The 55,921-nt window shown below is 60.6% G+C and carries 56 protein-coding genes and 1 pseudogene; 21 read left to right on the forward strand and 36 right to left on the reverse strand.

Annotation, left to right across the window (positions count from 1 at the left end; genetic code table 11):
* A partial coding sequence (locus AC1DRN_RS17210) for an MlaA family lipoprotein (RefSeq protein ID WP_477786758.1) occupies positions 1-482 on the reverse strand: 482 nt, incomplete at its 3' end.
* A gap of 201 nt (positions 483-683) precedes the next feature.
* On the opposite strand from AC1DRN_RS17210, the gene AC1DRN_RS17215 reads away from it, so the two are divergent.
* Together AC1DRN_RS17215 and AC1DRN_RS17220 are read left to right on the forward strand one after the other, a co-directional pair.
* The gene (locus AC1DRN_RS17215) at positions 684-1,304 is read left to right on the forward strand and encodes an HAD superfamily inactivated hydrolase PcrP (protein ID WP_223462648.1); all 621 of its coding nucleotides are present in this window, start codon (positions 684-686) and stop codon (positions 1,302-1,304) included.
* A 112-nt stretch (positions 1,305-1,416) separates the two neighbouring features.
* Entirely contained in the window at positions 1,417-1,680 is a 264-nt protein-coding gene (locus AC1DRN_RS17220; protein WP_008053327.1) for a DUF4404 family protein, read from the forward strand.
* Between the two features lie 174 nt (positions 1,681-1,854).
* Here AC1DRN_RS17220 and queF read toward each other — a convergent pair whose 3' ends face one another.
* Together queF and copI are read right to left on the reverse strand one after the other, a co-directional pair.
* Positions 1,855-2,685 carry an NADPH-dependent 7-cyano-7-deazaguanine reductase QueF gene (queF, locus tag AC1DRN_RS17225; protein WP_218428821.1) on the reverse strand — a complete coding sequence of 277 codons (831 nt, stop codon included), beginning with the start codon at positions 2,683-2,685 and terminating at the stop codon, positions 1,855-1,857.
* Positions 2,686-2,746: 61 nt separating this feature from the next.
* Positions 2,747-3,283 carry a copper-resistant cuproprotein CopI gene (gene copI, locus AC1DRN_RS17230; RefSeq protein WP_223462647.1) on the reverse strand — a complete coding sequence of 179 codons (537 nt, stop codon included), beginning with the start codon at positions 3,281-3,283 and terminating at the stop codon, positions 2,747-2,749.
* A 155-nt stretch (positions 3,284-3,438) separates the two neighbouring features.
* Between copI and AC1DRN_RS17235 the strand changes: the two genes are divergently transcribed.
* Together AC1DRN_RS17235 and AC1DRN_RS17240 are read left to right on the forward strand one after the other, a co-directional pair.
* On the forward strand, positions 3,439-4,119 hold the full coding sequence (locus AC1DRN_RS17235; protein WP_223462646.1) for a heavy metal response regulator transcription factor: 681 nt from the start codon (positions 3,439-3,441) through the stop codon (positions 4,117-4,119).
* A complete protein-coding gene (locus tag AC1DRN_RS17240) occupies positions 4,119-5,468 on the forward strand; it encodes a heavy metal sensor histidine kinase (protein WP_223462645.1) in 1,350 nt (449 codons plus the stop codon). Before AC1DRN_RS17235 ends, AC1DRN_RS17240 begins: the two co-directional genes overlap by 1 nt.
* 138 nt (positions 5,469-5,606) lie before the next feature.
* Here the strand turns inward: AC1DRN_RS17240 and AC1DRN_RS17245 are convergent, their stop codons facing one another.
* From AC1DRN_RS17245 to AC1DRN_RS17255, 3 genes are all read right to left on the reverse strand, one after another.
* Positions 5,607-6,851 carry a lipoprotein-releasing ABC transporter permease subunit gene (locus AC1DRN_RS17245; protein ID WP_223462644.1) on the reverse strand — a complete coding sequence of 415 codons (1,245 nt, stop codon included), beginning with the start codon at positions 6,849-6,851 and terminating at the stop codon, positions 5,607-5,609.
* A gap of 63 nt (positions 6,852-6,914) precedes the next feature.
* Positions 6,915-7,598: a lipoprotein-releasing ABC transporter ATP-binding protein LolD gene (gene lolD, locus AC1DRN_RS17250; protein ID WP_177323267.1), complete on the reverse strand. Its 684-nt coding sequence runs from the start codon at positions 7,596-7,598 to the stop codon at positions 6,915-6,917.
* A gap of 7 nt (positions 7,599-7,605) precedes the next feature.
* Positions 7,606-8,856, reverse strand: a complete 1,251-nt coding sequence (locus AC1DRN_RS17255; protein WP_477786759.1) for a lipoprotein-releasing ABC transporter permease subunit — start codon at positions 8,854-8,856, stop codon at positions 7,606-7,608.
* A 94-nt stretch (positions 8,857-8,950) separates the two neighbouring features.
* Between AC1DRN_RS17255 and AC1DRN_RS17260 the strand changes: the two genes are divergently transcribed.
* Positions 8,951-9,532 carry a PilZ domain-containing protein gene (locus AC1DRN_RS17260; protein WP_223462642.1) on the forward strand — a complete coding sequence of 194 codons (582 nt, stop codon included), beginning with the start codon at positions 8,951-8,953 and terminating at the stop codon, positions 9,530-9,532.
* A gap of 14 nt (positions 9,533-9,546) precedes the next feature.
* Positions 9,547-10,269 carry a glycerophosphodiester phosphodiesterase gene (locus AC1DRN_RS17265; protein ID WP_223462641.1) on the forward strand — a complete coding sequence of 241 codons (723 nt, stop codon included), beginning with the start codon at positions 9,547-9,549 and terminating at the stop codon, positions 10,267-10,269.
* A 42-nt stretch (positions 10,270-10,311) separates the two neighbouring features.
* On the opposite strand, the gene sthA is transcribed toward AC1DRN_RS17265, so the two are convergent.
* Together sthA and AC1DRN_RS17275 are read right to left on the reverse strand one after the other, a co-directional pair.
* A complete protein-coding gene (gene sthA, locus AC1DRN_RS17270) occupies positions 10,312-11,706 on the reverse strand; it encodes a Si-specific NAD(P)(+) transhydrogenase (RefSeq protein WP_223462640.1) in 1,395 nt (464 codons plus the stop codon).
* Positions 11,707-11,913: 207 nt separating this feature from the next.
* On the reverse strand, positions 11,914-12,936 hold the full coding sequence (locus AC1DRN_RS17275) for an FAD:protein FMN transferase (RefSeq protein WP_223462639.1): 1,023 nt from the start codon (positions 12,934-12,936) through the stop codon (positions 11,914-11,916).
* Positions 12,937-13,226: 290 nt separating this feature from the next.
* On the opposite strand from AC1DRN_RS17275, the gene AC1DRN_RS17280 reads away from it, so the two are divergent.
* On the forward strand, positions 13,227-13,394 hold the full coding sequence (locus AC1DRN_RS17280) for a hypothetical protein (protein ID WP_223462638.1): 168 nt from the start codon (positions 13,227-13,229) through the stop codon (positions 13,392-13,394).
* 63 nt (positions 13,395-13,457) lie between these two features.
* Here AC1DRN_RS17280 and dmpG read toward each other — a convergent pair whose 3' ends face one another.
* Genes dmpG through AC1DRN_RS17300 form a run of 4 tightly spaced genes read right to left on the reverse strand, consistent with a single transcriptional unit; the run spans position 13,458 to position 17,062 of the window.
* Positions 13,458-14,492, reverse strand: a complete 1,035-nt coding sequence (gene dmpG, locus AC1DRN_RS17285) for a 4-hydroxy-2-oxovalerate aldolase (RefSeq protein ID WP_223462637.1) — start codon at positions 14,490-14,492, stop codon at positions 13,458-13,460.
* 12 nt (positions 14,493-14,504) lie between these two features.
* Positions 14,505-15,413, reverse strand: coding sequence for an acetaldehyde dehydrogenase (acetylating) (locus AC1DRN_RS17290; RefSeq protein ID WP_223462636.1), 909 nt, complete (start codon positions 15,411-15,413; stop codon positions 14,505-14,507).
* 18 nt (positions 15,414-15,431) lie between these two features.
* The gene (locus tag AC1DRN_RS17295) at positions 15,432-16,223 is read right to left on the reverse strand and encodes a fumarylacetoacetate hydrolase family protein (protein WP_223462635.1); all 792 of its coding nucleotides are present in this window, start codon (positions 16,221-16,223) and stop codon (positions 15,432-15,434) included.
* Positions 16,220-17,062 (reverse strand): alpha/beta fold hydrolase, encoded by an 843-nt coding sequence (locus tag AC1DRN_RS17300; RefSeq protein ID WP_223462634.1) that lies wholly within the window; start codon positions 17,060-17,062, stop codon positions 16,220-16,222. The genes AC1DRN_RS17295 and AC1DRN_RS17300 overlap by 4 nt, the downstream gene beginning before the upstream one ends.
* A gap of 271 nt (positions 17,063-17,333) precedes the next feature.
* Here AC1DRN_RS17300 and AC1DRN_RS17305 point away from each other — a divergent pair, with 271 nt between their 5' ends.
* Together AC1DRN_RS17305 and AC1DRN_RS17310 are read left to right on the forward strand one after the other, a co-directional pair.
* Entirely contained in the window at positions 17,334-18,110 is a 777-nt protein-coding gene (locus tag AC1DRN_RS17305) for an SDR family oxidoreductase (protein ID WP_223462633.1), read from the forward strand.
* A 13-nt stretch (positions 18,111-18,123) separates the two neighbouring features.
* Positions 18,124-18,618: an SRPBCC family protein gene (locus AC1DRN_RS17310; RefSeq protein ID WP_223462632.1), complete on the forward strand. Its 495-nt coding sequence runs from the start codon at positions 18,124-18,126 to the stop codon at positions 18,616-18,618.
* A gap of 331 nt (positions 18,619-18,949) precedes the next feature.
* Here the strand turns inward: AC1DRN_RS17310 and AC1DRN_RS17315 are convergent, their stop codons facing one another.
* The 12 genes from AC1DRN_RS17315 to AC1DRN_RS17370 form a co-directional block, all read right to left on the reverse strand.
* Positions 18,950-19,384: a nuclear transport factor 2 family protein gene (locus tag AC1DRN_RS17315; RefSeq protein ID WP_223462631.1), complete on the reverse strand. Its 435-nt coding sequence runs from the start codon at positions 19,382-19,384 to the stop codon at positions 18,950-18,952.
* Complete coding sequence (locus tag AC1DRN_RS17320; RefSeq protein ID WP_223462630.1) at positions 19,381-19,770, reverse strand: steroid Delta-isomerase; 390 nt, start codon at positions 19,768-19,770, stop codon at positions 19,381-19,383. The genes AC1DRN_RS17315 and AC1DRN_RS17320 overlap by 4 nt, the downstream gene beginning before the upstream one ends.
* On the reverse strand, positions 19,771-20,973 hold the full coding sequence (locus AC1DRN_RS17325; RefSeq protein ID WP_477786760.1) for an acetyl-CoA C-acyltransferase: 1,203 nt from the start codon (positions 20,971-20,973) through the stop codon (positions 19,771-19,773).
* 29 nt (positions 20,974-21,002) lie between these two features.
* Positions 21,003-21,461 (reverse strand): MaoC family dehydratase, encoded by a 459-nt coding sequence (locus AC1DRN_RS17330; RefSeq protein WP_223462628.1) that lies wholly within the window; start codon positions 21,459-21,461, stop codon positions 21,003-21,005.
* Positions 21,462-21,463: 2 nt separating this feature from the next.
* Positions 21,464-22,246 (reverse strand): SDR family oxidoreductase, encoded by a 783-nt coding sequence (locus AC1DRN_RS17335; protein ID WP_223462627.1) that lies wholly within the window; start codon positions 22,244-22,246, stop codon positions 21,464-21,466.
* Positions 22,247-22,259: 13 nt separating this feature from the next.
* Positions 22,260-23,453 (reverse strand): acyl-CoA dehydrogenase family protein, encoded by a 1,194-nt coding sequence (locus tag AC1DRN_RS17340; protein WP_223462626.1) that lies wholly within the window; start codon positions 23,451-23,453, stop codon positions 22,260-22,262.
* Positions 23,450-24,622 carry an acyl-CoA dehydrogenase family protein gene (locus AC1DRN_RS17345; protein ID WP_223462625.1) on the reverse strand — a complete coding sequence of 391 codons (1,173 nt, stop codon included), beginning with the start codon at positions 24,620-24,622 and terminating at the stop codon, positions 23,450-23,452. Before AC1DRN_RS17345 ends, AC1DRN_RS17340 begins: the two co-directional genes overlap by 4 nt.
* A 150-nt stretch (positions 24,623-24,772) precedes the next feature.
* Positions 24,773-26,182, reverse strand: a complete 1,410-nt coding sequence (locus AC1DRN_RS17350; RefSeq protein WP_223462624.1) for an ArnT family glycosyltransferase — start codon at positions 26,180-26,182, stop codon at positions 24,773-24,775.
* A gap of 3 nt (positions 26,183-26,185) precedes the next feature.
* On the reverse strand, positions 26,186-26,464 hold the full coding sequence (locus AC1DRN_RS17355) for a lipid-A-disaccharide synthase N-terminal domain-containing protein (protein ID WP_223462623.1): 279 nt from the start codon (positions 26,462-26,464) through the stop codon (positions 26,186-26,188).
* Complete coding sequence (locus tag AC1DRN_RS17360) at positions 26,461-27,201, reverse strand: glycosyltransferase family 2 protein (RefSeq protein WP_223462622.1); 741 nt, start codon at positions 27,199-27,201, stop codon at positions 26,461-26,463. The genes AC1DRN_RS17355 and AC1DRN_RS17360 overlap by 4 nt, the downstream gene beginning before the upstream one ends.
* Before the next feature lie 48 nt (positions 27,202-27,249).
* A complete protein-coding gene (locus AC1DRN_RS17365; protein WP_223463784.1) occupies positions 27,250-28,227 on the reverse strand; it encodes an NAD-dependent epimerase in 978 nt (325 codons plus the stop codon).
* Between the two features lie 199 nt (positions 28,228-28,426).
* Complete coding sequence (locus AC1DRN_RS17370; RefSeq protein ID WP_223463783.1) at positions 28,427-29,047, reverse strand: cell wall hydrolase; 621 nt, start codon at positions 29,045-29,047, stop codon at positions 28,427-28,429.
* A gap of 142 nt (positions 29,048-29,189) precedes the next feature.
* Here AC1DRN_RS17370 and AC1DRN_RS17375 point away from each other — a divergent pair, with 142 nt between their 5' ends.
* Together AC1DRN_RS17375 and proS are read left to right on the forward strand one after the other, a co-directional pair.
* Positions 29,190-30,041: a CAP domain-containing protein gene (locus tag AC1DRN_RS17375; protein WP_223463782.1), complete on the forward strand. Its 852-nt coding sequence runs from the start codon at positions 29,190-29,192 to the stop codon at positions 30,039-30,041.
* A 218-nt stretch (positions 30,042-30,259) separates the two neighbouring features.
* The gene (gene proS, locus AC1DRN_RS17380; RefSeq protein ID WP_457266232.1) at positions 30,260-31,750 is read left to right on the forward strand and encodes a proline--tRNA ligase; all 1,491 of its coding nucleotides are present in this window, start codon (positions 30,260-30,262) and stop codon (positions 31,748-31,750) included.
* 211 nt (positions 31,751-31,961) lie between these two features.
* Here the strand turns inward: proS and AC1DRN_RS17385 are convergent, their stop codons facing one another.
* The 4 genes from AC1DRN_RS17385 to AC1DRN_RS17400 all read right to left on the reverse strand — a co-directional run bounded on the left by AC1DRN_RS17385 (position 31,962) and on the right by AC1DRN_RS17400 (position 37,005).
* Positions 31,962-32,117, reverse strand: a complete 156-nt coding sequence (locus tag AC1DRN_RS17385; protein ID WP_223463780.1) for a DUF2474 domain-containing protein — start codon at positions 32,115-32,117, stop codon at positions 31,962-31,964.
* A complete protein-coding gene (cydB, locus tag AC1DRN_RS17390; protein ID WP_457266233.1) occupies positions 32,104-33,120 on the reverse strand; it encodes a cytochrome d ubiquinol oxidase subunit II in 1,017 nt (338 codons plus the stop codon). The genes AC1DRN_RS17385 and cydB overlap by 14 nt, the downstream gene beginning before the upstream one ends.
* A gap of 17 nt (positions 33,121-33,137) precedes the next feature.
* Complete coding sequence (locus AC1DRN_RS17395; protein ID WP_457266234.1) at positions 33,138-34,559, reverse strand: cytochrome ubiquinol oxidase subunit I; 1,422 nt, start codon at positions 34,557-34,559, stop codon at positions 33,138-33,140.
* A 121-nt stretch (positions 34,560-34,680) separates the two neighbouring features.
* A complete protein-coding gene (locus AC1DRN_RS17400) occupies positions 34,681-37,005 on the reverse strand; it encodes an FdhF/YdeP family oxidoreductase (RefSeq protein WP_457266235.1) in 2,325 nt (774 codons plus the stop codon).
* A 455-nt stretch (positions 37,006-37,460) separates the two neighbouring features.
* Between AC1DRN_RS17400 and moaA the strand changes: the two genes are divergently transcribed.
* Positions 37,461-38,459, forward strand: coding sequence for a GTP 3',8-cyclase MoaA (gene moaA, locus AC1DRN_RS17405; protein WP_223463776.1), 999 nt, complete (start codon positions 37,461-37,463; stop codon positions 38,457-38,459).
* A 5-nt stretch (positions 38,460-38,464) separates the two neighbouring features.
* Positions 38,465-39,364 carry a bestrophin family protein gene (locus tag AC1DRN_RS17410; RefSeq protein WP_223463775.1) on the forward strand — a complete coding sequence of 300 codons (900 nt, stop codon included), beginning with the start codon at positions 38,465-38,467 and terminating at the stop codon, positions 39,362-39,364.
* 127 nt (positions 39,365-39,491) lie between these two features.
* Here AC1DRN_RS17410 and AC1DRN_RS17415 read toward each other — a convergent pair whose 3' ends face one another.
* Together AC1DRN_RS17415 and moaB are read right to left on the reverse strand one after the other, a co-directional pair.
* Positions 39,492-40,697: a molybdopterin molybdotransferase MoeA gene (locus tag AC1DRN_RS17415; RefSeq protein ID WP_223463774.1), complete on the reverse strand. Its 1,206-nt coding sequence runs from the start codon at positions 40,695-40,697 to the stop codon at positions 39,492-39,494.
* Positions 40,694-41,233, reverse strand: coding sequence for a molybdenum cofactor biosynthesis protein B (gene moaB / locus AC1DRN_RS17420; RefSeq protein ID WP_007976036.1), 540 nt, complete (start codon positions 41,231-41,233; stop codon positions 40,694-40,696). The genes AC1DRN_RS17415 and moaB overlap by 4 nt, the downstream gene beginning before the upstream one ends.
* 298 nt (positions 41,234-41,531) lie before the next feature.
* Here moaB and AC1DRN_RS17425 point away from each other — a divergent pair, with 298 nt between their 5' ends.
* From AC1DRN_RS17425 to AC1DRN_RS17440, 4 genes and pseudogenes are all read left to right on the forward strand, one after another.
* Positions 41,532-42,422, forward strand: a complete 891-nt coding sequence (locus AC1DRN_RS17425; protein WP_104447491.1) for a LysR family transcriptional regulator — start codon at positions 41,532-41,534, stop codon at positions 42,420-42,422.
* Between the two features lie 270 nt (positions 42,423-42,692).
* Positions 42,693-42,821, forward strand: a pseudogene (locus AC1DRN_RS17430) (cyclic pyranopterin monophosphate synthase MoaC); the annotation flags it as partial.
* Entirely contained in the window at positions 42,818-43,069 is a 252-nt protein-coding gene (gene moaD, locus AC1DRN_RS17435; protein ID WP_046044028.1) for a molybdopterin converting factor subunit 1, read from the forward strand. The pseudogene AC1DRN_RS17430 and the gene moaD, both read left to right, overlap by 4 nt.
* 675 nt (positions 43,070-43,744) lie before the next feature.
* Positions 43,745-45,040, forward strand: coding sequence for an NAD(P)/FAD-dependent oxidoreductase (locus AC1DRN_RS17440; protein ID WP_223457649.1), 1,296 nt, complete (start codon positions 43,745-43,747; stop codon positions 45,038-45,040).
* A 230-nt stretch (positions 45,041-45,270) separates the two neighbouring features.
* On the opposite strand, the gene AC1DRN_RS17445 is transcribed toward AC1DRN_RS17440, so the two are convergent.
* From AC1DRN_RS17445 to AC1DRN_RS17455, 3 genes are all read right to left on the reverse strand, one after another.
* A complete protein-coding gene (locus AC1DRN_RS17445; protein ID WP_223457647.1) occupies positions 45,271-46,053 on the reverse strand; it encodes a DeoR/GlpR family DNA-binding transcription regulator in 783 nt (260 codons plus the stop codon).
* A 298-nt stretch (positions 46,054-46,351) separates the two neighbouring features.
* Positions 46,352-47,170: a polyphosphate kinase 2 gene (gene ppk2, locus AC1DRN_RS17450; RefSeq protein ID WP_223457645.1), complete on the reverse strand. Its 819-nt coding sequence runs from the start codon at positions 47,168-47,170 to the stop codon at positions 46,352-46,354.
* A gap of 58 nt (positions 47,171-47,228) precedes the next feature.
* Complete coding sequence (locus tag AC1DRN_RS17455) at positions 47,229-48,950, reverse strand: SulP family inorganic anion transporter (protein WP_223457643.1); 1,722 nt, start codon at positions 48,948-48,950, stop codon at positions 47,229-47,231.
* Between the two features lie 322 nt (positions 48,951-49,272).
* Here AC1DRN_RS17455 and AC1DRN_RS17460 point away from each other — a divergent pair, with 322 nt between their 5' ends.
* On the forward strand, positions 49,273-49,725 hold the full coding sequence (locus AC1DRN_RS17460) for a hypothetical protein (RefSeq protein WP_223457641.1): 453 nt from the start codon (positions 49,273-49,275) through the stop codon (positions 49,723-49,725).
* Between the two features lie 272 nt (positions 49,726-49,997).
* Positions 49,998-50,945, forward strand: coding sequence for a helix-turn-helix transcriptional regulator (locus AC1DRN_RS17465; protein ID WP_223457639.1), 948 nt, complete (start codon positions 49,998-50,000; stop codon positions 50,943-50,945).
* Positions 50,946-51,114: 169 nt separating this feature from the next.
* On the opposite strand, the gene AC1DRN_RS17470 is transcribed toward AC1DRN_RS17465, so the two are convergent.
* The 3 genes from AC1DRN_RS17470 to AC1DRN_RS17480 form a co-directional block, all read right to left on the reverse strand.
* Positions 51,115-53,034, reverse strand: a complete 1,920-nt coding sequence (locus AC1DRN_RS17470) for a tyrosine-protein phosphatase (RefSeq protein WP_223457638.1) — start codon at positions 53,032-53,034, stop codon at positions 51,115-51,117.
* A gap of 218 nt (positions 53,035-53,252) precedes the next feature.
* Positions 53,253-53,744 carry a hypothetical protein gene (locus AC1DRN_RS17475; protein ID WP_223457637.1) on the reverse strand — a complete coding sequence of 164 codons (492 nt, stop codon included), beginning with the start codon at positions 53,742-53,744 and terminating at the stop codon, positions 53,253-53,255.
* Positions 53,745-53,864: 120 nt separating this feature from the next.
* A complete protein-coding gene (locus AC1DRN_RS17480; protein WP_223457636.1) occupies positions 53,865-54,311 on the reverse strand; it encodes an anti-virulence regulator CigR family protein in 447 nt (148 codons plus the stop codon).
* Between the two features lie 424 nt (positions 54,312-54,735).
* On the opposite strand from AC1DRN_RS17480, the gene AC1DRN_RS17485 reads away from it, so the two are divergent.
* Together AC1DRN_RS17485 and AC1DRN_RS17490 are read left to right on the forward strand one after the other, a co-directional pair.
* The gene (locus AC1DRN_RS17485; protein ID WP_007982133.1) at positions 54,736-54,972 is read left to right on the forward strand and encodes a hypothetical protein; all 237 of its coding nucleotides are present in this window, start codon (positions 54,736-54,738) and stop codon (positions 54,970-54,972) included.
* Positions 54,973-55,162: 190 nt separating this feature from the next.
* Positions 55,163-55,900 carry a hypothetical protein gene (locus AC1DRN_RS17490; RefSeq protein WP_223457635.1) on the forward strand — a complete coding sequence of 246 codons (738 nt, stop codon included), beginning with the start codon at positions 55,163-55,165 and terminating at the stop codon, positions 55,898-55,900.
* Positions 55,901-55,921: the final 21 nt, after the last annotated feature.

A 55,921-nucleotide genomic window follows, 5' to 3' on the forward strand; every position in this document is an offset into this window, starting at 1 on the left:
TACTTGGACGGCGCATCACGCAAGGTGCTTGGGCCCAGGAATGGCAACATCACGTAAGGGCCGCTGCCGACACCCCAGTAACCCAGTGTCTGACCGAAGTCTTCGTCATTGCGCTGCAGGCCCATTTTGGTGCCGACATCAATGACGCCCAGCAAGCCGAAGGTGGTGTTGAAAATGATTCGTGCGGTATCAACGCCTGCGGCGCGAGGTTTGGCCTGCAGGATATCGTTGGCCAGGTTGCGCACATCGCCGATGTTGCGAAAGAAGTTATGAACGCCGTCTTCGACAAACTGCGGCGTTATGTACTGGTAACCCTGGGCCAGGGGCTTCAGCGCGTAGGTGTCGATCACGTCGTTGAACTTGTAAATCGGGCGGTTGACGCTTTCCCAAGGATCCTCTTCCGTGGCTGCCTGGGCAACGAACGGAACCAGCATCACACTGGCGCACACACAAATCCTGGCTAGATGATTGCTCCAGCGCATAGAAAAAAACTCCTTGGTTTGTACTGGCTCAGGCGCGTGGCCCGGGCAATAAGTTGCCAAGTATAAGACGTAAACGCTGTTTAAGGCACTTTGCACGAAATCCACATTGAAGGAATCGTGCCAAATGCGAGCGATTCACGTCCATGTCACTCAACTGTCACCGTCGCCCGCTAGCCTTCAGGCTATTTCAGGGACGTCCACATGCCGCTCGCCGAAGCCTTGCCCCAAACTGCACCCAGCCTGACCGCCGTACTGTTCGGCCTCAGTGGCTGCCTGGTGGATTTCGGCGCATACACGCGCCGGCACGGCAGTCACTCGGCCGAACACGCCGAGGCCACACCCGGCGCACTGGATAGCCTGCGCAGCTTGCAGCGCCGGCAAATCCCCTGCGCCTGGCTCGATGAGCTGCCCCCTGCCTTGAGCCAATCCCTGGCCGCTGCGTTGCCTGAATGGATCCAGCCATCGCAACATTTAGCAACAAATACCCCATGGCCCGCCCCGAATGCCTGCTGGCAAGCCTTGATGACCCTGAACGTCGAGCGACTCGACGGCTGCGTACTGGTGAGCGGCGAACCCCGCCTGCTGCAAGCGGGGCTCAATGCCGGGTTGTGGACCATCGGCCTGGCGTCCTGCGGCTCGCTGTGCGGATTGACGCCTCAGGAATGGCAAGCGCTGACCCCGCAGGGGCGCGACATCAAACGCGCCAAGGCGACGATGCAACTGTTCGGTCTTGGCGTGCATTCGGTGATCGATCACCTCGGTGAACTCGACACCTGCCTGGCCGATATCAGCTTGCGGCGGCTCAAGGGCGAAAAGCCCTGACCGAGATCATGCACGTTGCGCGCGAGTGGATTAATCTAAAGGTCAGGCATCGACCTTTGGCCTTCGGTCATGGTCTATGCCAGTGCCTATCGATTAAAGAAGGAAGAACGCCATGCCTGCCCGCGAACTGCAAGAACAGCTCAATGCCCTGCGCGAGCAATTGGAACAGAATCCTCCGTTGTCCGAAGCCGAGCGCGCCGAGTTACACGAACTGATGCAGCAGATTGAGTTGAAGCTTGAACTGGAAACCAAAACCCAGGATTCCAGCCTCGCTGACGGCGTCAACCTGGCCGTGGAACGCTTCGAACTCGAACACCCCACCCTTGCCGGGACCCTGCGCAATATCGGGCAGGCCTTGGCCAACATGGGGATCTGAACCCTGCTGATGCAAAAAAGCCCTGCTATCGCCAGCAGGGCTTTTTCATTTCTACGACTGACAATGCAAATCCCCTGTAGGAGCGAGCCTGCTCGCGATGAGGCCGGCACATCCAACATCAATGTTGCCTGACACTCAGCCATCGCGAGCAGGCTCGCTCCTACAATTGGATCTTCATTGACGGACCAAACGATGGTTCGGCAGTTGCACCTCTTCAGTGCTGCGATACGGGTTGATATCCAGCCCGCCCCGCCGCACATAACGCGCATACACCGTCAGTTTCTCCGGTTTGAGCAACCGCTGCAGGTCGAGGAAGATCCGCTCTACACACTGCTCATGGAAGTCCGAATGCTGGCGGAAGCTGACGATGTATTCGAGCAGGCTCGCGTGATCCAGCGCCGCGCCACGGTACTCCACCGCCACGCTGCCCCAGTCCGGCTGGCTGGTGACCGGGCAGTTGGACTTGAGCAAATGGCTGTGCACGCTCTCCTCGACAATGCGCGAATCATCGCAGCGCAGCAGTTCCGGCCGCGGATGCTCGTAGTTGCTGACGCTGATATCCAGCTCGTCGATGCACACGCCCGGCAAGGCCACGACGCCTTCGCTCTCGACGTCCTTGAGACTGCGAATGCGCACGCCCACCGGCTTGCCGGCAGCCGCCGACAAATCCTTGACCAACGTCGCCTCAAGGCTCGCGGTATCGGCAAACGGCGTCTGGTTCAGGGAGTTGAGGTACAGCTTGAACGACTTCGATTCGATGATGTTCGGCGAATCCGCCGGAATGCTGAATTCGCCGATCGCCACCACCGGCTTGCCCGACGGCAGCAGCCAGGACAATTCGAAGCAGTTCCAGAAGTCCACGCCTTTATACGGCAGGGTTTGCGCCGTCAGGCCCAGTTCCGCCCACTTCGCGGTGCGCGGGATCGGGAACAGCAAGGACGGCGTGTAGGTGGCGATGTATTCGCTGGACTTGCCCAGCGGCGAATGTTCGGCTGCGGGATGCATGGCGGAAACCTGACTGAAGAATCAGCGGATTCTATCAGCCTTTGCTCCCGCCTTTGAGTGCTTACTGACTGACAGTCACTTTGCCGACCATGCCGGCCTGGTAATGACCGGGGATGTTGCAGGCAAACTCAAGGCTGGTGGCCTTGCTGAAGGTCCAGGTCAGCTCGGCGGTCTTGCCCGGCTCCACCAGTACGCTGTTCGGGTCGTCATGCTGCATGCCTTGGTCCATTTTGCTGTGATCCATGCCAGCCATGTTGCCGTGATCCATTGCCTTCATGCCGGTCGGTGTCAGCATGCCGCTCTGTTGCATCTGTAACATTTCCTGCTGGTGTCTGGCGTGCATCGCCGCATCCCCGAGGTTGAACTCATGCAACAACTGGCCTTTATTGACCAGCACGAAGCGCACGGTTTCCCCGGCCTTGATGTCGATGGCCTTTGGCGTGAAGGACATGTCGCCCATGACCACCTCGACGCTGCGGGTCGCCTTGGCCGCCGGGGCCGGTTGACCGAAATCGTAGGAATGCCCGGCGTCCGCCCACACCGGTGAGCTCAGCGCCAACAAACACAGGATTTGCGCCACGGATTTGCGTAAAAACATCGTCATACTCCAACAAGATAAGGCTCAGCATGGGGAAAACTCTAAACTGCTGCCACTGCCCGCAACCTGACAGCCAGATTACAACTTTGTCAGGTTGCCCTGCATGAACGCCGTCCACGGTATAAAGCGTTCGTTCCATCTGCCAAGAGCCACCCATGAAACTGCTGATCGTCGAAGACCAACCGAAAACCGGCCATTACCTGCGCCAGGGCCTGGCCGAGGCCGGGTTCAACACGGAACTGGTGGCCGACGGCAACACCGGCCAGCAATTGGCCCTCAGCGGCGAATATGCCCTGCTGATTCTCGATGTGATGCTGCCGGGTCGTGACGGCTGGCAGATTCTGCAAGCGGTGCGCAGCGCTGGCCTGGACACACCGGTACTTTTTCTGACAGCGCGTGATGCCGTGGAGGACAGGGTTCACGGCCTCGAACTGGGCGCCGATGACTATCTGGTCAAGCCGTTTGCCTTCTCCGAGCTGTTGGCGCGAGTGCGCAGCCTGTTGCGTCGCGGCAGCGCCACAACCCAGGAAACCAGCCTGCAACTGGCCGATTTGCGCCTGGACCTGATCCGTCGCCGGGTCGAACGCAGCGGCCAGCGTATCGATCTGACCGCCAAGGAATTCGCCCTGCTGGAAATGCTCCTGCGCCGCCAGGGTGAAGTCCTGCCCAAGTCGCTGATTGCCTCCCAGGTCTGGGACATGAATTTCGACAGCGACACCAATGTCATCGAGGTGGCGATCCGTCGCCTGCGCCTGAAGATCGACGATGAATTCCCCAACAAACTGATCCACACCGTGCGCGGCATGGGTTACGTCCTCGAAGAGCGCCCCGCCTGATGCGCCGGCTGTCCTTGAGCAGCCGCCTGGCGCTGTTGTTTGCCGCCTGCACCGCCGTGGTGTCGTTGTTCGCCGGGGTACTGTTCAGCCGCGCCAGCGAGGCGCACTTCGTCGAGCTCGACCAGCAACTGCTGGACGGCAAGCTGATTGGCTTGCGTCGGGCCTTGCACGACTTCCAGTCGAGTGACAGCGAAGTGAAACTGGCCGAGGCAATGAGTCGGCAGGCTGGCCTGCCCCTGCGAATCACCGGCAGCGACGGCCAGCGCTGGTATGACAGCTCGACCAACATTCCACAGGCATTGCCGCGCCAGCCCGGATTGTCGACGGTGAGCCATGAAGGCATGGATTACCGCGTGCTGAATGCGCCGCTTTTCGCGGACAAACCCGAGTCACCGCAACTGACCCTGCTGCTGGACATCACCCACCACCAGCATTTTCTGCAACGCATGCAGCGCTTGATCTGGCTGACCGTCGGCCTGTCAGCCCTGGCCACCGCACTGCTTGGCGCCTGGGCGGCACGCAGCGGCTTGCGCCCGCTGCGGCGGATCAGTGCGGTCGCCAGCGGTGTTTCCGCGCAATCGCTGAACGCGCGGTTGCCTGAAGAAAACATGCCGCCGGAACTGGCGGAAATGGCCCACAACTTCAACGCCATGCTCGGACGCCTCGACGACTCGTTTCAGCGCCTGTCGGCCTTCTCCGCCGACATCGCCCATGAACTGCGCACGCCACTGTCGAACCTGCTGACCCACACCCAGGTCACCCTCACCCGCCCTCGCCCCCTCGAGGACTACCGCGAGGCCCTGCACAGCAACCTCGAAGAACTGCAATGGATGGCGCAACTGGTCAATGACATGCTCTATCTGGCCAAGGCTGACCATGGATTGTTGATTCCCAAGCACGAACCATTGGAGCTGGGACAGGAAACGGATCTGCTGCTGGAGTTTTTTGCGCCATTGGCGGAAGACGCGCGGGTGACGCTCGCACGGGAAGGTAATGGGTGCCTGGAAGGCGACCGCAGCATGTTGAGGCGAGCATTGTCCAACTTGCTGGATAACGCACTGCGCTTCACGCCGGTCGATGGCGAGGTTCGGGTGCGAATCGTCGATCAGCCAAAAGAACTGCGCCTGAGCGTTGAAAACACGGGCCAACAGATTCCCGAAGATCTATTGCCGCGTCTTTTTGACCGGTTTTACCGGGCCGATCCTGCGCGTCGTGAAGGCAGTAGCGAACACGCGGGACTGGGACTGGCGATCACCCAGTCGATCATCCGTGCCCATGGCGGGCAAATTCGTTGTGAATCGGAGAATGGGTGGACGCGGTTTGTGATCGAGTTGCCAAGGGGGGATTGAGGCTGGCAGTTCCGGCCTCATCGTCGGAACGCCGCCCGGAGCAAGCTCGCTCCCACAGTGTTTTGTGGCGTTCACATAGTCTGTGTACGACGCAGCCCCCTGTGGGAGCGAGCTTGCTCGCGATGGCGGTGTTACGGGTTACGAATACCGCAGAGCGTGAGCCGGCTCGATCTTCGCTGCCCGCCACGCCGGGTAAACCGTGGCCAGGAAGCTCATGACAAACCCCGCCGTGCAGATCAATGCCACATCCGCGCCTTGCAGCTCGGACGGCAGGTTGCTGACGAAATACACGTCTGAACTGAAGATGTGCTGCCCGCTGACCCGCTCGATCCAGCCCACGATCTGGCTGACGTTCAGCGCGGCAATCACCCCCAGCACACCGCCAATCAAGGTGCCGACGATGCCGATCACGGTGCCCTGCACCATGAAGATCGCCATGATCTGCCGTGGCGTGGCGCCGATGGTGCGCAGGATCGCGATGTCCGCGCCCTTGTCGTTCACCACCATGATCAGGGTCGCGATGATGTTGAACGCCGCCACCGCGACGATCATCAGCAACAGCAGGCCGATCATGGTTTTTTCCATTTTCATTGCGCTGAACAGGCTGCCCTGGGTGTGGGTCCAGTCGTCAGCCTTGTAGGTGGCGCCCAGCCCCGTGGCGATATCGCTCGACACCTGCGGCGCGGCATACAGTTCCTTCACCGCCAGGCGCACGCTCTGCACCTGATTCGGCTCCCAGTGCTGCATCTGCGCGGCATCGGCCATGTGGATCAGCGCCATGGTGCCGTCCAGTTCGGCGCCGACCTTGAACACACCGACCACATTCAGCCGTTGCATGCGCGGGGTAATGCCACCCGGCGCATTGCTGACTTCCGGCACGATCAGGGTGATCTTGTCGCCGACGTTCAAGCGAAAGCGGCGCGCCGTGATCTCGCCGATCACCACACCGAATTCGCCCGGCTTCAGGGCTTCGAGACTGCCCTGGACGATGTGCTTGGCGACGATCGACACCTGGCCTTCCAGCGCCGGATCGACACCACTGACCTGGATTGGCTGCATCGTGCCCTTGTAGGACAGCATGCCTTCCATCTCGGTGAACGGCACCGCCGCCGTCACTTCCGGGTTTTTCATCGCGGCCGCTGCCACGGGTTTCCAGTCATCAATCGGGTTGACGCCGACGATGGTGGCGTGCGGCACCATGCCGAGGATGCGCGAGCTCATTTCGCGCTGGAAGCCGTTCATCACCGACAGCACCACGATCATCGCCAGCACGCCGAGGGCGAGGCCGATCATCGACGTCATCGAGATGAAGGAAACAAAGCGATTGCGGCGCTTGGCGCGGGTATAGCGCGTGCCGATAAAGATCGATAACGGTCTGAACATTCGCTGGGGCACCGTATAAAAATAAAAGACCCGACGCCCTTTCAGGCATCGGGTTTCAGCCAATCAGATGGGAGTGAGGCAGCCTTCCTGCAGGTGCAGGACGCGGTCCATCTGGCGGGCCAGGTTCATGTCGTGGGTCACCACCAGGAACGCCGTGCGCATCGAGGTGCTGAGTTCCAGCATCAAATCCTGAATACCTTGCGCGGTGTGGGAGTCGAGGTTGCCGGTCGGCTCGTCGAGCATCACCAGGCCCGGTGTGTTCACCAGGGCGCGGGCGATGGCCACACGCTGACGCTCACCACCGGACAATTCGGCCGGTTTGTGTTCCAGGCGATGGCCCAGCCCTACCCGCTCCAGCAACGCCGTGGCACGCTGACGCGCCTCCGGGATCGCGGTCTTGCCGATCAGCAGCGGCATGCAGACGTTTTCCAGCGCAGTGAATTCCGGCAGCAGATGGTGGAACTGATACACGAAGCCGAGGGCGCGATTACGCAGCAGGCCGCGTTTCTTCTCGCTCAGCGCCGACAGTTCCTCGCCGTCGAGCCAGACGCTGCCCTTGGTCGGCGTATCGAGGCCACCCAACAGGTTGAGCAAGGTACTTTTGCCCGAGCCCGACTTGCCGACAATCGCCACGCGCTCGCCCGGGTGCAACTCCAGTTGCAGGCCGGCCAACACTTCCACCGATTCCGGGCCTTCCTCGTAGGACTTGCCCAGGCTGCGGCAGCTCAAGATTGCTTTATCACTCATGCCCGACTCACTCATAACGTAGCGCCTCCGCAGGCTGGGTGCGCGCGGCACGCCAGGCTGGATACAGGGTGGCGAGGAAACTCAGGACCAACGCCGCAGAGCAGACCATCACGACGTCCTGGCTCTGCACTTGCGATGGCAGGTAATCGATGAAATACACGTCGGCGTTGAGGAACTTGTGCCCGATCAATCCTTCGAGGGCGGAGATCGCGGCACTGACATTCAGCGCGGCGAAGATCCCGACCACGGCGCCAATGGCCGTACCGACCACACCAATCACCGTGCCTTGCACCATGAACGTGCGCATGATCGTGCCCGGCGTGGCGCCCAGTGTGCGCAGGATCGCGATGTCGCCCTTCTTGTCGTTCACCACCATCACCAGCGTGGAAATGATGTTGAACGCCGCGACGGCAACGATCAGCAGCAGCAACAGGCCGATCATGGCTTTTTCCATGCGGATCGCCTGGTACAGGTTGCCGTGGGTGCGGGTCCAGTCGCGGGCGTAGTAGCGGTCTTCACCGAGATCGCGGRCGATGCTCCACGCAGTGCGCGGTGCCTGGAACAGATCGTCGAACTTCAGGCGCAGGCCCTGGACCTGATCCGGCTTCCAGCGGTGCAGCCGGGCCAGATCCTGCAGGTTGGTGACGCCCAGATAGCCATCGAGCTCACCGGCACCGACATGGAAGATGCCGACCACGGTAAAGCGCTTCATGCGCGGGAACATCCCGGCCGGGGTCACGGTGACTTCCGGTGCCACGAACGTCAGCTTGTCGCCGATCGCGGCACCGAGCTTGGCCGCGGCCTTGTCGCCGATGACGATGCCGAACTCGCCCGGCACCAGGTCGTCGAGTTTTCCCTGGGTCATGAAGTGATCAATGATCGACACCTGGCGCTCTTGCGCCGGGTCGATGGCATTGAGCAGCACTTTCGAGACCTTGCCGTTATTGGTCAGCAAGCCCTGCATTTGCGTAAACGGCGCCACGGCCGCCACCTGCGGGTTCTGCTTGACCTTGGCCGCCAGGCTTTGCCAATCGCTGATCGGCTCGCCGGACTCGATGGTCGCGTGGGGCACCATGCCCAGCACGCGGGTGCGCATCTCATGATCGAAGCCGTTCATCACCGACAGCACCACGATCATCACGACCACGCCAAGGGCGAGCCCGATCATCGAAGTCAGGGAAATGAATGACACAAAATGATTGCGACGCTTTGCACGGGTGTAACGCGTGCCGATAAATACGAAGAGAGGTCTGAACATGTCGGGGCTTGTTCGGAGGGAAAAGGAACGTCCTTGTGGCGGGGGTCGATAACCAGCTTTACACTCAGACCACCGCCGCTACCATGGGTTCGCCATGTCGACATTAGATGAAGAAGATCGCCGCGAATACTACCGTATCGAGGACACGATCGCACTGGAAATTCGGCCCCTGTCCGCTGCTGAAGCCACAGGCCAGGAAGTGTTGCAGGATGCTTCCCCACTCTTCAACTTGCTCAGCGAGCTGCACCTGAGCGAATTCGAGTCGCAACACCTGTTGCGCCAGATCAGCGAACGCGACCGCACGACCGCCGCATTCCTCAAATCCCAGAACAAACGCATCGATTTGCTGAGTCAGGTCGTCGCCCTGACAGTGCTCGGGCAGATCGGCGAACCGCGGCCGGTGATCATTTCCGAAGGCGGCATCGACTTTCAGCATCCAGCGCCCATCGCCGCTGGCGCACGCCTGTCGGTCAAGCTGGTGCTGATGCCGCAAGCCCTGGGCCTGCTGCTGCGCGCTCGCGTCACCCATTGCGACCGCAAGGGCGATGGCTATGACGTTGGCACCGAGTTCGAACACCTGACCGACGCCCAACGCCAACTGCTGGCCCGCCACATCTTGCAAAAGCAGGCCCAGGAACGACGACTGGCCCGCGAACAACTCGAATCAGGCAATTAATTTAAGGAAGAACCGTGACCCTCATCTACGGCCATCGCGGCGCCAAGGGCGAAGCACCGGAAAACACCCTGACCAGCTTTCAGGAATGTCTCAAGCACGGCGTGCGTCGCTGCGAACTGGACCTGCACCTGTCCATGGATGGCGAACTGATGGTCATCCACGACCCGACCCTCAAACGCACCACTGACCGTCGCGGCAAGGTCGTCGAACACACGGCGGCCGAGCTTGTGACCTATGACGCACGCAAGGGCGGCCCGGGCTGGGTGAAGCCGTGCCCGATTCCGACGCTGGAAGAACTGTTCGAAAAGTGCGACTTCGATCACTGGCAGCTGGAAGTCAAAAGCGCATCACGGATGCGTGCCGCGACCACCGTGCTGGCAATTCGCGAAATGGTGCAGCGTCATGGCCTGATGGACAAGGTGACCATCACCTCGAGTTCCCGTGAAGTGCTCAAGGCGGCGCTGGAGTTGGTGCCGGACGTATCCCGCGGGCTGGTAGCCGAGTACGCCTGGCTCGACCCGCTGAAGGTCGCGGCCAGCTATGGCTGTGAGATTCTGGCGCTGAACTGGACCCTGTGCACGCCGGAACGCCTGCAAAGGGCGCAGCGTCAGGGGTTGCATGTGTCGGTGTGGACCGTCAACGAGCCCGCGCTGATGCGCAGACTCGCCGACTTCGGCGTTGACAGCCTGATTACAGACTTTCCCGGTTTGGCCACTGCCACGCTCGAGAATTGCTGAAATCGGTCTCCCCGGCCGGCTCAGGCCACCGGCCGGAGCCGCTCAAAAAAGCCGGTTGAGGCCATCGTACGCGGCTACCCGATAGGCTTCGGCCATGGTCGGGTAGTTAAACGTGGTGTTGACGAAGTACTTCAGCGTGTTCAGTTCGCCCGGCTGGTTCATGATCGCCTGACCGATGTGCACGATCTCCGACGCCTGATAACCGAAGCAGTGAACGCCCAGCACTTCCAGGGTTTCACGGTGGAACAGGATTTTCAGCATGCCTTGCGGCTCACCGGCGATCTGCGCCCGCGCCATGCTCTTGAAGAACGCCTTGCCGACTTCATACGGCACCTTGGCCTGGGTCAGCTCCTGCTCGTTCTTGCCGATCGAGCTGATCTCCGGAATGGTGTAGATGCCGGTCGGCACGTCATTCACGAAACGCCAGCTGCCGTTATCGACGATGCTGCCAGCGGCCGAACGGCCCTGGTCGTGGGCGGCACTGGCCAGGCTCGGCCAGCCGATCACGTCACCGGCGCCATAGATGTTCGGCACGCAAGTGCGGTACGCCTCGTCGACTTCGATCTGGCCACGGCTGTTGACCTTCACGCCGATGTTTTCCAAACCCAACTGATCGGTGTTGCCGGTACGACCGTTGCACCAGAGCAAGGCGTCGGCCTTGATCTTCTTGCCGGACTTGAGGTGCAGGATCACGCCATTGTCCACGCCTTCGACGCGGTCATAGTCTTCGTTATGGCGAACCGTGATGTTGTTGTTGCTGAAGTGGTAGCTCAGGGCCTGGGAGATTTCCGAGTCGAGGAAGCTCAGCAACTGACCACGGTTGTCCACCAGTTCAACCAATACCCCCAGACCGCTGAAGATCGAGGCATATTCGCAACCGATCACGCCGGCGCCGTAGACGATGAGTTTGCGCGGAGTGTGGCCGAGGCTGAGGATGGTGTCGCTATCGTAGATACGCGGGTGGTGGAAATCGATGTCCGCCGGGCGATAAGGACGCGAACCGGTGGCGATGATGATGTGCTTGGCCACCAGTTTTTCGACCACGCCGTTGGCGCAGACCACTTCGATGGTTTGCTCGTCGGCGAAGCTGCCGGTGCCGAAGAACACGTCGACGCGGTTACGGGCGTAGTAGCCGGTACGCGAAGCGACTTGTTTGGAAATGACTTTCTCGGCGCTTTTCAACACGTCCGGGAAGGAGAACCAGCGTGGCTCACCAATGGCCCGGAACATCGTGTTGGTGTTGAACTGCATGATCTGCCGCACCGAGTGACGCAGTGCCTTGGACGGGATGGTGCCCAAGTGAGTGCAGTTGCCGCCGACCTGGCGACGGCTATCGACCATCGCGACCTTGCGCCCTGCCTTGGCGGCGTTCATTGCCGCGCCTTCCCCCGCCGGGCCGGAACCCAGCACCACCACGTCGTAGTTGTAGACAGCCATGCGTACTCCTCAGAACAGGCCGCGGCACCCTCGGCGCCTGCGGCTAAATCACGCCAATGCGTGGCATGAAGGAACAATTTGGGGCCAGTACAGAACCCGGACACAGTCTATAGAAGCGTCAACGCCGCGCACATTAACCCTTGGTCGCGTCGTAGGCTACTTTTGCCTGCGCTACAACGCCAGTTTTCAATGCTCAAATCGCCGAAATCATTCGGTTTTTTTGCCATTGATGCGCTCAAAAGCGTGATTGCTGCGCGTGACGAAACCTGTATCGGCACGAATCACAAAAAATGCACCGATATCGTGTTTCTCTGCGTAGTCCCAACCGCGCTCCGGGCCAAGTATCAACAACAGCGTCGATAAGCCATCGGCCATCAACGCCGAAGGATGAATCACCGTGACCGATGCCAGGTTATGTGAGACCGGCGCACCGGTGCGCGCATCGAAGGTGTGGGAAAAACGCTGGCCGTCCTGCTCGAAGTAATTACGATAGTCGCCGGAGGTGGACAGGCCATAGCCGTCGACGACAATGACGCGCTCGGCCACCTGCCGATCATCCCGCGGCTCTTCCAGGGCGATGCGCCATGGCGAGCCGTCGGCCTTCCTGCCGGACGCCTTGAGCTCACCCGTGGCCTCGGCGAGGTAGTCATGGATGCCCATCACCTCGAGTCTTGCGGCAATCGTGTCCACCGCATAACCGGCGGCGATGCTGTTGAAGTCGACCTCGACGGGGGCATCCTTGCACAACTGGTCGCCATCGATACGCAAGTGTTCATGGCCGACGCGCTGGCGGGCTTCGGCGAGCGCTTCAGCGGTCGGGACTTTTTCCCCGCGAGCCTGCGGACCAAATCCCCAGAGGTTCAGCAGCGGCTCCACCGTCAGGTCGTAGGAACCGTCGCTTTGCACTGACAGTCGCTCGCCCACGCGGACCAATTCGAGAATCGACGCCGGCATTGCCTGACAGCGGTTGGCCGGTAATGCATTGAAGCGCTCGATGTCCGAGTCGCTGCGGTAGGTCGACATTTGCCGATCAATGTCAGCGAGGATCTGCTCAACCTGGGCGCGGACCTCGTCCGGCGCCGGAAGGCCGGCATGGCGCACATACTTGATCGAATAAGTGCTGCCCATGGTCGGGCCGCCGAAGGTTTCGAGGGGGTCACTGCTGCCGCAGCCAGACAACAGGACGATCAACACAAAGCACCATGTCCGCCAGATCAACAATTCCTGCATCCCCTGAAGAACACCCTGACACACCATCGAGGCTCGCCATTATGCGATAGAAACTGTGGGAGCGAGCTTGCTCGCGATGAGGCCATCACATTCAACATTGATATTTCTGTCAGACCGCTATCGCGAGCAAGCTCGCTCCCACAGGGGATTGCAGCCAGGCACAGGTCCCGGGAGCACCCACAAGTGAAGGGACAGCTTCAAATCGATCGGCTAGTCCATTCGGACGAAGCCACTCGCGAACCGCCGCCATAACCTGTTTCTACAACAATAAAACCGTGTCGAGAGCCACCATGCGCAAATCCACTTGTGCTCTGTTCATCATCCTCTGTGCGGGTACTTCCACCAGCCTGTGCCAACTGTTCAAGAATGAAGCCTACCGACCGACCACGGCCTACTTCAGCTGTTTGAGCATGGCCATCAACTGTTACCCGCCAGTGGTGCGCAATCTGCTGCCTTGAGTGCTGTTTGCAACAGCCATAAAAAACCACCGAATCCCGGTGGTTTTTTCGTTGCTTCAAGGATCAGGTTGGCAAAACCCCTCGGGCCCGTGACAGGGTCAGCGCCAGGTCCTCGATCATATCTTCCTGCCCTCCCACCGTGCCGCGACGGCCCAGTTCCACCAGCAGCTCGCGAGCGGCAATCCCGTACTTCTGTTCAGCACGCTTGGCGAACAGCAGGAACGAGCTGTAGACCCCGGCATAACCCAACGTCAGGGCATCGCGGTCGAGGCGGATCGGCTGGTCCATCATCGGCACCACCAGGTCTTCGGCCACGTCCATGATCTTGTACAGATCGATTCCACTGTTAACGCCCATGCGCTCCAGCACCGCGACGAACACTTCCAGCGGCGTATTGCCCGCCCCCGCACCAAGACCTGCAACCGATCCGTCGATCCGCGCAGCACCGGCCTCGATCGCGGCCAGGGAGTTGGCGATGGCCATGCCCATGTTGTGGTGGCCGTGGAACCCGACTTCGGTCCCGGCATTCAGGCCGGCACGCAAAGCACCGATCTTTTGCGTCACTTCATCGGGCAGCATGTAGCCGGCCGAGTCGGTGCAGTAGATGCAGTTGGCGCCGTAGCTTTCCATCAGGCGCGCCTGCTCCAGCAGTTTCTCCGGGCTGACCATGTGCGCCATCATCAGGAAGCCGACGGTGTCCAGGCCCATCTTCGCCGACATGCCGATGTGCTGGCCGGACACGTCCGCTTCGGTGCAGTGAGTGGCGACACGAATGGTCGACACACCGTGTTCGTGGGCCATCTTCAGGTGGTCGAGGGTACCGATCCCCGGCAACAACAGGGCCGAGACCTTGGCCTGTTTCATCTGCGGGATCACCGCAGCGAAATATTCCTCGTCGCTGTGAGCGGGGAAACCGTAGTTCAGCGACGCACCGCCCAGGCCATCGCCGTGGGTGATCTCGATCAGCGGCACACCCGCAGCATCGAGGCCGGTGGCCACCGAGACCATTTGTTCGATGCTGATCTGGTGCTGTTTGGCGTGCATGCCGTCGCGCAGGCTCATGTCGTGCAGACGGACGCTCTTACCTTGCAAATTCATACTCATCTCCACTCAACGGACTGGCAGTTGCAGGGTGCCCTTGTGGGCTTCTTCGGCGAACATCTCGGCCGTGCGCAAACCGGCGGCGGTCATGATGTCGAGGTTGCCGGCGGACTTGGGCAGGAAATCGCCGAGGCCTTCGACCTCGATGAAAATCGACACCTTGCGCCCGTCGAACACCGGCCCGTTGATCAGCTTGTAGCCGGGCACATAGCGCTGCACTTCGCGGACCATCTCCAGCACCGAAGTGCGGATCGCATCCTGATTCGGCTCGTCATCGGTCAGGCAGTGGATGGTGTCGCGCATCATCAGCGGCGGCTCGGCCGGGTTGATCACGATGATCGCCTTGCCGCGTCGGGCGCCGCCGATCTTCTCCACCGCACCGGCGGTGGTGCGGGTGAACTCGTCGATGTTCTGCCGGGTACCCGGGCCGACCGAACCGGAAGAAACCGTCGCGACGATTTCGCCGTAACTCACCGGCTGCACCCGGGACACCGCCGCTACCATCGGGATGGTCGCCTGGCCACCGCAGGTGACCATGTTGACGTTCATCGCCAGGCTCGACGCGTGCTCCTTGAGGTTGACCGGCGGCACGCAGAACGGGCCGATGGCCGCTGGCGTGAGGTCGATCATGATCACCCCCAGCTCGTTGAGCTTGCGGCTGTTTTGCGCATGCACGTAGGCCGAGGTGGCATCGAAGGCGATACGGATGTCATCGTCGAGGACGTGGGGCAGCAAGCCGTCGACGCCGCCGGCGGTGGTTTTGATGCCCATTTCCCGGGCACGTTTCAGGCCCTCGGATTCGGGGTCGACACCCACCATCCACACCGGCTCGATCCATTGCGATCGGCACATTTTCATCAGCAGATCGGTGCCGATGTTGCCCGGGCCGATAATGGCCGCTCTGAGTTTTTTGCTCATTGGGTCAAACTCCAAAAGTCAGGCGCAGAAAGACACCCGGGCACTGCCCAGGCCATCGATAGTCAGCGAAAAGTGGTCGCCGGCACGGGCCGGTTCCAGTGGTACCAGGGATCCGGACAGGATGATTTCCCCGGCCTTGAACGGAATGCCGAAGGCACCCAGGGTGTTGGCCAGCCAGGCCACGGCGGTCAGCGGATTGCCCTGGACCGCCGAACCCAGGCCTTCGCTCAGGGGCTCACCGTTCTTGGACACGCGCATGCGCAGGTTGGGCAGGTCCAGCTCGCGGGGGTCGACCTGGCTGTCGCCCAGCACGAACACGCCGCAGGAGGCGTTGTCGGCCACGGTGTCCTGGATGCGGATGCGCCAGTCGTGAATCCGCGAGTCGACGATCTCGAAGCACGGCATCACGTATTCGGTGGCAGCCAGTACGTCGGCTTCGGTGATGCCGGGGCCGACCAGATCATGCTTGAGCTTGAAGGCGATCTCGCCCTCGGCCCGTGGCTGGATCAGTTTGTTGGCCGACAGGGAAATCTGCGCATCGTTATCGAAGGACATCTGCCGGGTGATGAAGCCGAAATCCGGCTGATGCACGTTGAGCATCTGCTGCACCGCCGCCGAGGTCACGCCGATTTTCTTGCCGACGATCTGGTCACCGGCCGCCACCCGACGCTCAATGGCGTACAGGGAAATGTGATAGGCGTCTTCGATGCTGATCGACGGCCAACGCTCGGTCAGCGGCGCCAGGGTGGAGCCGCTGAGCAGCGCCTGATAAAGCTCTTCGCCGAACTCACGGCGCAATTGCAGGCTCATCCGCGGGCCTCCTGAAAAAATGCCAGGCACTGGCGGTTGAACAGATCACGATGCTCGACCTGAACCCAATGCCCGCACTCGCTGAGCATCACGAAGCGGATGTTGCTGCAGTGTTCAAGCATGGTCTGGGCACCGGAGGACGGGCAGAACTTGTCGTTCATGCCCCAGAAGCCGAGGATCGGGCACTGCAACTCGCCCAGGCGCGACGTCATGTTCGGCACCTGCATGGTCGACAGCACGCACACCGGTTGCTGTTGCACCACGGCTACCCGCTCGTTGACCGTCTCGTCGCTGATCAGGCTTTCATCGAACAGTTGCAGGGCCAGCAGGCGACGCATGCCCGCCGCATCGTTCAGCTCACCCTTGGCGAAAGCCGCACCCATTTTCTGGATGCCTTCCATCTGCAGGTAATACTGTTCCTTTTCCATCAGGCCACCGGGGGCCATCAGCACCAGACGGCTGACACGCTGCGGTTGGTCGAGGGCCAGTTTGATCGCGATTGCGCCGCCCAGGGAGTTGCCGACCAGCACGCAGCGCTGGATGTCCAGGGCGTCGAGCAGACCGCTCAGCGCGGCCGTGAAGAAATCCAGGGTGTAGAGGGTGTCGGGTTTGTCCGAAGCGCCGTAGCCCGGCAGGTCGGGAACGATGATCCGGTAACCGGCCTCGGCAAACACCGGGTAGTTCTGCTTGAAGTTGCTGTGCCCGCTGGCACCCGGCCCGCTGCCGTGAATGAAAACCACCGGCTCGCCGCTGCCGCCATCCTTCCCGCTTATATCCACATAGCGCAGCTGCAAACCATCCGGCAGCGTAACGAAGTGCCCTTGCGCTGAAGCGCCCATAAGGTGTCCTCCCGGCCTGTTGTTGTAGCCGGATTATTCCGAGGGGCCGGGTGATCAACATCGTCCGACAGGACTACGCCTCCCCCCTGTAGGAGCGAGCCTGCTCGCGAAAAACGCCAGGACAACGCGTTCAGTCAGGCAGAACACGTTTTCGTTGACGTCCATCGCGAGCAGGCTCGCTCCTACAGTCTCTAGTCTCATCGGACGTTGGATTACAGGGACCACAGACCTAGCATCGACGGCATACCCGAGCGACAGAAAGAGAATTCCCATGCTTGATCCAATGGACTTTCACGGCAAAGTGATACTGGTCACCGGCGGTGGCAAAGGTGTCGGACGCGGCATTACTCAGCGCTTTCTGGACTGCGGCGCCGAGGTGGTGATCTGCGGTCGCGAAGCCCCGCCAACCCTGCCGGCCAGCGCCGGGCGCGAGGCGCTGTTCCTGCCCTGTGACCTGCGCGATGTCGAGCAATCCGGGCGCTTGATCGCACAAATCGTCGAGCGCTTCGGGCGCCTCGATGTGCTGGTCAACAACGCCGGCGGTTCACCGAATGCCGACGCCGCGACAGCCTCGCCGCGTTTCAGCGAGGCAATCATCCGTTTGAACCTGATTGCGCCACTGAACCTGTGCCAGCAGGCCAACCAGGTGATGCAAGCCCAGGCCGATGGCGGCGCGATCATCAACATCTGCAGCGTCAGCGCCACCCGCCCTTCCCCCGGCACCGCCGCTTATGGCGCGGCCAAGGCCGGATTGCTGAACCTGACCACCTCACTGGCGGTGGAATGGGCGCCGAAGGTGCGGGTCAACGCCGTCACCGCCGGGCTGATTCTCACCGAACAGGCGGCCATGCATTATGGTGACGACGCGGGCATTGCCCGGGTGGCGGCGACCATCCCGCTGCAACGTCTGGCGACCCCGGAAGACATCGGCGACACCTGCCTGTACCTGGCCTCGACGCTGGCCCGTTACGTCAGTGGCGCGGACATCGCGGTGCATGGCGCAGGCGAACGCCCGGCGTTTCTCGATGCGGCCCAATCCCATTCATAAGAGGACTTTCGAGATGCCCGTAGCCAGCCACAGCGTTGTACTGAACCTCACGCAACAAGCCGCCTGGATCAAACTGCGCGACCTGAGCCTCGCCCCACACTACGTACCGGGGCTCACCGGTTGCCAGTTTCATCCCGGCGCAACGCAAGGCGTCGGCGCCAGTCGCCGGGTGTTGCGCAAGGGCGGTCAGTATCTGGATGAAAGCGTGGTGCAGTGGCGGGAAGGCACTGGTTTCGTGCTGCGGTTGCACAAGGGCGACAATGACTCGCCCTTTCCGTTTCGCGAGGCGAGCTTCAGTTATGCCTTGCAAGCCGAAGGCAACGCGACCCGCATCACCCTGCAAATGAGTTACAGCCTGCGCGGTGGCAGGCTGTTTGAAGGATTGCTGGCCAAGGCCTTCAACAAGGTCGTGCGACAGATTGCCGAGAACCTCAAGGCCTTCTACGAAACCGGCCGTACACAGAATCCTGATATGGCTGTCAGCACATCCAACATTGATGTTGCCTGACACGCCGCCATCGCGGGCAAGCCCGCAGGGGATTGGGGATACTCGCAATGTCGGCGTCACCACAAAAAACTGTGGGAGCGAGCCTGCTCGCGAAGGGGCCGGCATATTCAACATTGATGTTGCCTGACACGCCGCCATCGCGAGCAAGCTCGCTCCCACAGTGATTTGGGTAGTTCGCAGATTTTGCATACGGCCACTGAACCTGTGGGAGCGAGCTTGCTCGCGATGAGGCCGGCACATTCAAAATTGATGTTGCCTGTCACGCAGCCATCGCGAGCAGGCTCGCTCCCACAGGGGGGATGGGTTGGGTCAGCTCTTGAGTGAGCGGCCTTCAGGAACGCGCCACTTCCAAGTGAGCGGTAAAACGGGTGGCGACTATCTTCCATTGTCCGGCGATACGCTGGTAACGGTCCTGATAAAAGCCACCCAGCTGCCGCGTCGCCCCGCTCTCGCCATCCAGGTTGAAATACCACAGGGCCCAACGGCCCTGGGCTTCACTCTCGCTCAGCACCTCGATTTCCGGATTGGCGCCATGATGCAGGTCGATCACCCGCTCATGGCAGGCCAGTTCGCGGTACAGCGCGGCAAAACTGTCGCGCTCGCAAAAGATCCCCAACGGTCCGTAATCGATCAGCACTTCACCTTCGGCAAAGCAATCGGCAATCACCTCGACCTGCTTGAGGTCGCAGGCGTTGAGGTAGCGATGCTTGAGCTGGCGGATGTCCTCCAGCGCTTCCAGGCGGGCGATACGCTGCTCCAGATTCATGCTGCACCTCGCGGGGTTACGTTAACTTCACTCCAGTAGGCTTTCATCGAACGGATCTTGCCGTCGGCATCGAACTCCATCACGTCGATCACATGCAGCGAGCACGGTTGCCCGCCCCACTCCATGTCGACCCGGAACGGCATCGCGCCGCAACCGTTGAGTGTCGCGCGCACCGGGCCGGTCTGGGTTGCCGAGACCTTCATCGCCCCCAGCCCTTCACGGTAAAAGCGCGCGATGGCGTCGATGCCCTGCAACGGCACCTGGCCGACCGGGTCTTCAACGGTGGCGTCTTCGGCGTATAGCGCGAGGATGCCCTCGATGTCGCCGACATCCACCAGCTCCACGTAACGGGCCATGGTCGCCTGGATATGTTGAGCGCTAATCATTCAGACCACCTCGAATAGAGCAGCAGCACCCATGCCGCCACCGATGCACATGCTCACCACCACATAACGCAAACCGCGACGCTGGCCTTCGACCAGCGCATGGCCGACCATCCGCGCTCCGGACATGCCGAACGGATGGCCGATGGAGATCGCTCCGCCGTTGACGTTCAGGCGTTCGGCCGGAATGCCCAGGGTGTCGCGGCAGTACAGCACCTGGCAGGCGAACGCTTCGTTCAACTCCCACAGACCGATGTGATCCATGGTCAGGCCGTGGCGCTTGAGCAGCTTGGGAATGGCGTACACCGGGCCGATGCCCATCTCGTCGGAGTTGCAGCCGGCGACGGCCATGCCGCGATAGATCCCCAGCGGTTCCAGGCCACGCTTCTCGGCCATTTTCGCACTCATCAACACCGAGGCCGACGCACCGTCGGACAGCTGCGAGGCATTGCCGGCGGTGATGAAACGCCCCTTGTCGCTCCACTGACCGCCCGGCCATACCGGCTCCAGTGCCTTCAGGCTCTGGAGGCTGGTGTCGATGCGGTTGCACTCGTCGCGCAGCAAAGTGACGGACTCATGGCGGGTTTCGCCCGTGGCCTTGTCGACGATCATCTGGCGGCTGGTCAGCGGTGCCAGTTCGCGGTCGAAGCGCCCGGCGCTCTGGGCCTGTGCGGTACGCAGCTGGCTCTGATAGCTGTATTCGTCCTGCTCGTCGCGGGAGATGCCATAACGTGCGCAGATGATCTCGGCGGTTTCGATCATCGGGATATAGGCGTGCGGGTCCAGCTCGATCACCGAACCCGACTGGTTGCGATACAGGTTCTTGTGCTTGTTCTGCACCAGGGAAATCGACTCCAGGCCACCGGCCACGGCGATGTCGATTTCGTCGCACATGATGCCTTTGGCCGCCATGGCGATACTCATCAGGCCCGACGAGCACTGGCGTTCGACCGCCATCCCGGCAACCGACGCCGGCAAGCCACCGGCAATCGCGCACAGGCGGCCCAGGTTATAGGACTGTGTGCCCTGCTGCGCCGCGGCGCCGATAATCACGTCGTCCACTTCACCCGGCTCGATGCCGGCACGGCGCACGGCTTCGCGCACCACGTGGCCGCCCAGTTGCGGCGCTTCGGTGTCATTGAACGCACCGCGAAAGGCCTTGCYGATCGGAGTGCGGGCGGTGGAAACGATGACGGCTTCTTTCATGTTCAGTTCCTCGAAAATGCTGTTGAAGGTCAGGCCGGGTAATAGCGACTGATGGTGTCGACCACGCAGCCAGGACGTTCCTCGCCGTCGATTTCGACGCTGACGCGGACGGTCGCCTGTACGCCGCCCTTCACTTCCTCGACCGCGATCAGTTGTGCACTACCGCGCACCCGCGAACCGACGCGCACCACCGAGGGAAAGCGCACCCGCTCGCAGCCGTAGTTGACGCCCATGGCCAGACCACGGACTTCGACGATCTGCGGCAAGAACAGATTGACCAGTGACAGGCTCAGGTAGCCATGGGCAATGCAGGCGCCAAACGGGCCGCTGGCGGCCTTGAGCGGATCGACGTGAATCCACTGGTGATCGCCCGTGGCGTCGGCGAACTGGTCGATGCGGTCCTGCTCCAGCAGCAGCCATTCGCTGACACCGAGCTCTTGACCCACGGCGTCGAACAAGGCCATCGGCGTGTCGAAAATTCGTGGCATGGTCACGCCCTCTGGCTGGACACCGACAACACTTCGCCGGTCATGTAGGAGCTGTAGTCACTGGCCAGGAACATCATCACGTTGGCCACTTCCCAGACTTCGGCGGCGCGGCCGAACGCTTCGTTGGCGGCCAGTTGATCGAGCACCGCCTGGGGCGCGGATTTGCGCAGGAAATCGTGCAGGGCAATGCTCGGGCTGACCGCGTTGATGCGGATGCCGTAGTCGGCGGCCTCGACCGCTGCGCAGCGGGTCAGCGCCATCACGCCAGCTTTGGCGGCGGCGTAGTGCGACTGTTCTTTCTGCGCGCGCCAGCCCAGCACCGAGGCGTTGTTGACGATCACCCCGGCACGCCGCTCCATCATTTTCGGCAGCATGGCGCGAGTCATGCGCATGGTGCCGGTGAGCGTTACATCCAACACCCGGTTCCATTCTTCGTCGCCCATCTCCACCAGCAGGCGCGAGCCGCCGAGGCCGGCGTTGTTGATCAGCACGTCGACGCCTTGCAGATCACGCTCGGCGCAGGCGATCAGCTGTTGCACCTGAGCTTCGTCGGCGACGTTGCAGACCTGGCCGAAGACCTGCTGCAGCCCGGTGGTTTCGCGGATCTTCAGCACCGCTTCGGTCAACCGGCCTTCATGGATATCGCTGATCATCAACGCACGGCAGCCTTCTTCGGCGGCACGCACGGCGGCGGAAAAACCGATCCCGGCACCGGCGGCGGCGGTGATCAGTACCGACTTGCCGCGCAGCAAACCGCGCCCTTCAACATATTGAGGTACAGACATGAACTCTCTCCTTTCAGGCGCGCGGACGCGGCTCTTTGGGCATGCCCAAGGCACGCTCGGCGATGATGTTGCGCTGGATTTCGTTGCTGCCGCCGTAGAGGGTGTCGGCGCGGCTGAACAGATACAGCGACTGCAATCGGGTCAACTGGTAAGGCGCGGCTTCGAGCAATTCCGCCTCGGCACCGAGGACGTCCATCGCCAACTTGCCGAGGCTGGCGTGCCAGGTCGACCAGAACAGCTTGTAGATGGTCGCCTCTTTGCGCAGCGAACCGTCCTGACTACCCGAGAGCATGCGCAGCGAGTTGTAGCGCATGATCCGCAACCCGCTCCAGGCTTCGGCCAGGCGCTGACGCAGGATCGGGTCGCGGTCGGCGCCATTGGACTTGGCGATGGCGATGATTTCGTTGAGCTCGTTCTGGAACTGCATCTGCTGGCCGAGGGTCGAGACACCACGCTCAAAGCCCAGCAGCGCCATGGCGATCTTCCAGCCTTCGCCCGGTGCGCCGATGATGTTGGCGGCGTCGGTGCGAGCATCGTCGAAGAACACTTCGTTGAATTCCGAGGTGCCGGTCAGTTGCTCGATCGGTCGTACGGTGATTTCCGTCTGGGCCATCGGCACCAGCAGGAACGACAGGCCGCGATGGCCGATGCTGCCCGGTTCGGTGCGGGCGATGACAAAGCACCAATCCGATTCATGGGCCAGGGACGTCCAGACTTTTTGCCCGTTGATCAGCCATTGGCCGGTCGCTTCATCCAGCGTGGCGCGGGTCTTGACGTTGGCCAGATCGGAACCGGCGCCCGGCTCTGAATAGCCCTGGCACCAGAACGACGTACCGCTGACGATCCCCGGCAAGAAGCGCTGTTGCTGTTCGACCGTGCCAAAGGCGGCAACGGTCGGCCCGGCCAGGCCTTCGCCGATATGGCCCATGCGGCCGGGGCCGCCGGCGCGGGCGTACTCTTCGTTAAAGATCACCTGCTGGGTGATCGACAGGCCGCGCCCGCCGTGCTCCGGCGCCCAGCCGACGCAGGTCCAGCCGCCCTCGGCGAGTTTGCGCTCCCAGGCTTTGCGTTCTTCGGGAAACATGTGCTCGTCGCCCGGACCGCCGCGAAAACGCAGGGCTTCGAACTTGCCGCAGAGGTTGGCGCTCATCCAGTCGGCAACTTCCCGACGGAAGCGTTCGTCCTGCTCGCTGAAACTGATTTTCATGGCTGCTCTCCCAGAATCACCGAAGCAATGCGCTCGCGATGCCAGGCCGGTAGCCCGAGGAAACTCTCGCTGGCGCGGGCGCGCTTGAAGTAGAGGTGCGGGTCGTATTCCCAGGTGAAACCGACTCCGCCATGCAACTGGATCGATTCGCACGCGCAATGGAAATAGGTTTCAGAGCACTGCGCCTTGGCCAGCGCCGCCGCCAGCGGCAGTTCGGCCGCAACCTGCGGATCCCCCTGCGGGTCGAGGACTTCCTGGGCCACGCACGCGGCGTAATAGCTGGCCGAACGGGCGCATTCGACTTGCAGCATCATGTCGGCGGCGCGGTGCTTGAGGGCCTGGAAACTGGCAATCGGGCGACCGAACTGCTGGCGTTCCTGCATGTAGGCCACGCTGAGGTCGAGCACCTGCTGCGCGCCGCCGGTCTGCTCGGCGGCCAGGCCGATGCAGGCCAGTTGCAGGACTCGCTCAAGGTGCGGCCAGCCGTTACCGAACTCACCCAGCAACGCATCAGTTTCAAGGTACAGGCCCTTGAGCTGGATCCGCGCCTGACGCCGGGTCTGGTCCATGGTCGGCAGCATCTGTCGTTCGATGCCTGCGTTCATGGCGTTCACGGCAAACAGGCTGATGCCCTTTTCGCCAGTGGTTCCGGGGTGTCGTGCAGCAATGATCAACAGGTCGGCGCCATGGCCGTCGAGCACATGCTTGAGGGTGCCGTCGAGGACGAACCCGTCGCCTTCGGCCACCACGGTTGCCTGAACATCGTCGGCGGACCAGCCATTGGCACTGCTGAACGCCAGGGTCGCGGTCGCGCTGCCATCGGCAATCGACGGCAACCAGCGCAGCTTCTGTTCATCATTGGCGGCCAGCAACAGCGCGGGCGTGGCCATGCAGGCGGTGGCGAAGAACGGCGAGCACAACAAGCGCCGGCCCATCTGTTCCAGCAGGATTGCCAGCTCGACAAAGCCGAGACCGAGGCCGCCGTAGGTTTCGGGGATGTGAATCGCTGGCCAGTACATTTCCTGGCACAGACGCTGCCAGAGGGCTTCATCAAAACCCCGTTCACTGACCATTGCCGCGCGCACCGCGGCAGAATCCGAAACATCGGCGAGGAAGCCCTCGGCCGATGCGCGGATCATTTCCTGTTCGTCGCTGAATGCAAACTCCATCGCGGCGCCTTCTGCTCGTTTGGCGGGGCGCGCGTGACGCAACACCCCTTTGAGCATGAAGTTTGGCGCCGGCCGGACGCGGCAGAATCGTTAGCCCTGCCTAGTCCGAACGGGTGATGTGCTGGCGTGTGTGTTCGGCCGGGAAGCCGATCAGCGGCAGTCTCCGCCCATGCGCACCAGCAGCGCTGAACGGTCCGGTTTCAGGTACGGGTTGATTTCACCGACCTGGCACGACGCCAGGTTCTGCAGTTCCGGCGCGAGGGGTTCTTGCACAAACAGCAGCCCGGCCGGACGCGACTCGGACTGCAACTGCGCCACTGTCAGCGGCGCCACCGGCCGGCCCATGTAATAGACCAGACGGATATCCGGCTCACCGAGGGTATAGGCCTTCTGCCCCGGCTGCCCGTCGGCCAGCGTGGCCACCTGCTCAAGACCGCCAACCCGGTGCGACAGTACCCGCGCTTCGACGAACATGTAGAACACCACGAACCCGGCCAGCATCACGTAGGGCACAACGGCCAGGACCGTGCGCCAGCGCCCCTTCAGGTCCTCGAGCAGCGCCGACCAGTGCATCGCCAGCAGCAATGCCATCGACGGATAAACCGGCAACAGGTACTTGCCATGCTTTTCGGTGAACAGAGAAAACACCAGCAGCGGCAACAAAGTGCAGCACAGCAGCATGCCCGCCTCGCGGCGCGAGCGGATCATTGCCCAGAACTTGCGCGGCTGCACGAATGCGATCAGCCAGAACGGGAAGAAATCGCCGGCCAGGTACAACAGGTACGCATACCAGGCCTCGGCACCCTGCCCATCGATCTTCTTCACGATGTCTTCGCTGATGATCGAAGCCCAGATGCCCCAGCCCTGACTCACAGACACCGCCACGTACCAGGAACTGCCCAGCACCACGGCAATCAGCCAGCCCCTACCGTCGCACAGATAAGCCTTGGCCCGGGCATCGCGGTAGATCAAGGCATAGGCCAGGATCGGCGCCGTCACCCACAACAGGCAAACCGGCCCTTTGGTCAGCAGTGCACAACCCAGCAACACGTAGCTCAGCCGACTCCACAAGGCCCGACCCTGCTGGAAAATGAACTGCCAGGCCGCCAGCAGCGCACCGAAGCACAGCAGGGTCAACAGCATCTCGATTTCCGAGCGCCGTGCGAACAGGCTGAAGGCACCGTTCGCGGCCAGGAACACCACGGCGAACAGACCGACCTGTCGCCCCGCCTGCCGAACGCCGTACAGATAAGTGCCAACACAGCACAAGGCGGCGGCCAACGCCGAAGGCAGGCGCACGCTCCACTCGGACAAGCTGCCCAGCACCGCCGTTGAAACCAGGCCGGCCCAATAGAAAAACGGCGGCTTGGACAAGTACAAGTCGCCGTTCATATAAGGCAGCAGCCAGCTGCCTGCCTCGCGCATTTCGCGCACGGTGACGGCGCGGCGGGCCTCGTTGACACTGAGGAACGGCACGCTGCCCAGTCCCCAGAAAAACAGCAACGCAATCGCGATAGTCACGAGCAACGTAATATTTCGGGTCGATAACGATCCGCGCATGACCTACTCCTTTAGGTGTTTGCTTTTTTTGATCAATTGCAGGTTGCGAAAGTAGACGATGGAGCCAAAGGCCTGGCCGGCGATGAACACCGGGTCTTCACGGTAAATGGCATAGGCGAGCAGCAAGGTGCTGCCGACGATGCTCAGGTACCAGAAGCTCACCGGGATCACACTGCGTTTCTTGTACTCGCTGTACAGCCACTGCAAGACGAAACGCCCGGTAAAGGCGATCTGGCCGGCAAAACCGACGATCAGCCACAAGGCTTCGCGGGAGAGATTCATCCTTCAATCTCCTGGGCAATGGTGTTCAGCCGCGTGCGCTTGATCAGCCACCAGACACCGAACAAATCGAGAATGCCCACCAGCGCGCGGTCGATGTTGCCGTATTTCGACACCCCGGCCGTGCGTGGCCGGTGGTTGACCGGGTGCACGATCATGCGSCCGTTATGGCGCTGGATCAGCGCCGGAATATAGCGATGCATGTGGTCGAAGTACGGCAGGCGCAAGAACGCCGCGCGCTCGATCAGCTTCAGGCCGCAACCGGTGTCCGGGGTGGCGTCCTTGAGCAGGCGGCGGCGCAGGTTGTTGGCGAAMCGCGASGCGTAGCGYTTGCTCGCSGTRTCACGGCGATTGACCCGATGCCCGGCGACCAGTTGCACGTCAACCTGACCCGGTTCGCCGCGCACCAGCGCCAGCATGCCGGGGATGTCCGCCGGGTCGTTCTGGCCGTCGCCATCGAGGGTCGCCAGCCACTGCCCGCGGGCCTCCCGCGCGGCGTGGTACAGCGAAGTGCTCTGCCCCAGCGACCGTTCGTGATGGAGGATGCGCAAGGTGTTCAAGCCGTCGTGGCGGATTTGCCGCAGTTCCTGCAGGGTCGAATCGGTGCTGCCATCGTCGACAACGATGATTTCGTACGATTCAGCGGCCAATGCGACGCGGATTTCCTCAAGCAATGGCTTGAGGTTGTTCGCTTCGTTCTTGGCGGGGATCAGTACGGATACAAAAATGTCTTGGCTCATGGGGTCTCTCTCGCCCTTTTTGATTTTTCGAGATCAGAGGCGAACGCTTCAAATTTGATAAAACTGTCGATACCACTTCACAAACTCGCCGACGCCGGTTTCGAGCGTCACCTGCGGGCTGAAGCCCACCCACTCGGCCAGTGCCGAGACATCGGCCCAGGTCTTGACCACATCACCGGCCTGCATCGGCATGTAGTTGCGCCGGGCCTGCAGGCCCAGGGCGGACTCCAGGCAGTCGACGAAATCCAGCAACGCCACCGGCATGCCACGCCCGATGTTGAAGAGCCGGTTTACCCCGGTGGCAGAGCCTTCCGGCACCGGAGGCCTTGGGCGTAGTCGGGCGATACCTTCGACAATGTCGTCGACGTAGGTAAAGTCGCGCGACATCTGCCCCTGGTTGTAAATGTCGATGGGCAGGTCTTTGAGGATGGCGTCGGTAAACTTGAACAGCGCCATGTCCGGGCGACCCCATGGACCATAGACGGTAAAAAAGCGCAGGCCACTGGCTTTCAAACCATACAAATGGCAGTAACTTTCGGCCAGCAGCTCATTGGCGCGCTTGCTGGCAGCGTACAGTGAAACGGGATGTTCGACAGGGTCCTCGACGCTGAACGGCATCTTGCTGTTGGTGCCGTACACCGAACTGCTCGAGGCGTAGATCAGATGCTCGGGGCGATGGTGCCGACAGGCTTCCAGCACATTGAGGAAACCCACCAGGTTCGATTGCCCATAGACATCCGGGTTGTCCAGCGAGTAGCGCACTCCGGCCTGAGCGGCCAGGTGCACCACCTCGGTAAAACGGTGTTCTTGAAACAGGCTCATCAGGGCCGGTTTATCGACGATGTCCATTTTCCGGAAGCGAAAGCCCGGCAACGTCTCCAACACCTTGAGGCGTGCATGCTTGAGTTCCACGTCGTAGTAGTCGTTGAGGTTGTCGATCCCGACAACGTCCTGACCCTCGCGGCACAAGCGCTGAACCGTATGAAAACCGATGAAACCGGCTGCACCGGTGACCAGAACGGTCATTGGACGCACGCCTGCGACTGCGCCGCGATCGACGCGAGATTACTGATCCAGACCCTCGTGGGCTTCATGTGTAGCTCCTGCTTATGGCGTCATTCGCGCACGGTTTCGTTGTGAAGCTTATAAAACAGAAACATTTCAGTTTCGATAACCCCGTGCGCAACCTCAGCAAAAAAACCATATTTGGCCGAAACAGCCGCTACTATTTGGCCGAATCGTCATGTGGCTTATAAAACCGGAACAAGCCGATATCCACGGTCTTGATGTATTGCGTGGCCCAATCCGGCTTGACGGTACGATCATGGAAATACAGGGCACCCTGGGTGCGGTCCGGCAGTTCCTTGTTCAGGGCCTTGCGCGCGATTTCCTTGGCCATCGCATAAGGCACCTCTTCCTGGACCGAATCGGACTTGCCGTCACACCACCAGGAAAACTGGCAACTCTTGGTCTCCGAACCCTGTTTCACCACTTTACACACCGTGTCCGGAAAGCCCTCGTGGCCCAGGCGATTCATGACCACGTTGGCCACCGCCTCCATGTCGGCGGAGTCCCTGCCCCTGGCTTCCCAGTAAATGGAGCGGGCCAGGCACGTGATCGCGTCGTCCAGCGGCGCGACACCCGCCGGGTCAACGGCCTGGACTTCGGACGGGGTAATCGCTTCAGCCTTGGGTGCGGGTGCGGGGCTTTTATTCTCGGCGGCTTTCTGTTCCAGCACCTCGGCCTTGTTCTCGGCCGCTTGCTGTTTCTGCTCTTGATCCGTAGCGGACACCGGGCCGGCAAGCAACGTGAGGGTGAGGCAGCTGGCGATCCAGTCGAAACGCATGATCGGTGTCACTCGGTGAGCGATGCGATTCAGTGTAGTAGTGAAATGATTTCACCCGCCCCACTACACTCTGGATAATTCCGTTGTCTTAGACGGGGCAACTTCGCGCATCATGGGTGCCATCTGCTCAAGGGGGATTTTCATGGGTTTCATCTCATCCGCACTGCGTTTGGCCGGTTTGTCTCTGGGCCTGGTATTCGCCGCTAACGCTATCGCGGCGGACGAAGCGCAATTGGTCGAATCGATCAACGTCTACCGTAGCCAACTGCAACGCTGTGCCGGCCAGGTCTCAGCGGAGCTGCCGCCGCTGTCGGCAGACCCGCGCCTGGTGCTGACCGCCCCGAGCATTGGCAATCTGCAGCAGGCCATGGCCACTGCGGGTTATCCGATGAAGAACGTGCAGGCCATCAGCCTGTCCGGGCCGCGCGATGCGGCGTCGGCGATGAAGGCGATTCAGGAGAGCTTTTGCCAGATCGTCCTCGACCCGCAGTTCGTCGATGTCGGCGTCAGCCGCCAGGACAATCAGTGGCGCATCGTCGTGGCGCGGCCACTGCTGAGTTCACACCTGGGCGACTGGCAGACCGAGGGCCAGAAGCTGCTCATCGAACTCAACGCCGCACGGGCCAAGCCGCGTCAATGCGGCAACCAGTCTTTCAATGCCACTGCGCCGCTGGCCTGGAACGCCACGCTGGCCACCGCCGCCGAAGGCAACTCGCGCTCCATGGCCAACAACAACTATTTCGACCACAAGGATCGCGATGGCCGCACCCCGGGCGACCGCGCGGAACTGGCCGGCTACGACTTCCAGCAGATCGGCGAAAACATCGCCGCCGGGCAAGACAGCGTACGCAAGGTGGTCGAAGGCTGGCTGACCAGCCCCGGCCACTGCGCCAACCTGATGAACCCGCAGTTCCGTGAACTGGGCGCGGCGTATGCGACCGACCCGAAGAGCGATGCGGGGATTTACTGGACGGCGGTGTTTGGGGCGCAGTGAGTGCCCTAGCCCCCGAAGCGATTGCGTCGGGGGTTCTTTGTGGTCAACGAACACTTCGAAGTGCGAAGTAACTTTACAAAAAGAAAGATCCTTCTGAAGGAAATTTCTGAAATATGAAAAACCACACATGAAGTCTTGAAATTTCAAAGCTCAATAAATATACCTACCCCTTACGACACCATTTCGAATAACAATTTCGACTTCAAAGCAAGGGTCCTATGAAAAACGCAATATCACCTACAAGAAATGAAAACTTTTCTGACTGGTATCAACAAGTGATTATCCAGTCAGAAATGGCTGAGAACTCTCCAGTTCGAGGCTGCATGGTAATCCGTCCTTGGGGGTATGGCATATGGGAGCAGATTCAACGAGAACTTGATAAGAAAATCAAAGACACAGGGCATTCAAACGCATATTTTCCACTTTTGATTCCGTTATCCTTTCTTCAAAAAGAAGCAGAGCATGTTGAAGGCTTTGCCAAAGAGTGCGCGGTTGTAACCCATCATCGTCTCGAAAAATCAACGGATGGAGCGCTTACTCCCGCAGGAACACTAGAAGAACCGTTGATCATCAGGCCCACCAGTGAAACGGTCATCGGTGCATCCTTTTCACGATGGGTACAAAGTTATCGGGATCTGCCTCTACTTATCAATCAATGGGCGAACGTACTGCGCTGGGAAATGCGTCCTCGGATTTTCCTGCGCTCATCGGAGTTCCTATGGCAGGAAGGTCACACCGTTCACGCAACTCATGATGAGGCCTTGGACGAAACGCTAAAGATGCTGGATATCTATGAGCGCTTTACTACCGAGCACCTGGCCATACCAGTAATCAAGGGCGAAAAGTGCTCCTGGGAACGTTTTCCGGGCGCCGTCAGCACCTACACCATTGAAGCGATGATGCAAGACGGCAAGGCCCTGCAAGCAGGTACTTCTCATTTTTTAGGCCAGAACTTCGCACAAAGTTCAGACATCCGCTTCGTGAACAAAGGAGGGATAAAAGAACTGGCATGGACCACGTCTTGGGGAGTATCCACGCGACTGATCGGCGCGATGATAATGGCCCATGGTGACGATGATGGACTAGTACTCCCGCCCCTCGTGGCACCGACGCAGGTCGTCATTATCCCGATCGTGCGCAACGAACAGAATGCAGATGCCATTCATGACTACTGCAAAAAACTGCAAAAGCAGATTTGTCGGAAAAAACTGAAGGGGCAAAACCTTCGGGCCAGTATTGATTGGCGGGACATGAACAGTGGCGAAAAAAAATGGTACCACATCAAGCGTGGCGTCCCTGTCCGGATCGAGATTGGCATAAAGGAACTGGAGCAAAATGCGGTGTCCTATTTCTGTCGAAACAACTGCAAAATCCTTCTGAAACTTGACACTGGAGATTTCGTTAATAACATCTCGAAAACACTGGCCACCCTTCAAAAAGACATGTTAGAGGCGGCACAGAAGAAATTGTCCGACAACACCACAACGATCACTACTCTGGACGAATTCAAAAAGCGCTTCAAACAGAACACAAAACTTAGCGCCTTTGTTCTCGCCCCCTTCACCGAAGACAAAAAAGTTGAAAAAGCCATCGGAGAGCTTGGAGTAACTGTTCGCTGTATTCCGCTAAAACAACCTGAAATCTCCGTAACCTGTTTATTCACCGGCCGAAAAACGAACACGTGGGCATTTTATGCAAAGTCATATTGATCCCTGATCACCTACAGCCCCGCTATTGCGGCAATGCTGTTCATTTAAGAAGTATAGAGAGAGCAATAAGTAACCTGTGGCGAGGGAGCTTGCTCCCGTTGGGCTGCGAAGCGGCCCCAAAAGAGGGCCTGCTGCGCAGYCCARCGGGAGCAAGCTCCCTCGCCACAAGTCATTTGTCACAACTGCCATTTCGGTTTTCTGGCAGTACGCATCAGTGGCTACTCATCCCGGCCGCATGCATCAACATCCGCAACGCCCCTGCCAACACACCCAAGGCAACCACACTGCCCAGCCAGATCACCACCAGCCATCCCAGGCGCTTGTACCAGCGCGCGGGTGCGGTTTGATTCCTATCAATGGTAGCCATCGCCAATCCTCACTTTGCCGCGGAACACGTAGTAGCTCCAGACCGTGTACATCAGGATGATCGGCAGGATGAACAGCGCGCCGATCAGGATGAACAACTGGCTGGTCGGCGGTGACGCCGCTGCCCACAGGCTGATCGACGGCGGCACGATGTTCGGCCAGATGCTGAACGCCAGGCCGATGTAACCGAGGAACACCAGCATCAGGGTGAAGGCGAACGGCCAATGGGTGTGGCGTTGGCGCAGGGTCCTGAGCAAGCCGAACATCGCCAGCAAGGCCAGCACCGCCAAGCCACCGAACACCGCCAGGTGCGCATGGGCAAACCAGCGCGTGGCGATTTCCGGATGCAGGATTGGCGTCCACACGCAGATCACGCCGATCACCGCCAACAGCAGCCAGGCCAGGGGCCGGGTGAACAGGCGCATCCGCGATTCGAGCATGCCTTCGGTCTTGACCAGCAACCAGGTGCTGCCGAGCAGCGCATAGGCGACGATCAGGCCGACACCGCAGAACAACGGAAACGGTGCCAGCCAGTCCAGCGAACCACCGGCGAACTGCCGGTTCACCACCGGGATACCGGCAATGTAAGTACCGATCACCACGCCCTGGGAGAAGGTCGCCAGCAGCGAACCGCCGATGAACGCCATGTCCCAGACATGACGCTTTTCAGGGCTGGCCTTGAAGCGAAACTCGAACGCCACACCGCGGAAGATCAAGCCGCACAGCATCAGGATCAGCGGCAGGTACAACGCTTCGAGAATCACCGAATAGGCCAGCGGGAATGCTCCATACAGCGCCGCGCCGCCCAGCACCAGCCAGGTCTCGTTACCGTCCCAGACCGGTGCCACGGTGTTCATCATCACATCGCGCTCCTTCGCATCCGGGATCAGCGGAAACAGGATGCCCAACCCCAGGTCGAAGCCGTCCATGATCACGTACATCATCACGCCGAAGGCGATGATCACGCCCCAGATCAACGATAAATCGATACCTTGAATACCCATGACTCAACTCCCTTCCTTCATTTGACGCGGGCGTCGGTTTCGAGGATTTCAGCGTCGGCGGACAGCGGCCGGCGCGGTGTGATGACCTGATCGGAATGCCCCGCAGGCGGATGCTCGTGATGGGGTTTCGGCCCTTTAGCCACCAGTTTCATCATGTAGCCGATGCCCACCGTGAACACCGAGAAGTAGATCACCACGAACAGCGCCAGCGAGATGCTCAACTGCGCGATGCTGTGATTCGATGCCGCATTTGCCGTCCGCTGCAGGCCATACACCGCCCACGGCTGGCGCCCGACTTCGGTGGTGATCCAGCCGGCGAGCATGGCGATCAGGCCGCTTGGGCCCATCCACAGCATCAGGCGCAGGAACCAGCGATTGCGGTAAATGGCGCCGCTGCGGCGCAGGGCCAGGCCGAGCACACCGGCCAGCACCATCAACATGCCCAGCCCGGCCATGACACGGAAACTCCAGAAGATGATCGTCGCGTTGGGGCGATCCTCTTTCGGGAAGCTCTTGAGCGCCGGGATCTGCTTGTCGAGGCTGTGGGTCAGGATCAAGCTGCCCAGGTAGGGAATTTCGATCGCATATCTGGTCTTCTCGGCCTGCATGTCGGGGATACCGAACAGCACCAGCGGCGTCGCTTCGCTCCCGTTGTTTTCCCAGTGCCCTTCGATGGCAGCGATCTTCGCCGGTTGATGCTCCAGGGTGTTCAAGCCGTGGGCGTCACCGACCACCGCCTGAATCGGGCTAACGACCAAGGCCATCCACAACGCCATCGACAGCATCTTGCGCACTTGCCGGGTGTCGTTGCCGCGCAGCAGATGCCACGCCGCCGACGAGCCGACAAAGAACGCCGTGGCCACGAACGCGGCAATCGCCATGTGCGCCAGGCGGTACGGGAACGACGGGTTGAACACGATGGCCAGCCAGTCCAGCGGCATCACCCGACCGTCGACGATCTCGAAGCCCTGGGGCGTTTGCATCCAGCTGTTGGACGCAAGAATCCAGAAGGTCGAAATCAGCGTGCCGATGGCGACCATGACCGTCGAGAAGAAGTGCAGGCCGCGCCCTACCCGGTTCCAGCCGAACAGCATGACCCCGAGGAAACCGGCCTCGAGGAAGAACGCCGTGAGCACTTCATAGGTCAGCAAGGGCCCGGTGATGCTGCCGGCGAAATCGGAGAAGCGGCTCCAGTTGGTGCCGAACTCGTAGGCCATGACCAGCCCCGAGACCACGCCCATGCCGAAGTTGACGGCGAAGATCTTCGACCAGAAATGGTAGAGATCACGGTAGGTGTCGTTGTGGGTCTTCAGCCAAAGCCCTTCGAGCACCGCCAGGAAACTGGCCAGCCCGATGGTGATGGCGGGAAAGATGATGTGGAACGAAACCGTGAACGCGAATTGCATGCGCGCCAGGTCCAGTGCCTCCAGGTTAAACATGTCGATATCCTCATCGCGGCTGAAAAACGGCGGCACACGGCCGGGCCACCGTCAGGCCGGGGGGCCTGCAGCCAACACAAGTCGAAAGGGTTACGTGAGCGGCATCGGGCCGCCCCCGGTGTCAGGCGGCGGAAGTCGAGATCAGGTTGCTGGCCTTCGCCTGTTCCAGCCGGATGGCGACGAACTTGGAAGTCGGGGTGAAGGTGCGGTCACCGTAACTTTCCAGCGGCACCAGCGGGTTGGTCTCGGGGTAGTACGCCGCCGCCTGACCGGCCGGAATGTCGTAGGCGATCAGGGTGAAACCGCTGACCCGTCGCTCGCGCTCGTCGTCCCACAGCGCCACCAGATCAACCTTCTGCCCCGGTTCGAAACCCAACCGGCGAATGTCCTGCGCGTTGGCGAACACCACGTCGCGCATGCCGTAGACCCCGCGATAGCGATCGTCCAAACCGTACAGCGTGGTGTTGTACTGATCGTGGGAACGCATGGTCTGCAGAATCAGGTGCGGCTTGACCGCCAGGTTGCGCACGCCCTCGCTGATCAGGTGCTCCGGCAACACGCTCGGGGTGAACTGAGCCTTGCCGCTGGCGGTTTTCCAGATGCGCTTGGCCGCGTCGTTGGGCATGTGGAAACCGCCCGGATGCAGCAAGCGCCGGTTGAAGTCTTCGAAGCCGGGAATGGTGTCGGCAATCATGTTGCGGATGCGGCCGTAATCGCCGATGGCCCAGTTCCAGTCGATCGGGTGCTTGCCCAGGGTCGCGGTGGCGATGCCGGCAATGATCGCAGGCTCCGAGCGCAGGTGTTTCGACTTCGGTTTCAGTTGGCCGTGGGAGATGTGGATCATGCTGAAGGTGTCTTCCACGGTGACGCCTTGCGGTCCTTCGGCCTGGATGTCGATGTCGGTGCGGCCCAGGCACGGCAGGATCAGCGCTTCACGACCGGTGACCAGATGGCTGCGGTTGAGCTTGGTGGCGATGTGCACGGTGAGGTCGCATTTGCGCAACGCAGCGTGGGTGCGCGGCGTGTCGGGGGTGGCCTGGGCAAAGTTGCCGCCCAGGGCGATAAACACCTTCGAACGCCCCTGCTCCATCGCGCCAATCGCCATCACAGTGTTGTGACCATGCTCACGCGGCGGCTTGAAGGAGAAGCGTTTTTCCAGGGCATCGAGCAAATCCGCAGGCGCCAGTTCGTTGATGCCCATGGTGCGGTCGCCCTGCACGTTACTGTGACCGCGAACCGGTGACAGACCCGCGCCCGGACGGCCGACATTGCCGCGCAGCAGCATCAGGTTGATGACTTCCTGCAGCGTCGGCACCGAGTGCGTGTGTTGGGTCAGGCCCATCGCCCAGCACATGATCACCCGCTTGGACCGGGCGTACATGCGGGCAGCGAGTTCGATGTCCGCCAGGGGCATGCCTGACTGCTGCTCGATGTGCTCCCAACTGGTGGCGTCGACTTCCCCAAGGTAGGCGCCCATTCCCGAGGTGTGTTCAGCGATGAACTCATGGTCGAACACCGGTTCGCCGCCGGTGGCCTGTGCTTCGCGCTCCCATTGCAGCAGGAACTTGACCATGCCACGCATGACCGCCATGTCACCGCCAAGTGCCGGGCGGAAGTACGCGGTGTTGGTCGGCTCGGAGCCGTTCAGCAACATTTCGATCGGGTGCTGCGGGTGCTGGAAGCGCTCCAGTCCGCGCTCCTTGAGTGGGTTGATGCAGATCACCTGTGCACCGCGCTTGACCGCTTCGCGCAACGGTTCGAGCATCCGTGGGTGGTTGGTGCCGGGGTTCTGGCCGATGACGAAAATCGCATCGGCATGCTCCAGGTCGTCAAACACCACGGTGCCTTTGCCCACGCCGAGGCTTTCGATCATGCTCACCGCGCTGGCTTCGTGGCACATGTTCGAGCAGTCCGGAAAGTTGTTGGTACCGTAGGCCCGGACGAACAACTGATAGAGAAAGGCTGCCTCATTGCTGGCCCGGCCCGAGGTGTAGAACTCGGCCTGATCCGGCGATTCCAGCGCATTGAGGTGCCGGGCGATCGTCGCGAACGCTTCGTCCCAGGTGGTTTCCACGTAACGGTCGGTGGCCGCGTCATAGCGCATCGGGTGGGTCAGACGGCCCTGATACTCCAGCCAGTAATCGCTCTGCTCGGCCAGCGCCGAGACGCTGTATTTGTTGAAGAAGGCCGGGTCGACCAAACGGCCCGTGGCTTCCCAGTTAACCGCCTTGGCGCCGTTTTCGCAGAACTTGACCATGCCGTTTTCCGGCGACTCGCCCCAGGCACAACCGGGGCAGTCGAACCCGCCGTTCTGGTTGGTCTTGAGCATGGCGCGAATGTTCTTCAGCGCGTTTTCACTGCCCAGCCAGTTTTTGGTAACAGCGATCAGCGCCCCCCAACCAGCGGCGGCACCTTTGTAGAGTTTATAGCGGTCGACTTGAGACATGGTACTTCTCCGTGACAATGCACACAGGCTTCGACCTGATTCAGGTCATTGTTCGATTTGCGGAGAAAGCATATGAATGGCGTTTAAATATTGTCTAATCGCTATTTATGACCACATTATCGAGATGCTCTATCACGGATTTTTATCCTTGTTTTTCAACTACTTAAAATAATATAAAGTCCTTTTAACGACGAAATAAAGTTGATCATCGACCCGGTCGATCACCCGGTCATTAATAGTGATTGGACGAATCCTTAAGTTGCTCTTAGCCTGCGCTCAACAAGTCCGAAAACAACCTGATTCATACCTGTAGGAGCGAGCCYGCTCGCGATGGACTCAAGGGCACCGCGTTCAACCAGAAAGCGCGCGTAATCGTTAACGACCATCGCGAGCAGGCTCGCTCCTACAGTTTTTCGGATACTCATTCAATGCATGCGGTGCCAGGAGAGAAAATCATGTCAGAACGAGTCTTGATCGATGGCTTCTCCCGGCGCGTGGACTATCTGCGGATGTCGGTCACCGACCGCTGCGATTTCCGTTGCGTGTATTGCATGGCCGAGGACATGCAGTTTCTGCCGCGCCAACGGGTGCTGACCCTGGAAGAGATTTATCAACTGGCACAAAGCTTCGTGGCGCTGGGCACCCGCAAGATCCGCCTGACCGGGGGCGAGCCGCTGATCCGTCCCGGCGTGGTGCAGTTGTGCGAGAAGATCGCCGCCCTGCCCGACCTGCGTGAACTGTGCATGACCACCAACGGTTCGCAGCTGGCCAAACTGGCCGAGCCGTTGTTCGACGCCGGGGTCAAGCGCCTCAACATCAGCCTCGATTGCCTGGACCCGCAACGTTTTCGCGAACTGACCCGCACCGGTGATCTGGCGCAGGTGATCAAGGGCATCGACGCCGCCAACCACGCGGGATTTCGCAATACCAAGCTCAATTGCGTGGTGATGAAGGGCCGCAACGACCATGAGATCAATGATCTGGTGAGCTTCGCCATCGACCGCAACCTCGACATTTCCTTCATCGAGGAAATGCCGCTGGGTACCATCCATGAGCACAGCCGCGCCGAATCGTTTTTCTCCAGTGCCCAGGTCCGCGAACGCATCGCCGAACGCTACACTTTGATTGATTCCGCCGAGTCGACCCAAGGTCCGTCGCGCTACTGGCGCCTGGCCGAGGCGCCGCAGATTCGCCTGGGGTTCATCTCCCCCCACAGCCACAACTTTTGCGGCACCTGCAATCGGGTGCGGCTGACCGTGGAAGGACGTCTGCTGCTGTGCCTGGGCAATGAGCACTCAGTGGATCTCAAGGCTGTTTTGCGCAGCCACCCCGGACAGCCCGAGCGCCTGGAAAAAGCCATTATCGAGGCGATGAAACTCAAGCCTTATCGACACAACTTCGAAGTGAACGACGATGTCCAGGTCATTCGCTTCATGAACATGACGGGCGGCTGAAACCCATGATCGTGAGACCCAAACCCAACCTGATCGGCGTGCTGACATCCCTCAAGGGTTCGATTGCCAAGCGCATTGCCTGGCGCAGCCTGATGGTGACGTTGCTCGCCTCGGCCATCGTGCTCATTGAAACCTTGCATCCCAGTTACTTTTCCAAGGTCAGCGCCACGCCCTTCACGCTGCTGGGCTTGTCGTTGTCGATCTTCATGAGCTTTCGCAACAACGCCTGCTATGACCGCTGGTATGAAGCGCGCAAGGCGTGGGGCGATGTGATCGTGGAAGTCCGCTCGATGATTCGTGAAACCCTGGCCATCAAGGACACGGATGAGCGACACACGGTCCTCAGCAACCTGTGCGGCTTCGCCCATGCCCTCAACGCGCGGCTGCGCCAGGAAAACGAACTGGCCGCCAGTGGCGACTGGCTGCAGCCGATGCCCAGGGGCAACACCACGGACGTCAGCGGGCAGATACTGATGCAGGTCGGTCAACAGTGCTCGGCACTCAACGAGTCCGGGGCGATCAACGACTGGCGCTACACGCTCATGGCCAACCACCTGGCCGGCCTGACCCACGCGCAGGCGGTCTGTGAACGGATCAAGAACACTCCACTGCCGTTTCCCTACACCCTGTTGCTGCACCGCACCATCTACCTGTTCTGCATCCTCCTGCCGTTCGCCATGGCCGAACCCCTGGGCTGGCTGACACCGATTTTCACCGCGATTGTCAGCTACACCTTTTTCGGCCTGGATGCGATTGCCGACGAACTGGAAGACCCCTTCGGCCGCGATGAAAACGACCTGCCCACCGACGCCATCGTGCGCAACATCGAGCGTGATGTACTGGCGGCCCTGGGTGTGACGGAATTGCCGCCACAACTGGAACCGGTGGATTTTGTGTTGAACTGATACTCAAGAAACACACAAATTCTGTGGGAGCGAGCTTGCTCGCGATAGCGGTCTGCCTGCCAACATCTCTATTGGATTTGCCGGCCTCATCGCGAGCAAGCCCGCTCCCACAGTTTGTTTGCGGAATTCAGAACAGCTCGCTGAAGGGTATGAACCGTGCCGTGTCGCCCACTTCCAGTGTGCAGCCTTCCGGTATTTCCAGCAGCCCGTCGGCCCAGGACGCGCCCAACAAAACGCCTGAACTCTGGTTCGGATACAGCACCGCGCGACCGGCTTCGAGTTTCGCCCGCAGGTACTCGCGGCGGCTTCCGGGTTTGGGCCAGGCAAAGCCGACACTCACCGGGAAGCTCAAAGGCTCGACGTCTTCGACGCCCTGAATCCGCAACAGATAAACCCGAGCCAACAGACCGAAAGTGACCAACGCCGATGTCGGATTGCCCGGCAGGCCAATTACCGGCACACGGCCGAAGTGGCCCACGGTCAATGGCTTGCCGGGTTTGATCGAGAGTTTCCACAGCAATGGCTTGCCGCACTCGCGCAGTACCTGGCCAAGGCAGTCGGCGTCACCGGCAGACACGCCGCCCGTGCTGAGCATCAGGTCCGCCCTGTGTTGCAGCTGTTCGAGCTTGAGCCGCGTCTGCCGTGGCTCGTCGGGGAGAATGCCGGCCTCGATGACCTCGCAACCCAACGCACTCAACCAATGGCTCAACAAGGTGCGGTTGCTGTTGTAGATGCAGCCGGGTTTGAGTGGCGTGCCCGGATCGACCAGTTCATCGCCGGTGGACAGCAATGCCACCCGTGGTCGCCGCACCACCTGCACATGGGTGCAGCCCTGCGCCGCCGCGACTGCCAATTCGAACGGACCGAGGCGCTTGCCGGCGCGCAGCAATACATCGCCGGCGCGGTTCTCTTGCCCTTGCGGGCGGATGTTGCTGCCGGCGCTCAGAGGCTGCTTGAAGCGGATACGTCCGTCCTCCAGCACCTCGGTGTTCTCCTGCATCTCCACGCTGTTGGCACCCGGCGGAACAGGCGCACCGGTGAAGATGCGCGCGCAGGTTCCCGGTGCCAGAGTTTCGGGGGCGTGACCGGCAAATACCTGCTGCGACACGGTCAGCGGTGCCCCGTCCCAACCGTCGACATTCAGGGCATACCCGTCCATGGCGCTGTTGGGCCATGGCGGCAGATCGAGGGTCGCCACCAGATCATTGGCCAACACCCGTTGCCTGGCGGCACTTAGCGGCACCGCTTCGCTTTCCTCAATCGACTGTGCCTCGGCCATTGTCAGCAAACGGCCGATGGCATCTTCCACCGGCATCAAGGGTGAATGACTCATCCCCGCGTCCCGCAGGCTTGCACAGGCTTGAGGTGCGGTACGAAATTGCACGGCCGGTGGCGGGCGTCGAGTTGCTCGGCGAGGATGCCTTCCCACGCAGTGCGGCAGGCGCCCGTGGAGCCCGGCAGGCAGCAGACCAGCGTGCCATTGGCCAGTCCGGCCAGGGCCCGGCTCTGCACCGTGGAGGTGCCGATGTCGAGGATCGAAATCGCCCGGAACAGCTCACCGAAGCCATCGATCTGTTTATCCAGCAAACAGGCCACGGCCTCGGGTGTGCTGTCGCGGCCGGTGAACCCGGTGCCGCCCGTGATCAGCACCACCTGGATGCCGTCGTCGGCAATCCAGTTCGCCACCTGCGCGCGGATCTTGTACAGGTCATCCTTGAGCAGGTTGCGCTCGCTGAGGGTGTGGCCGGCTTCCAGCAAGCGACTGACGAGCAGTTGACCGGAGGTGTCATTGGCATATTCACGGGTATCGCTGACGGTCAGCACGGCAATATTCAGGGGTATAAACAATGCATCCGGTTTGACGCTCATGGGGTTCTCCGGCAGGTATTAGCTAAATAGCTGAATTAAACAACTTCCGGAGACTAATTCGATAAATCAAGCCCTGTCTAATCACTCTAACCAACCAGACTATCGAGCCAATCTATCAATATAAAAAGACCAGGAAAAACATCAATGATAGAGCCCATCGATAACCCCTTAGATAGCAGTGATTGGACGCACGCCGAAGACAATGAGATCGTCTCGGCTCACGTTTTCTGCCTTACCTTGTGTCTTGCGCACCTGAGTCAATACTTAACCCCTCACTCCCCCGCCAGCAGGTGCCGTCATGGACATCAAACAACTCAAGTTCCTGATCGCCCTGGAGCAGACCCGCCACTTCGGCCAGGCTGCCGCGCGCTGCCACATCACCCAGCCCACGCTGTCGATGCGCCTGCGCAATCTTGAGGATGAACTGGACCTGGTGTTGGTCACCCGGGGCCAGCGCTTCGAGGGTTTTACCGAGGCCGGCGAGCGTGTACTGGCGTGGGCCAGGACCCTGCTGGCCGCCCACGACGGGCTCTTCGCCGAGGCTGCCGCGTGCCGGGGCCAACTCGTCGGCAACTTGCGCCTGGGGCTGGTGCCCCTCAGCAGCTTCAACCCGGTCACCTACATTCAGGGCCTGTCCCGCAGCTTTCCCGAGCTCAAGTACAGCCTGTCGTCCTTGAGTTCCGACCAGATCATCGAGGGCCTTGGCAACAATCAGCTGGACCTGGGCGTGTGCTACCTCGATCACGTCAACCCGAGCTATTTCGAGTTTTTCGAGATCGGCGAGACCCGCGTCGGCCTGCTGTACGACACCCGCCACTTCCATTTCGACGGCACGCAAATGAGCTGGGAGGACGCCGCCGAACTGCCGCTGGGGATGCTCAGCAACGGCATGCACTACCGCAAATCCATCGACCTGAGCTTTCGCAGCCGCGGACTGGACCCGCAGCCGATCCTGGAAAGCGATTCGACCTACCAGTTGCTGCAGGCGATTCACGAGGGTTTCTGTTGCGCGATCATGCCGCTGGACAGTGGCCTGGAAGAGCCCATCGAACACCTGTCGTTCATCGAATTGCCGGATGCCAGCGTGCTCGCGCCCCTGGGCCTGGTGATGCGCAAGACCGAACCGCGCTCGGCGATTGCCGAGAAGTGTTTTGCCGAAGCGCGAACTTTGTTCAGCCGGACTAACTGATCAAGTTTCGGCTTTATATAAAACCGGACCAGATATGTTTGGCCAGCCTGATAGACATCACCAATCGGCACATCGGAACAAGCGATTGGACCCGTTAAAAAGTTACCCGTAGCCCGAACTTAATTAAGCGCTTCGAGATTTTTTTCATGTTGTGCCAAGTTGAACAAACCGATATTCGAAGCGACACTAACGCCCCCGCGCCCAAACCGCTGAGTGTGAACTTTCGCGAGTACGACAACGCTGCGTCAGTTTGTCAGGCGGCGCTGGGTCACCGTGGCGGCRTTGACCCTCTACGACATGTGCAAGGCAGTGGACCGAGGCATGGTCATCGATGACATCCGCCTGCTGAGCAAACAAGGTGGCCGCTCCGGCCATTTCAAGTTCGAGGACGCCCAATGATCCTGATCAATTACTTCGCCCGTTACCGCGAACAGCTCAACCTGGGCGGTGAAAAACTGCCCCTGACCGACAGCCTCAAGACCATCGAAGACGTGCGCCGCCTGCTGATGGCTCGCGGTGAGCTGTGGAGCCATGTGCTCGGTGAGAACAACCTCATGTGCGCGCTGAACCAGGAGCTGTGTCATCCGGACCGGGTGATCGAGGACTATGACGAGATCGCCTTTTTTCCACCGGTCACCGGGGGTTGAGGCATAAGACGTGGGGTCCGGCGCACGCTGGGTCGATGCCCGTGACAGCGACCGGTCAGCCGTCGAGCGCTGGGCAGAGGCGCAGCATCAAGCGACTATCCAACGCACTGCGGCATTGCATTGCTTCGGTTCAAGCGCGGGGTGATTGAGGTTTTGATCGGCTGCGGGTTGATCGGCCTTATCGTGCGCCTGATGTTCTGAATCAAACATTTACACGCGCCGCAATCCTCCCTAGTATCCAGCCGTCCCCCGAATGGCTTGTTCCACTCGCCACCGACGATTTCCGCCGCCGGAAACCTGCGCCATGCGTACTTTGCCGTCAGAACAGCAGCTGCTGAAACTCTCGAACCTGGCCACCTCGCTGCTGGCCGTGGACGGCATTGCATGAAGCGCATCGTCAACCTGCCCATGGCCCTGCGCCGCTCCAAACTGCGTCACTCCGCACGTCCGCCGGATAGCGCCCTGCTCGCCTGATCGGCGAGCCCCCCTCCTTCGCTATCCCTGCGTTTGCTCAGCGTATGCAATCCCTATGGGAGCGAGCCTGCTCGCGAWWGCGGAGTGTCATTCGACATCAACGGTGAATGACACTCCGCWWTCGCGAGCAGGCTCGCTCCTACAAGTTGCGCACTTCGACTGACTGGCATTGGTTTCTCCCAATTCTGCCTGGACACCGACATGACTCAACGTTGCAATTCCTACTACACCGCCACCCTCGACCAGGACACCGATTACCCGACGCTGCAAGGCCGGCACCGGGTTGACGTGGTGATCATCGGCGGCGGATTCACCGGCGTGGCCACCGCCGTCGAGCTGGCCGAAAAAGGCCTGAAGGTCGCCATCGTCGAAAGCCACAAGATCGGGTGGGGCGCCACCGGGCGCAATGGCGGCCAGGTCACCGGCAGCCTGTCGGGCGACGAAGCCATGCGCAAACAGATGCGCCGCACCATCGGCGATGAAGTCGACGACTTCATCTGGAACCTGCGCTGGCGCGGACACCAGATCATCCGGCAGCGCGTGGAAAAATACGGCATCGCCTGCGACCTCAAGCACGGCCACCTGCACGCCGCGTACAAACCCGCGCACATGGACGGCTTGCGCAAGGATTACGACGAGGCGGTGCGCCGAGGCATGGGCGACGAAGTCAGCCTGCTCGACCGCAGCCAGGTGCGCGACCTGCTGCAAAGCGACCTCTACCACGGTGCGATCAAGAACACCCGCAACATGCACCTGCACCCGCTCAACCTGTGCATCGGCGAGGCCCGCGCAGCCGAGAGCCTCGGTGCATTGATCTTCGAGAACAGCGAAGTGCTGGAGATCATCCACGGCGATGGCCTTCACAAGAGCCCCGGCATACGCACCGCCCACGGGCAGATCGACGCCAATCAGGTGCTGCTGGCCGGCGACGTCTACCACAAGCTGGAACCGGGAAAACTCAAGGGCAAGATTTTCCCGGCCATGGGCGGCATCGTCACCACCGAGCCGCTGGGCGATCTGGCCAGACAGATCAACCCCGAAGACCTGGCGGTCTACGACTGCCGTTTCGTACTCGACTACTACCGCCTCACCGCCGACGGTCGCCTGTTGTTCGGTGGCGGCGCCAACTACAGCGGCAAGGATTCGCGCGACATCGCCGCCGAGCTGCGCCCGTGCATCGAGCAGACCTTCCCGGCGCTCAAAGGCGTGGCCATCGACTACCAGTGGAGCTGCGCGATGGGCATCGTGATCAACCGCATCCCGCAACTGGGCAAGCTCTCGGACAACGTCTGGTATTGCCAGGGCTACTCCGGCCATGGCATCGCCACCACCCACATCATGGGTGAAATCATGGGCCGGGCGATCACAGGGCAACTGGAGCAGTTCGACACCTTCGCCGCCTGCCAGCACATCCGCGTGCCCATGGGCGACTTGCTCGGCAACCCGATGCTCGCCGCGGGCATGTGGTACTACCAGATGCTTGAGCGATTGCGCTGAGGTTGTTGGTCAGCACATTCAGTATGGATGCTGCCTGGGCTGGCCCCATCGCGAGCAGGCTCGCTCCTACAAGGTTTGTTTGTCAGCCTCGATATTTGTGCTCGACAACGATCCCTGTAGGAGCGAGCCTGCTCGCGAAGAGGCCGGTACATTCAACACACATTCAGCGCCAGTCACATCGCCATCGTCGGATCGCCGCCCGGAGCAAGCCCGCTCCCACAAAGACCCGCTCAAGCCTGCACCACCTCGATCCCCAACGCCCGGTAGTCCTCGACATTGCCTGACGCCACATGCTGCTCGGTGATCAGCGTGTGCACGCGGTTGCAAGGCGCGACGACAAAGGGCTCCACCGCACCGAGCTTGTCCGCGGTGGTGACGGCAATCACATGGGAAGCACAGTCGAGCATCGCCTGTTTCACCGGCACTTCATCGAAGTGCAGTGAGCTTAAGCCCACCTGTGGGTGTATCGCGCAGACCCCGGTAAACAACAGGTCGGCCTTGATGCCCGCCAGCAACCGCAGGGTTTCGTGGCCGCTGGCCGACATCGTCGCCGGGTTGAGCTGGCCGCCGGCCAGGATCACCTTGATGCCTTTGTATTCGGACAAGGTAATGGCCGTCATCGGCGACGCAGTGATCGCGGTGATGGCGATGTCCACCGGCAGCGAGCGCGCAATCTGCAAGGTGGTGGTGCCGGAATCGAACACCACGATCTGACCGTCCTGCACCCTTCGCGCGGCCAATTGCGCCAGATGGGTTTTCACCTCGTCGGTTTCGCTGATCCGGGTGAAATAGTCCTTGCCCGTATCCTTGGGCCGCGGCAACGCCCCGCCGTGCACCCGTTGCACCAGGCCGGCGCTGGCCAGCTCCGCCAGATCGCGGCGGATGGTGTCTTCGGACACCGCGAAATGCTGGCTCAACTCCGAGGCCATGACCTTGCCGTCACGTTCGAGGATCAACAGGATCTTTTGCCGGCGCACTGACGGAAGTTCGGCTGCAGAATGGTTGTCGTGCATGTTTTTGCTCGTTTATGCATGAAGTTGCGCGTTACCCGAGAGTATCTGCAACCCGGCGCAAAAACAACGAACCGGCCAAGTATCATTTTTTTCGATCTTTCAAATCATTACAGCGAATTTTTTATTTTTCTGTGACCTGTTCAAGATGGCGCCGTCACTCATGTTTTGGATGGAAACTTCATGAATATCAATTTTGCCTTTGCGTGCATGATCGTGGTCTCGTTTACGATTGCGCTGGTACACGCCTGATGGCATGCAGCAGGAGCCGGCGTGGACTGGCTCCTGCCCGATGCATCGATCAGAATTTTTCCTGGATGTACTTGAACGGATAGTTCGGGTCCCGATAGTTACCGGGAGTCTGCCGTTTGGGCAGTTTCACTTTTGCCCGCGGTACTTCCTCATAAGGAACGCTGCTCAGCACATCGCTGATGATGTTCAGCCGCGCCCGCCGCTTGTCATTGGAGTTGGCGACCCGCCAAGGGGCGAATTTGGTGTCGGTGTACTTGAACATGTCGTCCCGGGCACGGGAGTAGTCGTACCAACGGTTGTAGGACTTGAGGTCCATCGGCGACAGCTTCCAGATCTTGCGCCCGTCGGTGATACGCGCCTTGAGGCGTCGGGTCTGTTCTTCCTGGCTCACCTCAAGCCAGTACTTGATCAGGATGATTCCCGATTCGACCAGTGCCTGCTCGACGCGCGGCGCCACGGTGAGAAACGTGCGCACCTGCTCTTCGCTGCAAAAGCCCATGACCCGCTCGACCCCGGCGCGGTTGTACCAGCTGCGATCGAAGATCACCACTTCACCGGCCGCCGGCAGGTGCGGCAGATAACGTTGCAAATACATCTGGCTTTTTTCCCGGTCGGTCGGTGCCGGCAACGCCATCACCCGGAACACTCGCGGACTGACCCGTTCGGTCAGCGCCTTGATGGTCCCGCCCTTGCCGGCGCCATCACGGCCCTCGAAGATGATGCAAATCTTCGCGCCCGTGTACTGCACCCACTCCTGCAGCTTGACCAGCTCGACATGCAGCTTCGCCAGTTCCTCGAGATACACCTTGTTCTTCAGCTTGTCGCCTTCGACCGGTTTGCTTTTCGGTGCAGCCTTCTTCTTTGCCATGCCCGTTACCTCCTTCAATGCGTCACACAGCGTCCGGAGTGCGCCCGGCCGCGTTCATTCAGCCTCGACTGCGCTGGTAATGCTCAACCGCCTGCTCCAGGTTCAGGAACATGCGCGCCTCGCCCAACGTATGGCCCAAGGGCGCCTTGATAACCATGTCCCATACGCCCGGGCTCATGCCCACCAGCCACAGTGAAATACCTTTTTCCCGCAGTTGCTGTTCCGCCCCGGTGAGCATTTTCAGGGCGGTGTACTCCAGGTCGAACACGCTGCGCAGGTCCAGAATCACCACGGAGGGCCTTGCATCTTCGATCAGGGGTCGCATCTTCATGCCGATGCGCTGGGCATTGGCGAAAAAAATCCGCCCTTCAGGCCGCAGCAACAGCAGCCCGTCAAAGTGTTCGTCATCGAGGTGTTCGGCGGACTGCGGCCGATACACATTGGTGCCAGGCTTGCGCCCGAGGACATGCACGGGCGGGTCCGAGACCTGATAGGCCAGGGCCAGCAACGAGACGATAATCGCCACGACGATCCCTTGCAGCGTGCCCAGCAACATCACGCCGATCATGGCCACTACGGCCCAGGCAAATTCGGTACGGCGAACCGACAGGATCTCGCGAAATTCCGCCGGCTCGATCAGGCCCACCGAATACACAATCACCACAGCGGCGAGCGTGGCATTGGGCATCAGGCCAATCAGCGGCGCCAGCAGCAGGCAAGTGCCCAACGCCAGTGCTGCGGTGACCAGTGCGGCCAGTTGCGAACGGGCACCGGCCAAACGGTTCACCGCCGTTTGAGTGGTCCCGCCTCCCGCGACCATGGCCCCCAGAAACGCACCGCCGATGTTGGCAACGCCAGTGGCCAGCAGCTCCCGATTCGGCTGTGGTGGGGGCTCGTCACTGCGGGCGAACGCGCGCCCCGCCGCGATGGTTTCGGTGAAACTCATCAGCGCGATGCCCATCGCCGAAGGCCACAGGGTTTCGGCCAACGACCATACCGGCAGGGTCGGCGCGGGCAATCCGATCGGCACCAGGCCGACGGCGGACACACCAAAGCTCTCCAGGCCAAACAGGCTCATGCCAATGATGCCCAGCGCCACCGCGATCAACGGTGCAGGCAGCCGCGGCGTAAAACGCTTCATGCCGACCAGCAGCAGCACCATGAACACACCGACCGCCACGGTGGGCAGCGAGGCATGACCGATGCTCTGGACCGTGGCCAGCAGATTGTGCACAAATCCGCCTTTGTCGATGTGAGTGCCGAGCAATTTGGGTAGCTGGTCGAGAACGATGACCACACCGATGCCGGCCTTGAAACCCACCAGCACCGGTTCGGAAATGAAATTGGCGACGAAACCCAGGCGCAGCAACCCCGCGACGATCAGGATTGCGCCCACCATCAGGGCCAGCGTGGCGGAACCCGCCAGCAAGGTCGTCGCATCACCAGCTGGACTGATCTGGCCCAAGGCGGAACCGGCGAGAATGGCCAGGGTGGTCGTGGTGCTGACACTGAGCGGGCGCGACGTACCGAGCACGGCATAGATCACCATCGGCACTAGCGCCGTGTACAGCCCGACCTGCACCGGCAGGCCGGCAATGGTGGCGTACGCCAGCGCCTTGGGAATGACCACGGCCGCGGCCGTCAACCCGGCGACCACATCGCCCCGCAGCCAGTCTGGCCGATAACTGCCGAGCCATTGCGGGATCAACAGGCTGCGCAAGATACCCCGCTGTGGAGTGCCTGGAACCCGCTCTGGCGGATGGCTGCCTTGTTGATTCATGAGTCACTCCAGTCGCAAATCGTCCCGTGCGGATGATGAGTGGGCTCAACTGACCGCACAATCCTTTAACTGCACGCGTAACCATTGCAAACCGTCATCGGCATCGAAGCACGTGTGCCAGCAGGCAATTCACGCGGGCTCGACCAGTTACAAATGTAGTCGGTTTGCACGGCTACGCCGCCATGTGGCTGGCGAAGGGGACAGACGCCCCACCATCACCGGTCAAAAATGGAAAGCCTTATATGGACGACGTCATGAAAGCGATAAATGAGCTATACCCGCTAACTCCCCCATTGCAGTTCTTCAGCTCAGGAGTTTGGCAATGAAGCTCAAAACCTCACTGGCAGCACTCATGGTTGCGGCAAGCCTGTTCGGCTGCACCACTTCATCGACCCACGGCGTGAACGTTACCCTGGTCGCCACCCGGCAAAACGCCGGTCAGATCGGCACCGTCACGTTGACGGACTGGGACAAGAAAACCGGGCTGAGTTTCTTCGTCAGCGGTGTTCCAACCGGGGTTATCCTGCCCTTGCGTCTTTACTCTTTCATCAATAACGGCAGCTGCCAGCAACCAGGGTCAGTCGCCTACGCGATGAACGACACCGTCAACACCGAACGCCAGGCCGTACGCGGCTGGTCTTTTACCAGAACCGCGCCTGTGCCGTTGCAGACCCTGCTTGACGGCAAGTATTCGGTGGTCGTGCGCACGGCTGCGACCGATGGCAACGTCGATATTTTTTGCGGGGATATCAAGCCTGAAGTGCCAGCGAAATAGCCGCGACCCTTTCACGCCAGCCCTCGGTACCGCTCGTGCCACCGGTTGTCCGGTGCGAGCGGTGGCGGCTGGTGAGTGCAAAGGGGCCGGTAGAAGCTGCGGTCACGAACCTGTCATTACTCACTGATAACGTCCTGGCACTGCCCCGAACCGCACTCGCTCGATCTCCGATCGCCAGCTCCCCGTACCAGGGCTTTGCCCATCCGCTCAAGGTGACACTTCAGGTGTACTCAAGCACGACGTGCAAGCAAATCATCATCAGGTCCAACGACATGAGCTGCGACGACTTTGGCGCGTTGTTCTCGAGCCTGTTCGGCAACCTCTATTGCGACTCTGCGCCGCCACCGAAAAACATCATCATCGGTGGGGTCTATGGCCGGCACGAAGGGGTCAGTTTTCGTCGCATGCACTATCGCGGTGATTTCACGGTGGCCTTTCCCGCACCCCTTGATGAAATCACCTTCGTCATTCCCACCGCCGGCAAGATCATCTTCAACCACGTCACCGAGTCGGTTGGTTTTGCGCAGATCGGCCTGGCGATCGACAAGGCCGAAGTCCGCTCGGCGCGCTTTGTCGATAACCATGCACAGCACGGGATTTCGATCAGCCGGCGGTTGATCACCGAACGACTGTCGATGCTGCTGGGCAAACCTATCTTGCAAAAGGTGCATTTCGAACCAGTGGTGGATCTGAATGTGTCGGCCTTGCAAGGCATCAGGGCGTTGATTGAACTGGCCACGGGCAGCGAATTCGACCTGCTGATCAACACAGGCTCGCTGATGCCTTCGCGCCTTCGCGAAATGCTGGTCGATGCGGTGCTCGAAACCTGGCCGCACAACTTCACCGAAGCCCTTCAGCGCCCTTCCCCACTGATAGCGCCGCGGCATGTGAAGCTGGCCGTCGAGTACATTCAGGCGCATCCCGACCACCTGGCCAGCGGTACGGAACTGGCGCAGCTGACCAACGTCAGCCTGCGTGCATTGCAGGAAGGTTTTCAGCGTTTCATGGGCACTTCGATCGTGGCCTATCAGCGCCAGGTACGTCTGGAGCGCGCCTATGCCGCGCTGTCCCAGGGGGTGTCGCCGTCGGTGACAGACGTGGCCTTGCAACACGGTTTCAGCAATGTCGGGCGGTTTTGCCAGTATTTCCAGAGTGCCTACGGCATCAGTCCCGCAGACTTGAGAAAGGGGGTGCGAACGCGGTCAATGCCAGTCAATTGAAGATTTGTGGGAGCGAGCTTGCTCGCGATGGCGTCGTGTCAGGCAACATGGATGCTGGCTGCAAAATCGCCATCGCGAGCGAGCTCGCTCCCACATTCAATCCGTGTCGCCCGCCAATCCTGCGTACGACAAAAAAAACACCACTCCCACAAATTACCTTAACTGATCGTCAGAACAGATAACTGGCCTTCAGGCCGCCATTGAAGCCGTGGCTGTCGCCGCCACCACTTGCGCCGACTTCCGCCCCCACGCTCCAAGGACCAAGATTGGCCATGACATTTACGCCACCGGTGAACTGATCACGGTTGTCGAAGGCGGCTTGCTGTTCAACGTCCAGGCCCAGCAGGTGCCCTTCGCTGTCGACTTCAGGGTCGCCCAATACATGCTCGTAGCCCACTTGCACTCCCGGCACCACTTGCCAGGCGCCCATGCTGACCGGTGCAAAGGATGCGTTGAGGTTGGCCACCGCGCTCTTGCGGGTCTGGTGGATGCCGTCGACGTCGAGGGCCAACTCGCTGCCTTTTTCCTGGAAGCCGGACAGGTTGACGTGACTGACCCGCACACCGAGGCTCGGTTCGAGGGTGACACCGTTCAACGGCACACGGTAACCCAAGGCCAGGGTCGCGCCGGTGAGGTTGCCATGGCTGTCGCCCTTGGCCGTACCCAGGCCGCCGCCGAGTTCGCGCTTGCTCTCGTAATCGAGATAACCGGCGCTGGCATCGGCATCCACAAACAGGCCGCGTTCCAGGCCGTTTGGTGCAAAGCGGGCGCCCACACTGAAGAAGGTCAGGTCGGTATCGGCCTCGCCACCTGCACCACCGACATTGCCGCTGCTGTAGCCGAAACCGGCATGGGCGCTGAGCTGTTCGGAGAAGCGCTGGGTCAGACCAATCATCATTCCCTGGCTATGTTCGTTGCTGCTGGAGGCCTGAGAAGAGCCGTCGGTGCCCAGATAGCCCGCCAGGGCGGTGCTCCACAGGCGGTATTGCCCGGCCTTGAGGTCGATGCCGCTGGTGAACGGCGCGCCAGCCTGTTCGATCATCGCGCCCTGGCGCAACAGATAGCTGGCAGCGTCGGCATGCACCTGACCGCCGACGGTGGACTCGACGCCACCGAGGCTGCGCGCATCGATGGCCGACTGCAGGTAATAGTTGTAGGCGCTGTAGGTGCCCGACAGGTTGCTGTTCTGCAGTTGTTGCAACAACTGCGCGCCGGCAGCGGCGTTGCCGGCCAGGTCCGCCGCGCCAGGCAAGCTGTTGTAGAACACCATCTTGCCGCGCAGTACGTAGATGGTTTCCTGGGACAGGCCCAGGCCTTGCTTGAGGTAGTTATCCATCGTGCCGTACTGCGCGGTCACCTGGTCCAGGCCGGCTTGCAGGTAACTGGCCTCCACACCGATCAACGGCCCATAGATGGTTGCCAGGCTCGGTGGCAATGCCGCCAGGGTCGCCTTGATACGCGCGGCGGTGTAGTCGTTGGTCGCCAGGTAGTTGCTCATGATGGTGGCATCGTCGACCCCGGCGATGCTTTGCAACACTGCGGCGGTCCAGCCCGTACGGTCCTTGCCGGCGGTGCAATGGAACAGCGCGGCGCCATCGACCGCTGCCAGCTCATTGAACAGCTGATTGAACTCGCTGCGCATCCCCGCGTTCCGGACGAAATCGCGGTTGGTGTCCTGCATCATGACGGTGGCTTCGGCGGCGCTGTGGAACGCGATGTTGGTGACGTTCGCGCCAGACGTTGAGCCGCCGATGATGTCGATGTTGGTGTAGGTCGCACCCGTGGGCATCGTGTCGGGCGTGGCGGCGATCTCGCTGGGGGTGCGCAGGTCGTAGACAGCCTTGATACCCAGGCCGTTGAGGGTCGCCAGATCCGCCGCCGACGGGGTCAGCGCGTTAGAACGATAAAACACCCCGCCACGCATCGTGCCGTCATTGGCGGTGGAATACGCGGTGGCAAGACCGGCAACATCGCGGAAATTATCGATGCTCTTCAGGCGTGGCGTGTTGAGGGGGACAGTCTCGGCAGCCTGGGCGGCAGCGATGGACAGGCTCAATACAGACAGCGAACACACAAGTCGTTGGAACACAGTGCAGCCTCATTGGAATACCGTTGGGCTGACTAATATCTACATTGAAACGACGCTGAACATGACAAATCGCCCGCGGACGCAAATCACTGCGCAATGTGTCCGGGTGGTTCGTTTTCTGTCCGTGTAATGCCCGGCGATCAAATTCCAGTTGCAAAAAACCCGCTTGTTTCAGCGGGTTTTTGGCTTTTCAGAAACTGATGTCTACAACCGCGAACTCAATGGGTTTTTTTCGAGGTCGACAGTCCGGCTTTACTCAAGCCTTTGGTGTTGTGATCACCTGGCGTAGAGGCCGAAATAGCCCTGGCCTTGGAGATGCCGCGAGTATCCTTGGAATGGGCGATGCCTGAGGTCGTGGTGCCATGACCGTTGTCATCGTTGCGCTCACTACCGTAGTGGTTCCCGCTCAGGCCATGGTCGCGCACGGATTTGCCAGCATGGTCGCTGTCCAGCCCGTTGCCGCGGCCGTTACTGCCGGAGTGGCCTGTGCCGGCGTGTCCGCCACCCATACCGCCGCCGTGGCCTGCGCCGTTTCCACCGCCATTACCACCGCCGTTGCCGCCACCGCCGCCGTTTCCACCGCCGCCACCACCGCCGTCCTTCGCGTATGCGGAACCCATGATCGACAGGCCATCAGGGAGCAGCGGGGCGGCTGCAAGCATCATGGCGCATGACATTACAGCAACGAGACTCTTGTTTTTAAAAAGCATGATTGCTTCCGTAGGAGGTTGATATCGCGTGACGTATGACGCGATATCCCTCCAACAGTTCAAGCACTACGACAGACGGCTGGAGCACCTTGAGTCAGCGGGAAGACTACCTTCCACACTTTAATCAAACGCACCGTCGAGAATTTCATAGACAAGCCCGGTGGCCAGCGCAACCAGGATCAGGTCCGTGCCGACTTGCTGCCATTCGTATCCGTCATAGTGGGGCAGCCTGCCGACCAGTCGGCCATCCAGTTTTTTCGCAATGCCGGGGGGAAGCGGCTTGCCTCGGGCAAGGTTCTTTTGAATACCCGGTGGCAAATCAGGCCCCGGGCTCCAGTAGCCTGTATTCACGCCTATGATCTCGAGCACGCTGCCACGGTTGATGCTCGGGCCGTTGCTCCAGTCCCCGCCACCGGAGTTTTTGTTCTTGTTGCCATGACCGCCCTGGTTGCCATGGTTGACCTTCCCGTTGCCCTGGCCGTTACCGGGATCGGCCAGCGCCGTCACCGAGCCGTAGACCAGAGTCAAGCAGGTAATCGCTGCAATCAATGATCGAGACTTGTACATGAGTCGTTCCTTCGTGGTGGGGAAGATTCTCTGAAATTTAGACGCTATTGACGAAGTTGGTTCCATCGAGTCACCAACCGCCAAACCGTCTACGCTCATCCGATCGAGGCCTTGCAGGCGTTTGCCGAAGGATGGGGCGTGTCGATCTACAGGCACAACTCTAATACCTTGTATGGAATTCCATTCGGTAAGTGCCCATTCGGCCCGAGATACTCACCGCAACCTGCTTCGATGTGAATCCACGCTTGATACGTCGCAGATACTTCAATGCGTGGCGCTGTTTCCCGATTGTTACCTCAGCGCCGCAGTTGTCACTTCTGCGCCGCCGAACTGGCCAATAGAGTATGGCCGTCGGTGTGGAACAGGGTCGTCGACTTGTCGGCCCGCGCCGGCACCGATCCCCCCATCACGGAAGAGGTGAATCATGAGTTTCGTCAAAGTGGAAAAAAACCAGAGTAGCGCCCCGTCGGAAGCCGACATGAAAAAAGCCATGGTCGAGTCGGGCGGCAAGCCGGGCGAGGTCACCGGGACCAATGCCGCCCGCACCCTGACCTACACCGGCGTGGTCAATCACACGGTGTACGAGAACAAGCTGATCGAGATCGCCAAGGGCAAACGCACCAGCTGGAACTTCGTCTGGGCCGATGCCAAGGCCGCCTGAGGTCAAGACGGGGCGGCCGATCGGCTGCCCCGCTGACTCAGCCCCTGATACAACCCCGATACCCGCTTGTAACACCAAGACACTTAGCCGCCCTGCCCCTCGCTCCTAGAGTGAAGCCATCAATGGACTGCAGCGCCAGGCGCCAGCAGCCCATTGTTTGCCCAACACACCACCAAGGAAGAGGGAAACCATGAGCAAATCAATCGCTGTCAGCCAACAGAGCCAGCAGCTTCACAATGAAGTGCAAGAAGCCGTCAAGTCGATCATGGGTGCAACGCAACTGAAGGCGGCAGATTACGGCCGGGTACTGAGGTCGGCCCTGGCGGCCTCGCAAAAAACCGTCACCATCGAAATCGCCGCCGGCGACCTGACGCTGCTGAAGAAGTCCGGCTACAAGCTGTGCTTTGCCAAGAAGGTGGGTGACGCCGACTACAACGTGGTCTGGCAGTCCTATGACGCCTACCTGAGCAACAACGAGTTCAGCTGGACGCCGCAGTATCAGCTGTTCGCCTCCAACGTGTTCAAGGAAAACGTGCAAGTCAAAGTCTCGACCAATATCGTCAACATTGGCCTGGGGCAAACCTCGACACTTGATGAAAGCGGCCTGCTGAGCTCGGCGGTAACCGGTGGCCCGGACACTTCCCTGACTTTCGTGAACAACTACGCGCCGATTCATCCGGGGGTCAACCAGTTGTCCACAGGCATCGATGGCAATCAGGTCAGTACGCCAATCTACGTGGCCGTAAACCAGGTCGTCACCGGCAATACCGTGCTGACGCCGGTGGAAACCATCCTCGTGTGGTTCGAACAGAACGTACAGACCAGCACCATGTTCAGTACCTCACGCTCCAAGGCGATCGAAATCGATTTGACGTTCGATAACACCGCAGGTCGCCTTTACGAAGGCGGTCAGTGGAAAACCGTGTAACCGTCATGCCGGGGCAACCTT

The organism is Pseudomonas sp. P5_B3, assembly GCF_056400405.1.

Coding starts and splice junctions, on each gene's coding strand:
- AC1DRN_RS17350 (WP_223462624.1), bottom strand. CDS start 26,182: ATGCGCGGATCGTTATCGACCCGAAATATTACGTTGCTCGTGACTATC.
- AC1DRN_RS17375 (WP_223463782.1), top strand. CDS start 29,190: ATGGGTTTCATCTCATCCGCACTGCGTTTGGCCGGTTTGTCTCTGGGC.
- ppk2 (WP_223457645.1), bottom strand. CDS start 47,170: ATGGCAAAGAAGAAGGCTGCACCGAAAAGCAAACCGGTCGAAGGCGAC.
- AC1DRN_RS17335 (WP_223462627.1), bottom strand. CDS start 22,246: ATGTCTGTACCTCAATATGTTGAAGGGCGCGGTTTGCTGCGCGGCAAG.
- proS (WP_457266232.1), top strand. CDS start 30,260: ATGAAAAACGCAATATCACCTACAAGAAATGAAAACTTTTCTGACTGG.
- AC1DRN_RS17445 (WP_223457647.1), bottom strand. CDS start 46,053: ATGCACGACAACCATTCTGCAGCCGAACTTCCGTCAGTGCGCCGGCAA.
- AC1DRN_RS17355 (WP_223462623.1), bottom strand. CDS start 26,464: ATGAATCTCTCCCGCGAAGCCTTGTGGCTGATCGTCGGTTTTGCCGGC.
- copI (WP_223462647.1), bottom strand. CDS start 3,283: ATGTTTTTACGCAAATCCGTGGCGCAAATCCTGTGTTTGTTGGCGCTG.
- AC1DRN_RS17345 (WP_223462625.1), bottom strand. CDS start 24,622: ATGGAGTTTGCATTCAGCGACGAACAGGAAATGATCCGCGCATCGGCC.
- AC1DRN_RS17440 (WP_223457649.1), top strand. CDS start 43,745: ATGACTCAACGTTGCAATTCCTACTACACCGCCACCCTCGACCAGGAC.
- AC1DRN_RS17320 (WP_223462630.1), bottom strand. CDS start 19,770: ATGATTAGCGCTCAACATATCCAGGCGACCATGGCCCGTTACGTGGAG.
- AC1DRN_RS17340 (WP_223462626.1), bottom strand. CDS start 23,453: ATGAAAATCAGTTTCAGCGAGCAGGACGAACGCTTCCGTCGGGAAGTT.
- AC1DRN_RS17415 (WP_223463774.1), bottom strand. CDS start 40,697: ATGAGTCATTCACCCTTGATGCCGGTGGAAGATGCCATCGGCCGTTTG.
- lolD (WP_177323267.1), bottom strand. CDS start 7,598: ATGAGTGATAAAGCAATCTTGAGCTGCCGCAGCCTGGGCAAGTCCTAC.
- AC1DRN_RS17245 (WP_223462644.1), bottom strand. CDS start 6,851: ATGTTCAGACCGTTATCGATCTTTATCGGCACGCGCTATACCCGCGCC.
- AC1DRN_RS17240 (WP_223462645.1), top strand. CDS start 4,119: ATGCGCCGGCTGTCCTTGAGCAGCCGCCTGGCGCTGTTGTTTGCCGCC.
- AC1DRN_RS17330 (WP_223462628.1), bottom strand. CDS start 21,461: ATGCCACGAATTTTCGACACGCCGATGGCCTTGTTCGACGCCGTGGGT.
- AC1DRN_RS17215 (WP_223462648.1), top strand. CDS start 684: ATGCCGCTCGCCGAAGCCTTGCCCCAAACTGCACCCAGCCTGACCGCC.
- AC1DRN_RS17460 (WP_223457641.1), top strand. CDS start 49,273: ATGAAGCTCAAAACCTCACTGGCAGCACTCATGGTTGCGGCAAGCCTG.
- cydB (WP_457266233.1), bottom strand. CDS start 33,120: ATGGGTATTCAAGGTATCGATTTATCGTTGATCTGGGGCGTGATCATC.
- moaA (WP_223463776.1), top strand. CDS start 37,461: ATGTCAGAACGAGTCTTGATCGATGGCTTCTCCCGGCGCGTGGACTAT.
- AC1DRN_RS17280 (WP_223462638.1), top strand. CDS start 13,227: ATGCGCAAATCCACTTGTGCTCTGTTCATCATCCTCTGTGCGGGTACT.
- AC1DRN_RS17290 (WP_223462636.1), bottom strand. CDS start 15,413: ATGAGCAAAAAACTCAGAGCGGCCATTATCGGCCCGGGCAACATCGGC.
- AC1DRN_RS17490 (WP_223457635.1), top strand. CDS start 55,163: ATGAGCAAATCAATCGCTGTCAGCCAACAGAGCCAGCAGCTTCACAAT.
- AC1DRN_RS17425 (WP_104447491.1), top strand. CDS start 41,532: ATGGACATCAAACAACTCAAGTTCCTGATCGCCCTGGAGCAGACCCGC.
- moaB (WP_007976036.1), bottom strand. CDS start 41,233: ATGAGCGTCAAACCGGATGCATTGTTTATACCCCTGAATATTGCCGTG.
- AC1DRN_RS17455 (WP_223457643.1), bottom strand. CDS start 48,950: ATGAATCAACAAGGCAGCCATCCGCCAGAGCGGGTTCCAGGCACTCCA.
- moaD (WP_046044028.1), top strand. CDS start 42,818: ATGATCCTGATCAATTACTTCGCCCGTTACCGCGAACAGCTCAACCTG.
- AC1DRN_RS17465 (WP_223457639.1), top strand. CDS start 49,998: ATGAGCTGCGACGACTTTGGCGCGTTGTTCTCGAGCCTGTTCGGCAAC.
- AC1DRN_RS17475 (WP_223457637.1), bottom strand. CDS start 53,744: ATGCTTTTTAAAAACAAGAGTCTCGTTGCTGTAATGTCATGCGCCATG.
- AC1DRN_RS17295 (WP_223462635.1), bottom strand. CDS start 16,223: ATGAGCCTGCAATTGCGCCGTGAGTTCGGCGAAGAGCTTTATCAGGCG.
- AC1DRN_RS17485 (WP_007982133.1), top strand. CDS start 54,736: ATGAGTTTCGTCAAAGTGGAAAAAAACCAGAGTAGCGCCCCGTCGGAA.
- AC1DRN_RS17395 (WP_457266234.1), bottom strand. CDS start 34,559: ATGTTTAACCTGGAGGCACTGGACCTGGCGCGCATGCAATTCGCGTTC.
- AC1DRN_RS17410 (WP_223463775.1), top strand. CDS start 38,465: ATGATCGTGAGACCCAAACCCAACCTGATCGGCGTGCTGACATCCCTC.
- AC1DRN_RS17235 (WP_223462646.1), top strand. CDS start 3,439: ATGAAACTGCTGATCGTCGAAGACCAACCGAAAACCGGCCATTACCTG.
- AC1DRN_RS17385 (WP_223463780.1), bottom strand. CDS start 32,117: ATGGCTACCATTGATAGGAATCAAACCGCACCCGCGCGCTGGTACAAG.
- AC1DRN_RS17260 (WP_223462642.1), top strand. CDS start 8,951: ATGTCGACATTAGATGAAGAAGATCGCCGCGAATACTACCGTATCGAG.
- AC1DRN_RS17220 (WP_008053327.1), top strand. CDS start 1,417: ATGCCTGCCCGCGAACTGCAAGAACAGCTCAATGCCCTGCGCGAGCAA.
- AC1DRN_RS17370 (WP_223463783.1), bottom strand. CDS start 29,047: ATGCGTTTCGACTGGATCGCCAGCTGCCTCACCCTCACGTTGCTTGCC.
- AC1DRN_RS17300 (WP_223462634.1), bottom strand. CDS start 17,062: ATGGGCGCTTCAGCGCAAGGGCACTTCGTTACGCTGCCGGATGGTTTG.
- queF (WP_218428821.1), bottom strand. CDS start 2,685: ATGCATCCCGCAGCCGAACATTCGCCGCTGGGCAAGTCCAGCGAATAC.
- AC1DRN_RS17480 (WP_223457636.1), bottom strand. CDS start 54,311: ATGTACAAGTCTCGATCATTGATTGCAGCGATTACCTGCTTGACTCTG.
- sthA (WP_223462640.1), bottom strand. CDS start 11,706: ATGGCTGTCTACAACTACGACGTGGTGGTGCTGGGTTCCGGCCCGGCG.
- dmpG (WP_223462637.1), bottom strand. CDS start 14,492: ATGAATTTGCAAGGTAAGAGCGTCCGTCTGCACGACATGAGCCTGCGC.
- AC1DRN_RS17315 (WP_223462631.1), bottom strand. CDS start 19,384: ATGAATCTGGAGCAGCGTATCGCCCGCCTGGAAGCGCTGGAGGACATC.
- AC1DRN_RS17275 (WP_223462639.1), bottom strand. CDS start 12,936: ATGCAGGAATTGTTGATCTGGCGGACATGGTGCTTTGTGTTGATCGTC.
- AC1DRN_RS17310 (WP_223462632.1), top strand. CDS start 18,124: ATGCCCGTAGCCAGCCACAGCGTTGTACTGAACCTCACGCAACAAGCC.
- AC1DRN_RS17400 (WP_457266235.1), bottom strand. CDS start 37,005: ATGTCTCAAGTCGACCGCTATAAACTCTACAAAGGTGCCGCCGCTGGT.
- AC1DRN_RS17365 (WP_223463784.1), bottom strand. CDS start 28,227: ATGACCGTTCTGGTCACCGGTGCAGCCGGTTTCATCGGTTTTCATACG.
- AC1DRN_RS17305 (WP_223462633.1), top strand. CDS start 17,334: ATGCTTGATCCAATGGACTTTCACGGCAAAGTGATACTGGTCACCGGC.